Below are 57671 nucleotides of genomic sequence, written 5' to 3'. Positions count from 1 at the left end.
GCCGCACGGGCCCATCGGCAAGCTCGTGGACTGCCCGACACCCCGATGGGTGCCGTTCGTCCGGATGTCGAGCTCGCCGTCGAGACAGTCCTTGATCCGCCGGCCGACCGAGTCGACATGGCCGCATTCGCGGCACGACCGCTGGCCGAGAGGTTCTTATCGCTCATCGCGGGACGGTCGCTGACCTGCACCCAGGTGCGGATTGAAGCGCATACGGACGCCGGCGACGTCAGTGTGCGCATGTGGCGGGCCGGCGCCTCGTTCACGGCCGCGGACATCGCCGAACGCACCCGATGGCAGTTGGACGGCTGGCTCAGCGGAGCGAGCACCGGCAGTGCGCCGAACGGACCGATCACCGGTTTGCGGCTCGAAGCCGATGAGGTCACGTCGCCGGCCGCGCTGCAGCCGACCGTATGGGACGACAAACGCGAAGACGACGAACGGGTTCGGCGCACGATCAGCCGTCTCCAGGGCCTGCTCGGCATGGATACGGTACTGGCCGGCACGCTCGTCGGAGGCCCGGACGCCACCGGCGACACGCGCTGGACGCCGTGGCAGCAGGCAGCGCCGGTGCCGCGGCCCGGTCCCTGGCCTGGCCGGCTGCCCAGTCCGCACCCGGCCGCCGTGCTCCGCCGGCCCGCTGAGTTGATCGACGGCGCCGGCAAGCCCATCGGCGTCAGCGCCCGCGCCGAGCTGACCGGCCGCCCGGCCCGCCTCCGCACCGGGTCGGCCGGCACCGAGTCGCCTCGCGGCAGTACGCCTCGAGGGAAGACGGAAGAGCGAGAGCTTGCCGCCTGGTCGCGCGGCTGGCCCGTCGCGGGTCGTTGGTGGGACACAGCCGCCGATAAGCGGATCCGTCTACAGGTGCTCACCGTGGACGGCGACGCATTTTTGCTCGGCTACCGTGCCGGCCGGTGGTCGATCGACGGCAGCTATGACTGAACGGGCGGCATGGCAAAAGGACGGCGACTGTGGGCTTCAATAATCCGAATACCCGCTGGGCCGACCTGGAACGGAAGCTTTCCGACCGTGCACCGGCCCGGCCCGACGTCGACTTGTGGGCCGGTCGTCGTCCGGCCGGAGCCGACGGCAATGACGCCCCCGCCTGGTCGAGGAAGCGCGAACCGCCCGAGCCCCGGCCGGTCGCGCGCCCCGAGAGCGTGCGGCCGTACGCCGAACTGCACGCCCATTCGACGTTCAGCTTCCTGGACGGCGCCTCCGGGCCCGAGGAACTCGCCGCGGAAGCCGCCCGGTTGGGGCTGACGGCCCTGGCCCTGACCGACCATGACGGACTGTACGGCGTCGTCCGATTTGCCCAGGCCGCCAAGGAATACGGCCTCGACACCGTCTTCGGCGCGGAACTCAGCCTGGACCTCCCGCCCGACCCGGGAGGCGCCAACGATCCGCCCGGCGAGCATCTGCTGGTGCTGGCCCGGGGCATCACCGGATATCGCAGCCTGTCGGCAGCCATCACTGCTGCCCAATTGGCCGGCGGCGCCAAGGGTCGGCCCGTGTACGACCTCGACAAGCTCGCCGAAGCCGCCGGCGGCGACTGGCTCATTCTGACGGGCTGCCGCAAGAGCGCCGTCGGTCGGGCGTTGGCGTCCGGAAAGCCGGGTGCTCCGGACGCCGCGCTGGGCAAGTTGGTGCGCTTGTTCGGACCGGGCAATGTCGTGGTCGAGCTGACTCCACAGGGCTTCCCGGACGACGACGAACGGTTGGATGCGCTGGCCGGGCTGGCCGAGGAAGCCGGCCTGCCCATCGTTGCGACAGGTAACGTGCACTACGCCGCGCCGGACGACGCGGATCTGGCTGCCGCGCTGGCCTCGGTGCGCGCCCGCGGCAGCCTGGACGATCTGGAAGGCTGGCTGCCGCCGTCCGGTGCTGCGCACTTGCGCTCGGGCGAGGAGATGGCCCGATTGCTGGATCGGTACCCGCGCGCCGTGGAGAACGCGGCCCGGTTCGGCGCGGAATGCGCGTTCGAACTGCACCTGGCCGAGCCGGCGCTGCCGCCGTTCGGGGTGCCGGACGGGCACACGTACGCCAGCTGGCTTCGCGAGCTCAGCTACCGTGGCGCCGAGCGGTTGTACGGGCCGCGCCCGCCGTCCGGCGGCGATCCGGCAAACTCCTCATCGAACCAGGATGATTTGGGACGCCGCGCGTGGGCGCAAATCGACAGGGAATTGCACGTCATCGAGAAAATGAATTTTCCCGGTTACTTCTTGATCGTGTGGGACATCGCCGAATTCTGCCGCGGCAACAACATTTTTTGCCAGGGCCGCGGCTCGGCCGCCAACTCGGCGGTCTGTTACGTGCTGGGCATCACGGCAGTGGACGCCGTGCACTACCGACTGCTGTTCGACAGATTTCTGGCGCCGGATCGCGACGGCTATCCGGACATCGACCTCGACATCGAATCGGCAAGGCGCGAGGAGGTCATCCAGTACGTGTACACGCGCTACGGGCGGGCGTACGCGGCACAGGTGGCGAACGTGATCTCCTATCGGCCCCGGTCGGCAGTGCGCGATATGGCCAAAGCGCTCGGGCACGCCCCGGGCCAGCAGGACGCGTGGGCCAAGCAGATCGACAGGTGGCGCAGCGTGCCGGACGTCGCGGACGGCGTGCATTCCATTCCGGAGCCGGTGGTCAACTTGGCCAACCGGGTCCTGGATTTTCCCCGGCATCTCGGCATCCATTCCGGCGGCATGGTGCTGGCCGACCGGCCGGTGGGCGAGGTGTGCCCGGTGGAATGGGGGCGGATGCCCGGCCGCACGGTACTGCAATGGGACAAGGACGACTGCGCCGATATGAAGCTTGTCAAATTCGACTTGCTGGGCCTCGGCATGCTGGGCGCCCTGCACGAGATGGTCGATCAGATCGAGGCGTTTCACGGGCAGCGGATCGAGCGGGCAACGATCCCGCCGGACGATCCGGACGTGTACGAGATGCTGTGCCGGGCCGACGCGATAGGCGTGTTCCAAGTGGAAAGCCGCGCCCAGCTGGCCACGCTGCCCCGGCTGAAGCCGCGCACGTTCTATGATCTGGCCATCGAGGTGGCGCTGATCCGGCCCGGCCCGATCCAAGGCGGCAGCGTGCACCCGTACATTCGGCGCCGCAGCGGTGAAGAGCCGGTCACCTATCTGCATCCGTTGTTGGAGAAGTCGCTGCGCAAGACGCTCGGCGTCCCGTTGTTCCAAGAGCAGCTCATGGCCATGGCCATCGATGTGGCGGGGTTTTCCGGGGCGGACGCCGATGAACTGCGCCGCGCCATGGGCAACAAACGGTCGCTGGTCAAGATGCAGCGGCTGCGGGCCCGGTTCTTCGACGGTATGGCGGCGAACGGCATCACCGGCGATGTGGCCGACAAGATCTACGAGAAGATGGAGGCCTTTGCCAATTACGGCTTCCCGGAAAGCCATTCGATCTCATTCGCGGGCCTCGTCTACCAGAGCGCATGGCTCAAGTACTATTATCCGGCGGCATTTTGCGTTGGACTGCTGCGTAGCCAGCCGATGGGGTTCTACTCGCCGCAATCGCTCATCACCGACGCTCGGCGGCACGGCGTGCCGATCCACCGGGTCGACATCAACGCGTCCGCTGCCGGGGCCACTGTACAAGCGGGCGAGCGGCCGGACGGCGTCGATCCGCCGGTGGCCGGCATCCGGCTGGGGCTGGACGCCGTGCGCGGACTCGGTTCCGACGCCGCGGCCGCCATTGAAGCCGAACGAGCCGCGGGGGAGTACGTCTCGGTGGCGGACTTGACCCGGCGGGTGCGTCTGTCCCAAAAAGCGTTGGAAGCGTTGGCGACGTCCGGCGCATTCGATTGCCTCGGCGAAACCCGCAGATCCGCACTCTGGACGGTCGGCGGGCTGGCCGGTGACGAATCGGCGCGCTTGCCCGGAACGGCGCCGGGCACCGAGCGAGGCGCCGTCCCGACACTGCCGAGCATGACGGCCCTGGAGTCGTCGGTGGCGGACCTGTGGGCCACCGGGATGACGCCGGACGGCTATCCGACCGTGCACTTGCGCCGGGCGCTGGAGGCCAGGGGAGTGTTGAGTATCGAGGCGATGCTGCGGGTACGGCCGGGCAAGCGGGTGTTGGTGGCGGGCGTCGTCACGCATCGGCAGCGTCCCGCCACGGCGTCCGGCGTCACCTTCATCAACCTCGAGGACGAAACCGGCATGTTGAACGTCGTATGCAGTCAGGGTTTGTGGCACAGATATCGACCGGTGGCCACCCGGGCGTCCGCGCTGCTGGTGCACGGCCGGGTGGAGCGGAAGGAGAACGTCGTGAGCTTTTCCGCCGAGAAGCTCGAGCGGCTGCCGATGGAGGGCCTCGGCCGTTCCCGCGATTTCCAGTAGCCGCTTCGCGTCGGCGGGCGGATACGACACAATGGGTCCATGACTGAGCGCAAACCCGTCGAAACCTGGCTGTCCGATATGGACGGGGTCCTGGTGCATGAGGACGAGGCCGTACCGGGGGCCGCCGAGTTCATTGAAAAGCTGCGCAGCGAGAAGAAGAAGTTCCTCATCCTGACGAACAATTCAATCTTCACGCCGCGCGACCTGTCGGCGAGGTTGATGGCCTCGGGTCTCGACGTGCATCCCGATTCGATTTGGACGTCGGCACTGGCCACGGCGCAATTCCTCGACGATCAGCGACCCGGCGGCACCGCGTACGTCGTCGGCGAGGCCGGCGTCACCACGGCGCTGCACGACATCGGCTACGTGATGACGGCGCGCAGTCCGGACTACGTGGTGCTGGGGGAAACGCGCACATATTCGTTCGAGGCGATCACCCAAGCGATCCGGTTCATCGAGCGGGGAGCCCGCTTCATCGCCACGAATCCGGACCCGAGCGGGCCGTCCGCCGACGGGTCGCTGCCGGCCACCGGCGCAGTCGCCGCGCTGATCACGAAAGCCACCGGAGTCGACCCGTATTTCGTGGGCAAACCGAATCCGCTGATGATGCGCAGCGCGTTGAACAAGATCGAAGCGCATTCCGAGACGACTGTGATGGTCGGCGACCGGCTGGACACCGACATCATCGCCGGTATGGAAGCGGGGCTGCGCACCGTCCTGGTGCTCAGCGGCTCGACTCGTCCGAACCAGGTGGAGCGGTTCCCGTATCTGCCCTCCCAGGTGCTCGACTCGATCGCGGACGTCGTGGACCTCGTCTGAGCACGTCGTCCGTCGTTCCGCGTGGGGCCGGAAAGCCCTCTCGGCGCGCATATTGCGAAATGTGACGCGGACAGAGCAGTGAAAAGCCGGCCCGGCCTAGCTTGGATGATGTCAGCAAATCTTTACGCGGGATTTCGCCCACCAGCCAAGGAGCACCAATGAGCAACGGATGGTCTTTCGAGACACGCCAGATCCATGCCGGGCAGACGCCGGACGCCGCCACCGGCTCCGCGGCACTGCCGATCTATCAGACGACGTCGTATGTATTCGACAGCGCCAAGCAGGCCGCGGACAGGTTTGCGCTTGCCGAGCTCGGCCCGATCTACACGCGCATCAACAATCCGACGCAGGAAGCTGTCGAGAACCGTATCGCCAGCCTCGAAGGCGGCGTCGGCGCGCTTCTTCTGGCCTCCGGCCAGGCCGCCGAGACGTTTGCCCTGCTCAACGTGGCCGAAGTCGGCGATCACGTGGTGGCGAGCCCGAACATTTACGGCGGAACGTACAACCTGTTGAAGAGCACGTTCAAGAAGTTCGGCATCGACGTCACGTTCGTCGAGAACCCCAGCGATATCGAACAGTGGCGTGCCGCCGTCCGGCCCAACACGAAGGCCTTCTTCGGCGAAGTCGTCTCCAATCCGCGCCAGGACGTGCTCGACATCGAGCCGATCGCAGCGCTGGCGCATGAGAACGGCGTCCCGCTCATCGTGGACAATACGCTTGCGACGCCGTACCTCATCCGCCCGATCGAATGGGGCGCCGATATCGTCGTCCACTCGGCAACCAAATACCTCGGCGGCCACGGCACTGCCATTGGCGGCGTGATAGTCGACGCCGGCAAATTCGACTTCGGCAAGGATCCGGAGAAGTTCCCCGGCTTCAACACGCCGGACGAAAGCTACAACGGCCTCGTCTACGCCCGCGACCTCGGCGAGGGAGGCAAGCTCGGCGCCAACCTGGCCTTCATTCTCAAGGCCCGAGTCCAGCTGCTGCGCGACCTCGGCTCGGCCATTTCGCCGTTCAACGCGTTCCTCATCGAGCAGGGCGTCGAAACGCTCAGCCTGCGCGTGGAGCGTCACGTCGAGAACGCGCAAAAGGTCGCGGAATGGCTGGAGAAGCACGACGGCGTCGAGTCGGTGGCTTATGCGGGTCTGAAGTCCAGCCCTTGGTACGAGACCGGCCGGAAATACGGCCCGAAGGGAACCGGCGCGATCGTCGGATTCGAGATCACCGGCGGAATCGAGGCCGGCAAGCGCTTCGTCGACGGCCTGGAACTGCACTCGCATGTGGCGAACATCGGCGATGTCCGGTCGCTGGTGATCCATCCGGCATCGACCACGCACAGCCAGCTCGGCGAAAAGGAGCAGGCTCAGTCCGGCGTGACGCCCGGCCTGGTCCGTCTGTCGGTCGGCATCGAGAACGTCGAAGACATCCTGGCCGATCTCGAGGCCGGGTTCCGGGCGGCCAAGGGGGCATGATTTCAACCCTGCAGCATCGGCGTGCTCCGGCGGAGGCCGGAGTGCGTCGATGTCCGATCGGCAGCGTTCAGCTCGACAACGGGCGGACGCTGCCGGACGTCGTTATCGGATACCGGACGTGGGGCACGCTCAACGCCGACGCGTCGAACGCCATCCTCGTCGAACACGCGCTGACCGGCGGCACCGACGTCGTGACGGATGACGACACGCGGCCCGGTTGGTGGCAAGGTCTCATTGGGCCGGGCCTGGCGATCGACACCCGCCGCTGGTTCGTGGTGGCCGCCAATATCGTGGGCGGATGTTTTGGCAGCACCGGCCCCGCGTCGGTTGCGCCGGACGGCGTTCCGTGGGGTTCGCGCTTTCCGCTCATCACGGTGCGCGATTCGGTGCGTGCCGAGGCCGCGTTGGCCGACCGGATCGGCATCGACCGGTGGCATGCGGTGATCGGGGGATCGCTCGGCGGCATGCGCGCCCTCGAATGGGCCGTCGAATACCCCGGACGCGTGCGCCACTGCGCAGTCATCGCCGCCGGAGCGTACTCGACCGCCGAACAAATCGCCTGGGTACAGCCGCAGCTGATGGCGATCCGCCAAGACCCGTCGTTCCGCAGCGGTGACTACTATGGCGGCCCGCCGCCGGCAGCGGGTCTCGGCCTGGCCCGCCGCATTGCCCACATCACGTATCGCACCGAAAGCGAATTCGGGTCCCGGTTCTCCCGGCTTCCGCAAGGGGCCGAAGACCCGTACGGGCACAGCTCGTCGGTCGCCGGGCGGGAGCGTTACGCCGTCGAAAGCTACTTGGACTACCAGGCCGACAAGCTGGCCGGCCGGTTCGACGCCAACTCATACATCGCAGTGTCCGAAACCCTCGTCAGCCACGACGTGCGGCGCGGCAGGGGAGACCTGCGCCGTGCGCTGTCCGGCGCGACCGCCGACTTCACGATTGCGGCGATTTCGAGCGACAGGCTGTACTTGCCGGCCGGGTCGTACGAACTGGCCCATGCTTTGCCGGGGTCGCCGCACGTTGCCGAAATCGACTCCCCGTACGGACACGACGGTTTTTTACTCGAGACCGAAGCCATCGGCAGCTTGCTGGCCCAGCGCATCGTTTGACCCTGCGCACACGTCGGGCGGACGCCGATGAGGCTTGCGTCCACAATCGGACATCGGCTGTACCATCGCCGTGTCGCCTGTGGAAAACCGGACGCGGCCGGATGAAATCCGACACAGTCGGCAGATGGACATTGCCGAGAACAACCATCAGCCAGTCACTACCTTCGCCGAGCTCACCGAGCGCATGACCGCGCTGATCGGCACGGCCTGCAAAGAAGAGCTGTGGGTGGCCATGTTCGACGCCCACGACGTGCAGATGCCCACGCTGTGTCCGATTGCCGAAATGCCGGACGAACCCGACGAATTCGTCGTCAAACTCGTCACCATGTTCGCGGCGATCGTCGATCAAGACGCCGACGGCGGCTCTCTCGTGTTCGTGCGCGAACGCTTTGGCCCGGCCGGCATCGTCGAATCGGACAGACGGTGGGCGCGTGCGCTCTCGGCTGCCGCACGAGATGCCGGCGTGCGCATGCGCGGCGTGTTCCTTTCCCACCCGAAGGGCGTCGCACCGATCACTGCCGACCCCGTGCACGCCCCGTCCTGAGGCAAATAGTCGGCGGGCTACCGCGCCTTGCGCTTGGCGCGTGCGCGCAGCACTTTTTCGTCGACCGGCGCATCGGCCGCGGCACGCCTGCGGCGTTCGTACTCTCGGGATTCGTCCTGTCGCTCGGCCTCGGCGCCCGAAGCGATCGGCGCACGCAAGAGTTCGTCGCCGTACCCGAACGCATCGACCAGATCGACCGCGTGGGGGCGCAGCCGTGCCACCAGCCGGTTGATGTAGCTGCCGACGGTGCGCGCGCGCTGCATGGAAAGCCGCCCGTTCATCAAATACCAAGAGAGGTGCTTTTCCACCAGCGACAGCCCGTACAGATCGCGCAGCCACGTGAGAACGGTGCGGGTGCCGTCGTCCTCGATCCCGTCCAGCGCATTCGTGAACGCCTCCCATCGGAGGAGTTCGCCGTGCGCCCTCGCAGCTTCGATGAGCATGTCCTGATTGTCGCCGAGAATCCGTTCGGCCTCAGACGCGGCGGCCCGTCGCACCTCGCGCAGCTTGCCGGCGAGCTCGGCGACCATCGTTTCAACTCGCGCGGTGAGCAGTTCGCGCTGCGTGTCGGCCTCACGCAGCTGCCCGGCCGACCGCCGGCGCGAACCGGAGTCCGCCAGCTCTTGGGCGAGCTGGCGCAGCCCGGACCGGTTCACCCCGCGATCGACCACTTGACTGGCCATGTACCTGGCGACTCCGCCGAGGTCGACGTCCTTGAATTCCTTGCTGTAGTCGGCCAGGAGACGCTTGGCCACCAGCTGCAGCAGAACCGTGTTGTCGCCTTCGAACGTCACGTAGACGTCGAGGTCGGCCCGCAGATCGACGAGTCGATTCTCGGCCATGTACCCGGCGCCGCCGCACGCCTCGCGCGCCTCTTGCAAAGTGTCGATCGCATGCCACGTGGACAACGGCTTATAGGCAGCCGCCAGCGTTTCGAGATCCTGACGATCCTCGTCGGTGGCATGCGCGCCGGAAAACACATCGTCGAACCTGTCCAAGAGGTCGGCGTGCGCGAACCCCGCCGCATAAGTCACGGCAAGGCGGGGGAGGAGCCGGCGGCCGTGGCGTTGATAGTCGAGCAGCACCTTTTCCTCCACCGGGTCGGCACCGGCGAATTGGCGACGTTCATCGGCGTAGCGCACCGCGATGGCCAAGCCCATCTTGGCGGCCACTATCGACGCGCCGTCCAGCGACACGCGTCCTTGGACGAGGGTGCCCAGCATCGTGAAGAAGCGTCGCCCCGGGCTGGCGATGGGAGACGAATATTCGCCGCCGGCGTCCACACGGCCGTACCGGTCGAGCAGATTGGTTCGCGGTACCCGGACGCCGGTAAAGTGCAGCCGGCCGTTGTCGACGCCGCCCAGGCCGCCCTTGAGGCCGTCGTCCTGGCCGCCGACGCCGCTCACGAACTCGCCGTCCGCGTCACGGATCGGCACATAGAACGCATGGACGCCGTGCCGGACGCCGCGGGTGATGAGCTGGGCGAATACCACGGCGGCCCTGCCGTCCTCGGCAGCGTTGCCGATGTATTCCTTCCAGGCGGACCGATACGGCGTGTTGATCTCGAATTCGTCGGAATCCGGCAGATACTCGGCAGTCGTGGCCACCGACGCGACGTCCGAACCGTGCCCGGTTTCGGTCATGGCGAAACACCCGGGCACCTGCAGGTCGATGGCGCTGCCGAGCCATGCCTCGTGTTGGTCCTCATTGCCCAGGTGCAGGATGGCCGAGCCGAACAAGCCCCATTGCACGCCCGCCTTGACCTGCAAGGACGGGTCGGCCGCGATGAGTTCCTCGAACGCTGCAACATTCGCCCCGTGTCTGCCCTTGCCGCCGAACTTCTCCGGAAAAGCGGCGGTGACCATGCCGTCGGATACGAGGGCCGCCATCTGCTCGCGGACTCGCTGACGATGGTCGGCCATGGCCAGATGGTTACCGGGGCCCATCTCGTCGCGGGCTGCCAGCTTTCGGCTGTGCACACGTTCTTCGGCCCATCGACCCAGCAGGATGCGCTCGAGCTGCGGCACATTGACGGATGCCGGTTTGTTCATCTCGTTTTCCCCAATTCGTTATCGAGCCCGGACCAGAGCCATTCGGCGATCCGGTGTGCCATATCGCTTCGCCCGGGAGCACCGGTCCCGCGCCGGGCCATCCACCACTCACCGCTGAATCGCACCATGCCGATCGCGCTGAATGCCCAGGCATCCGCGTATCCGGACGCCCCCGGCCCTCGGCGGAAAGCGGCGGGCAACGCATCGACGAGCATGCGCGCAATGGCGGAGAAGAATCCGGAGAATTCGTCGATGCCGACGGCTCGGCCGGCGGACGGGGCAGTCACGAACGCGTACACGTTCGGCGAGGCCTCGGCCATTGCCAAATACGCGTTGACCATGGCGGTGATTCCGGCGCGGGCACCGCCGGCACTGGTCAGCGCCTGCGACAAGGTCGCCCCAATATCGGCGATGACAAGCTCGCCGACCGCGGTCTGCAGCCCCGCCTTATCACCGAAGTACCTGTAGAACACCGACTTGGACGTGCCTGCCGCCTGCGCGAGGTCGTCCATTGACGCGTCGGGCCCCAGCCTGTGGATGATCTTGCGCGATTCGGCGATCAACGCATCCCGGCGCGTCTCCCGATGGGAGTCCCAGCGTGATGAGCGGCCGTCCTTCGCGACGTCCACGGCGCTCTGCTGTTTCATGGAACCAAGAGTATCAGGTACTCTGAGTATCAGTAACTCTCACGGTCACGGTACGACAAACGAGGAGACCTCCATGAGCACTCGCCGCGCCGCCATTCTCGGCGGCAACCGGATTCCGTTCTCGCGCGCCGGCAAGCAGTACGCCGACGCGAGCAACCAAGACATGCTTCTTGCCGCCCTTGACGGCCTGGTGGCCCGGTTCGGGCTGCAAGGCGAGCGCATTGGGGAGGTCGCCGCCGGGGCAGTGTTGAAGCATTCCCGGGATTTCAATCTGACCCGGGAAACGGTGCTGGGGTCCGCGTTGAGCCATGACACGCCGGCGTTCGATCTGCAGCAAGCGTGCGCGACCGGGCTCGAAACCGTCAGTATCCTGGCCGACAAGATCAAGCTGGGCCAAATCGACTCGGGTATCGCCGGCGGCGTTGATTCCGCGTCCGACGCACCGATCGCCGTCAGCGAGGGCCTGCGCAAGGTGCTCTTGCAGCTCTCCCGGGCCAAATCGCTGCGGGCCCGTGCCGCGGTCCTGGCGAAGCTTCGTCCCGGATTCTTTGCCCCGTCGGCCCCCGACACCGGTGAACCGCGCACGGGACTGTCAATGGGCGAGCACCAGGCGCTGACCACAGCGCAGTGGGGAGTGAGCCGCGCCGAACAGGACGAAATCGCCTTGGCCAGTCATCGAGGAATGGCCAAGGCCTGGGACTCCGGCTTCTTCGACGATCTCGTGACGGCGTACCGCGGCCTGTCGAAGGACAATAATCTCCGGCCCGACTCCACGATCGAGAAACTGGCCGCGCTGCAGCCGGTCTTCGGCAAGTCGCTCAGCACCCCGGCCACCATGACGGCCGGCAACTCGACGCCGCTGACGGACGGCGCGTCCACCGTATTGCTGGGCAGCGAGGACTGGGCAAGGCAACACGAGCTGCCCGTGCTTGCGTACCTGGTGGACGCCGAAGCGGCCGCGGTCGACTTCGTGCACGGCAAGGACGGCCTGTTGATGGCCCCGGCTTACGCGGTTCCGCGGCTACTGGCACGCAACGGGCTGACGTTCGACGACTTCGACTTCTTCGAACTGCACGAAGCGTTCGCCTCAACCGTGCTGACGACACTGCGAGCGTGGGAGGACCCGAAGTTTTGCACCGAACGGCTCGGCCTGGACGGCCCGCTCGGCAGCATCGACCGGGACAAGCTCAATGTGCACGGTTCGTCGCTGGCGGCCGGCCACCCGTTCGCGGCAACTGGTGGGCGTATCACGGCATCGCTGGCCAAGATGCTCAGCACCAAGGGGTCCGGACGCGGACTGATTTCCATTTGTGCGGCCGGCGGGCAAGGCGTGGCAGCGATTGTGGAGGCGGCATGAGCGACAAGTACATCGACCTGATTTCATCCGGCGCGGGCAAGAACATCGCCAAACGGCTCGGCCTGCCCCAACCGGCGAGGCTGCGCCGCTACCTGCCGGGCGCCCCCGTCATTGATGGCCCGGTCCTCGTGACCGGCCCGGCATCGGACGCCGGGGACGCCGTCCGGACGACGCTGCTCGACTGGCGACTGGACGTGCGGCGTCATGCCGCGCCCGGCGAAAAACTGGGCGCCATCGTCGTGGATTTCACCTCGGTGGCGCATCCGGCCGATTTGACCGAGACCTCGATCACGGTGGGCGGCGCGCTTCGCGATTTGAAGTCGGGTGGCCGCATAGTCGTCCTGACGCGGCCGAGTTGCGCCGGCGACGACGCACCGGTGGCGGCGGCCCGGCAGGGCGTCGACGGGTGGCTACGGTCGCTGGCGCACGAAATGCGCGGCGGATCGACGGCCAACGGCATCGCGATCTCCGGCGACGTGCCGGCTTCCGCACCCAGCGTGAGCGGCGCGCTGCGGTTCTTGCTGTCGGGGCGCTCGGCGTTCGTCGACGGCCAGTTCATCCACGTGACGTCGAACGCCGGATCGCTTCCGGAAGACTGGGAACTGCCGCTAGCCGGCCGGGTCGCAGTGGTGACGGGGGCCGCGCGCGGAATCGGCGCCGAAGTCGCGCGAGTGCTTGCCCGGGACGGCGCGTCGCTGGTGGTGGTGGACGTACCGGCCGCCGGGGAAGCGTTGTCGAAGGTCGCCAACACGGTGGGCGGAACGGCACTGCAACTGGACATCACATCAGAGGACGCCGGGCAGCGGATCATCGATCACGCGGTGGCCCGGCACGGGGGAATCGACATCGTGGTGCACAACGCCGGCATCACCCGCGACCGGTTGCTTGCCAATATGGCCGAAGACCGGTTCGCGTCGGTGGTGGCGGTCAACGTGGCGGCACCGCTGACGATCAACGAGGCCCTGCTGGCCAGCGACAAGTTCACCAATGCGCCCCGCATCGTCGGGCTGGCATCGACCAGCGGCATCGCCGGCAACCGCGGGCAGACCAACTATGCGACGAGCAAGGCCGGCGTCATCGGCATGGTGCGGGCCACGGCTCCCCGGATGGAGTCGGTCGGCGGCACTGCCAACGCGGTGGCGCCGGGCTTCATCGACACCGAGATGACCGCCCGGATGCCGTTTGCGACCCGCGAGGTGGCAAGGCGGCTCAACAGCCTGCAGCAGGCCGGGCTTCCCGTCGACGTGGCCGAGACCATCGCCTTCTTGTCGTCGCCGCAGGCCGGCGGCGTACGCGGCGACGTGATCCGCGTCTGCGGACAGAATTTGGTGGGGGCATGAGTACGAGCACTGTGGAACTGACAAGCACCCCGTCGCTGCCGGCGATCTACGCGTCGGCCGCAAAGGATGCCGGACGACGGCGGTTTTCCCGCACGTCGTCCGGCGTCACGGGCGCCCTTCCGGACACGCGCTACCGGCTACGAGCAATCACGGCGTCCGCTGAACGGCTCACGGCGTACCAGCATCTGGTGGGTGAGCCGGCGGCCGACCGCTTGCCTGCCTGCTTCGTGCATGTGTTGAGCTTTCCGGTGGCCATGAGCCTGATGGCGGCGAGCGACTTCCCGTTGCCGCTGATGGGCATGGTGCACCTCGACAACCGGATCGACCAGTTCGCACCGATCGTCCTGGGTGAAGCCATCGATATCGATTGCCGCGCCAATCACCTGCGTGCGCATCATCGCGGCACGCAGGTCGACGTCACCGCCACCGCGCGGGTCGGCGGAACCGTGCGCTGGCACTCTCGGTCCACGTATTTGGCCAAGGGCGTGTTCCTGGACGACGACGATCGCCAGACGGTACCGCGACCGGAGTTCGAGCCGCCCACGCCGACCGGACTGTGGGCGCTCCCGGGCGATATCGGCCGCCGGTACGCCCGCGTCAGCGGCGACTACAACCCGATCCACTTGTCTTCGGCCGGCGCCAAACTGCTCGGATTCCGGCGCGCCATCGCCCACGGCATGTACCTCGCGGCCCGGGCCGTTGCGGCGTCCGACGTGCGGCACTGGGACGCCATGACCCAGCAAGTCTCCTTTGGGTCGCCGGCCATCGTTCCGGGCCGAGTGGCGTTTGCCGCGCAGCCGAACGAGAGAGGCGAAGAGGCGGGCGCGGAAGAGTCCCGCGCCCGTGTCGATTACGTCGGGTGGAATGCGAAGTCCGGCAGGAAACATTTTTCCGGATCGATCATCCACAATTGAAAGCGCTCGACCGCGAGCCACCGCACGGTATCCGCCGGACGGCCCGTCGGCCGGGAAGTCGCGGCGTAATAGCATCGAGACCGTGCATACCCATGACGAAGAAGCCAGTAAACTGCTCGACGCCATCGTGGCGTACTCCCGCGAACGCCTGGAAATGGACCCGGTCCCGTTGGACGGGCCGAAAACCCTCGCCGAACTCGACGCGGTAGTTCCCAAGACCGTGACGGAGGACGGCATCGGCGGCCTCCCCGCGTTGAAGCTGTTCGAGGACGTGCTGGCCCAGGCCTGCATCTCCACCGACAATCCGCGTTACGTGTCGTTCATCCCCGCCGCTCCCACCGAGGCCGCCACGATGTTCGACCTGGTCGTTGCCGCATCGTGTATTTACGGCGGCTCGTGGATGGAGGGCGCCGGCGCCGTGTACGCCGAGAACCAGGTACTCTCGTGGCTCGCATCGGAGGTCGGATTTCCCGGCGACGCCGGCGGCGTGTTCGTTCAGGGCGGCACGCTGGGCAACCTTTCGGCTCTCGTCACCGCCCGCGATCAAGCGGCCAGGCGGCGCGAGGCCGACGGCCGCGGCCGACCGGAGCGGTGGAAGGCGGCGTGCAGCAATGAAGCACACTCGTCATTGGCCGCGGCGGCCCGGGTGATGGACATCGATCTGGTGCCGATCCCGGTCGATTCGTCCGGGCGGTTGAACGGCGCCGAAGTGGACGCCGCGCTCGCCGACGCCGGGGACGGCGTGTTTGCGGTAGTCGCCACGGCCGGCACCACCAATTTCGGCATCGTCGACGATCTGGCGTCGATTGCGGCAGTCGCGAAGCGTCGCGGACTCTGGCTGCATGTGGACGGCGCATACGGCCTGGCCGGGATCCTGTCGCCCGCCCATCGGGATCTCTACGCCGGCGTCGAGAACGCCGATTCATTCATCGTCGATCCGCACAAATGGCTGTATGCGCCGTTCGACGCCTGTGCCCTGATCTATCGCGACCCCGAACTCGGCAGGCAGGCGCATACGCAGCATGCGGACTACTTGGACCCGCTCACTGGCGCCGATGAGTGGAATCCGTCCGACTACGCCTACAACCTGACGAGGCGCGCACGCGGTCTGCCGTTGTGGTTCTCACTTGCCACATACGGCGTGCGCGCGTACCGGGAGGCCATTGCCGGCACCATCGAGCTCGCCCACGTCATTGCCGACGAGATCCGCTCGCGGCCCGGCTTCACGCTCGTCCGCGAGCCCGAGCTCTCGGTGGTCGTGTTCAGCAAGGACGGGTGGACAGCCGGCGACTACGCGGCGTGGTCCAAGCGCCTGCTCGAATCCGGCGATTCGTTCGTGGTGCCCAGCTCGCATCAGGGACGGCCCGTCACACGGTTCGCCCTCATCAATCCGCGCACCACCAAAGAGGATCTTGTCCGGATCCTCGATTCGATGGACTAGCCGGTGGCCGCGAACAACTGGGCGCCGGTCGTCCTCAAACAAGCGGGCGGTTATTGGATACCGCTCGTCGGCTGGGCGTTTTGCGCTTATTTGCTGATTGATGCGCTCGTGCGCGGTGCCTGGCACGTGGTCGGCGTCGGAGCGCCGTGGCTGCTCTTGATCGCGGCAGTGCTGTATGCACTGCTGTGGCGGCCCGCACTGATCGTCGGCACCGGCACCGCCACCATCCGCAACCCCTTCGTCAGCTATGAGCTGCCGTTTGCCGACATTGTCGACGTGCGCATCGGGCCGACGGTGAGCGTGCAGCTCCGAGACGGCGGCGGGCGCGTCTACCGGCTCACCTCCTGGAACGCGCCGGGAACGCCGAAGCGGCGGTCCAAGGACGACGCGCAGCCGGATTCTCAGTTGCTCGCGGACCGGTGGAACGCTTACGAGGCGGATCGCCGACCGGAGCCGGTGACCCGGCGACTGGACCTTCCCCCGACTGCCGCACTAGTCGTGTGCGCGGCGTGGTCGGCGCTGTCTCTCGTCCTGTAGCCCACACGCGAAAGGTGGATGGATGCCCGGTTACCGACCGGTAACCGGGCATCCATCCACCATTCGGCGATAGGGAGGAGTTACTTCTTCCAGCCCGCTATCGTCCAGTCAATGCTTTCGAGCTGAGCGGCTCCGTAGTTCACGAGCCCTTTCTTGACACCGAAGATCTGCGGCGTGGGATAAATCGGCATCACCCCTTCGACGTCCAAGATCTTCTTGTCGATTTCATTGGCCAGATCCCGGCGCTTGTCCTCATCGAACTCGGAATTCGCCTTGGTGGCCAGCTTGCCGATCGACGGATCGGAAATTCCGGTGTAGTTCTGGCCGGCGTCGGCCGGGTAGAACAAGTTCACGGTCGAATCGATCGGGAACGCCGTGCCCTGCCACGAGAAGGTGGCCATGTCGAACTTGTGACGGTCGATGTAATCGCTGAAGTACTTGGCGCTCGGCACCGTCTGCAACTTGATCTTGAAGCCGATGTCGTTCAGGTTCTTTTGCACCTGCTTGGCGCGCTGCGCATTGGTCGGGGTGCCGGCGGGCACCACGATGCTGAAGGCCAGCTTCTTGTTGCCCTTGGCACGCACATTGCCCTGCTTCTTGTACCCGGCGTCGTCAAGGATCTTCTTGGCCTTCTTCGGGTCGTACTTCATAGTGCCCTGAGTGTTGTCCTGATAGCCGTTCTGGCCGGGCATGAAGATCGTGTTGTTCTGCGTCATCACCGGCGCACCCACCGGCGACATGGCGGCTTTTGCAATCACGTTGCGGTTGATCGCGTGTCCGATGGCCCGGCGCACCTTCTTATCGGCAAGCGCTCCGTGCTTGGCGTTCAAGGTCAGGTGGGTCCAGATCAAACCGGTGGACTTCTGCATCGCGCCGTCCTTGCGGCTCTTTGCCGTCTTGTAGGCGTCGGCGTTGGTGTCAGTCTCGACGGCGTCGAGCTCCTTATTGGCATACGCCTGCGGCTGTTGCTGCTGCTCGATCACCTTCCAGGTGATCGAATCCAGTTTCGGTTTGTCGCCCCACCACTTCGGGTTCGGCTTCTCCGTGATCACCTCGGCGCCGTGATCGATGTTGGTGACCATGAACGGGCCGTTCGAGGGCACCATCTTCTTTTCAAAGCCCTTATTGAATTTCTTCGGGTCCTTGGAGACGGAGGCGGGAAGCAGCGCGGCGGTGTAATTGGCCCAATCCGCGTTCTTCTTCTTGTACGTGATCTTCACGTCGAACTTGTTCTCGCCCTTTTCGATCTTGCCGATGTCCTTGAAGCCGCGGTTCGAGGCGATCTGGTACTTCTTGTTCGACCCGTTATTGGCCTTCCAGAACCAGTAATAGTCCTTCCAAGTGATCGGATCACCGTTCTGCCAGACGGCCTTCGGGTTGAGTTTGACCTCGACGACCTGCGGGTCCTTGCTGACCAGTTTCACCGATTTGGCGTAATTGTGGTCGACGGTCCAGCTGCCGTCTTCTTTGATCTTGATCGGACCGCCAAGAGTGGGATCCATCATCGTGTCGAGGTCGACCAGCGCGCCGTCGACCTGGCTGATATTGAAGTTCGACGGCATCTGGCCGATCGCCAGCTTCAGACTTCCGCCTTGCTTGACCTCATCGGCGGCTGCGCGCTGCCAGTCGGTGGCGGGGAGCTTGCTGGCCTCTTGTTCGGCCTTCTTGTTGTCAACGCTGGATCCTTCCTTGCTTTGCTGGCAGCCGGTCAGCATCAGACCGGTGACCGCAAGGAAAGCGACAGCCGTGGCGAAACGCTTTCTCACGAGGGGATTCTCCTTCTCTTCTCTGAGGTTCACCGCGGCGTCGGTGCCGACGGTGGTTCGGCCGGGTCGTCCAGGAGTCCGAGACGCTCCGTGTGGTGGCACGCCACCTCCGAATTGTCGACCCGGCGCGCCGCCGGGTCGTCTTGCCGACAAAGCTCGCGTGAGCGTTCGTCGAGCAGTTTGTACAAGGGACAGCGGGTGCGGAAATTGCACCCGCTGATCTCTTGCGCCGGGCTGGGCAGGTCCCCGTCCAGCAAAATGCGGGTCCGTGAGCGCTCGATTTCCGGATCGGGCACGGGCACGGCGGACATCAGCGCCCGGGTGTACGGGTGCTTCGGGTTGGCGTACAGTTCCTCGACCGGGCCGTATTCGACGAACCTGCCCAAATACATCACCGCGACGTCGTCGGCCATCTGCCGGACGACCGCGAGATCGTGCGCGACGAACAAGTACGACAAGCCTCGACTGTCGCGCAGATCTTCCAAGAGGTTGATCACACCGGCCTGGATCGACACGTCGAGCGCCGAGACCGGTTCGTCGAGGATTATGAGCTTGGGATCCGTGATGAGCGCGCGTGCGATGCCGATGCGCTGGCGCTGCCCGCCGGAGAATTCGTGCGGGTATCGATCGGCCATCGAGGGGTCCAGCCCGACGACGTCGAGCATTTCTTGCACACGCCGGCGGCGTTCGGCACCGGCAGTGCCGGCGATTGCCAGCGGCTCGCCGATGATGTCGGCCACCGGCAGGCGTGGATCGATCGCCGCCATCGGGTCCTGGAAGACGATCTGCACGTCGCGCCTTGCCGTGCGTCGCTGCGATTTCGTCATTGTCGACACGTCGACGCCGCCGATCCGGATGGTCCCGGACTGCGGGGCCGCCATTTCCATGATCTCGCCGGCAGTCGTTGATTTGCCGCATCCCGATTCGCCGACGAGGGCAACCGTCCGGCCCGGCTTGATGGTCATCGAGACGCCGTCGACTGCCCGGACGGTGCCGATGCGCCGTTTGAACACGGCGCCCTTGGTCAGCGGGAAATGCCGGACCAGATCGTCCGTCTCGAGCACATACTCGGTGTCGGCATTGGGCGGCCGCACCGTGACGGGCTGCGGAGCCGGAAAGATCGTGGACGACGACAAGCTGCCGGTCGCAATCTCGTGGCTGCGGAAGCACGCCGACGTCCGCCCGTGGCCGTTCGGATCTTCCAGCGGCGGTTCGGACTGACGACATTTGTCGATCGCCACCGGGCAGCGCGGCGCGAACGGGCATCCCGGCGGCAAGTCCGCAAGCGAGGGAGGCTTGCCCTCAAGGGGGAAGAGCCGGTGTTCGCCGGCCGTGAGCATATTCGGCACCGACCGGAGCAGGCCCGCCGTGTAGGGCATCAGCGGCGAGGAGAATACGTCGTCCACGGCCCCGGTCTCCACTATCCGACCGGCGTACATGACCGCTATCCGATCGGCATGACCGGCAACGACACCGAGATCGTGGGTGATGAGCACGAGTGCCGCGCCCGTGATGCGGCGTGCCTCTTGCAGCACTTCGAGGATCTGGGCCTGAATCGTCACGTCCAGCGCCGTCGTGGGTTCGTCGGCGATGATGACCTTGGGATCGTTCGCGATGGCGATGGCGATCATGGCGCGCTGCCGCATGCCGCCGGAGAACTCGTGCGGATACGCGTGCACACGCCGCTCGGGCGCGGGAATCCCCACCGTTCCGAGCAGCTCGATCGCACGCGCTTCGGCAGCGTGCTTCGACAGCGAGGCGTCGTGCAGCTGAAGGGCTTCCATCAACTGCTTACCGACCGTGTACACGGGAGTGAGCGCGGACAGCGGATCTTGGAACACCATGGCGATGTCGCTGCCGCGGATCTTGGACATCTCGTCGTCGTCCAGGTCCACCAGCGACCTGCCGCGCAGCCGCACGTCGCCGGTGACGTGGGCGCTCGAGGGCAACAGACCGATGGCCGCCATGGATGAGACGGACTTGCCCGAACCGGATTCGCCGACGATGCCGAGGAACTCTCCGGGGTCGACGTGGAAGCTGACGCCGCGGACGGCGTGCACATCGCCGGACTTTTGCCGGAACGTCACATTGATGTCGTCGACCTCCAGCAGGGGAGCCCGGCCGCTCCGCGTGGCCGGATTGTCATACGCGAGATCAGTCACGGTTGGCTCCTGACGTTGGGTCGAATGCGTCGCGCATGGCGTCGCCAATGAGGCCGAGGGCGAACAGGGCGGCCACCAGGAACGTCGCGGGGAAGGCAAACAGCCACGGCCGGGTCACTGCGGCGTACGCGCCGTCCTGCAAAAGCGTGCCCAGTGACACGTCGGGCGGTTGCACGCCGAGATTGAAGAAGCTCAGGCCGGCTTCGGCCGAGATGGCGCCGACAATTCCCAGTGTTGCGTCGATCACGAGGATGGACGCCACGTTCGGGATGATGTGACGGCGAACGACCGTGAAGGTGGAGGCGCCCATATATCTGGCTGCCTTGACGAATTCGCGGTCGCGGAACGATTTGGTCTGGTTCTTCACTACCTGTGCCATCACCATCCACGAGGTGAAGATCAACACGACGGCGATGAAGATCCAGCTGAGCTTCGCGAAGATCGGGCTGACCAGCATCAGGATGATGAGGCTGGGCAGTGCCAGGAAGAAGTTGGTGAACCAGACGATGATCGCCTCGATCTTGCCGCCCAGATACCCGGCCGTGGCACCGAGGAGAGCGGCCAGGAGAGTCGCACACGGGCCGACGATCAGGCCGATGATGAGTGATTTGCGCAAACCGGAGACCGTTTGCGCGTAAAGGTCCTGGCCGATCGTGTCGGTGCCGAACCAATGCTGGGCCGACGGGGGCTGGTTGAGGGCCATCGGGTCCTGGTCGGTGATCGTGTAGATGTTGAACACGTTGCCGACGACGGCAAACAGTGCGATGAATGCAATCAGTCCGAATCCGACCCAGAACCGGGGCATACCGCGAAGACGCAGCAGCACGAGTTTGCCGCGGGAGGTGGGTTTGTGCCGCGGAGCCTCGACACCGTCCACCGTCGGATCGATGGGCTGTTCGTTCAATTTGAGTGTGGACATGTCAGACCCTCACTCTCGGATCGAGGGCGGAGTAGAGGACGTCGGCCAAGGTGGCCGAGATGAGGACGAGGACGGCGTTGAAGAAGGCGAAGCCCGTGGCGCCGTTGATGTCGCTCTGCGTGATCGAGTTGATGCCGAATTCGCCCATGCCGTGCCAGCTGAACAGCACCTCGAGGAAGAGCGCACCGGCGATCAGCGTGCCGAAGTAATAGGCGAAGTACGTCGACATCGGGATGACTGCCATTCGCACGCCGTGACGGACCAGCGCCGAACGTCGCGTGCGGCCCTTGGACCTGGCAGTGCGGATGTAGTCCTGTCCGAGCACGTCGAGCATGATGCTGCGCTGATACCGGGAGAATCCGGCAGCCGCGAACATGATGAGTGCCAGCGTGGGCAGCAGCATATGGGAGAGCCTGTCGCCGAGGATCGGCCAGAACCCGTGGACGCCCGTCGAATACTCGCCGCTGAAGTTGATCAGCTGCACGCCGATCAGATTGTTGAACTTGGTTGCCAAGATCATCAGGACTGCGCCGACCACGAACGTGGGCGCGGCAATCACCACGAACGAGATGTACGACACCGTCTGGTCGCTTGCCTTGTACTGCTTGACGGCGCCCCAGACGCCCAGGATGACGCCGACGAGCGCTCCCAGAATCGAGCCGACGATGAGCAGCCGCAAGCTGATGGACGAGCGCAAGAGCATCTCGTGCATGACGGCGTCGTTGTGAATCGTATCGCCGAGCGACCCGTGCAGGAACAACTCGTGCAGCCAGTGGCCGATGCGCTCGAGGACGGGGGTGTTCGGATTTGTTCCGTGCGCGTCCATGATCGCGTTGATGCTTTCTTTCGAAAGCGGCGGATTGCGGTTCAAATACCGTTCCCGTGGGTCCATCAACATGCTCGACAGTGAATACGCCCCGATAGTTGCAAGGAACGTCAGTATCAAATAGTTGATGAACCGCCGGACAATGAAGGAGATCAACGCGCGGTGTTCCAACCTCCCGCGAGGCGGCTGGAGCGGTCTGGGGGATTCATGGGGATGAGCGACATTGCACGACTTTCCAGTTCGGGGGAGCCGTCGCCGGATCGCGGCGACCGAGCTCCAATGGTTCTTTCTTACCGGCGTCCGGGCACCGATGCCCGGACGCACTAAGCACCATATGGGGATTGGGTTCGCAAAACGTGGCGTACGTTACGTTTATCGCATTTTCTTAACCAAACTGTGTTCGACAGACGCTATCGCAAACAACCGTTATTTACGTGGTTGCCAGTCCAGTACCGGCGCCAAAACGCGGATAAGACCATTAACGGACCGGATCCGGATGGCCGTGTTGCGCAGCCAAATGCCGCGCGGCGACACCCATTGGGCCATCGCACCGATTCGGCGGGAACGCCGTGCAACGTCCTGGGCCCGCGGCCGCCGCTCGGCATCGTACAGTGCCAGGTCGTGCGAGGACGCGCCGAGCCGGACGGCATCCTCCAACCCTTGTGCCGCACCTTGCCCGAGATCCGGCGGCATCGCGTGCGCGGCGTCGCCGACAAGCGCGACCCGCCCGTGCACGAACGAGCGCAGCGGCGGCAGATAGTACACGTCGTCCCGAAGGACGCCGTTGGATGAGGCGGCGCGGACGAGCTCGGGCACCGGGGCGGGCCAGTAACCGTAATCGGGCAAAGTCGCGTCGGTGCCGCCGACCGGGGCGTTCTGCACGGCAAAGCAATAGGCGCGCCCGCCCGGCATCGGCGCATAGCCGAAACGCTCGCCGCGCGTCCAGACCTCGGCGCCGTGCCGGGGTGGTTCGTCCAATTCGTCAGTCGCGAACCGCCATGCCGTGTATCCCGTGTACCGCGGGCGGGCGGCGTTCGGCCAGCACGCGGCACGGACGACGCTGCGCAGCCCGTCGGCGCCCACCACGAGGTCGTAGTCCGCAGCGCCCGCGTCGGTGCGAACGCTGCCCTCCGGATCGACCGAGTCAATGCGGACACCGTACCGCACGGTGCCGTCCGGAACCGTGTCGACAAGTAGTTGCAGCAGGTCGGCTCGCGGCAGGATGGCGAGCGGCCCGAACCTGTCGGTGAAGTCGGCAGCATGCATGCGCGTGAGCCAATACCCGTGCATGGTGCGGATCCCTGCCATCCCGTCGGTCTCGGCCAGATCGCGGACGGCGTCGCCGATGCCAAGGAAGTCGAGGGCACGGACGGCGTTGGGCATCAGCGAGATTCCCGCGCCGGCGTCCGGCAGCCGCTCGGACTTCTCGAACACGTCGACGCGCCATCCGGCGCGGATCAGCGCTGCCGCCGACGCCAGGCCGGAGATTCCGGCACCGATCACGGCAGCCGAACCTTGCGCAGTCATGGTGATCAGCCTACGGGAGCGGGGGTTCGTCCCCGCCTGCCTCCCCGAGACCCAATTCTCCGAGACCTCTGGCCGCCAGCGCGTCCCCGGTCCGGCGTGCGTATGCGACGGCACCCACGACGACCGGCAAGACCAAGGCGCGAGGCGACCGTTCGAGCCCGCGCGCCTTTGCCGAATCGCGCACCGCGGACACCGAGCCGAGCAGGTACGGAATGCTGCGGAACATGATTGCCACGGTCAGCGCAAACCGTTCGGGATCGCCGCCGACGTACTTCAACGGCCGGCCGGCGGCCGCCACGGCATCCATCAGCCGCGCATCGGAGGTGGTCGCCATGATGAGCGACGCCGTCAGGATGCATGCTGCGATGTTTGCCGCGATCCGCACGGCCGGCAGCACTCCCACGGCAAAGCTCTGATAGGCGGCGATGACCGCCAGCACGATCCACAGGAATTTCAACGGGGCCAGGACGACGCGCCACGGCAACCGGCAGGCCCGGGCCACAATGAGAGCCGCGACAACCAGAGTGCCGGAGGCCCACAGCCTGTCGACAATGAGCACGGCCAGCGAGACAGCGGCAATCAGCGCAACCTTTGGCCAGACCGGACAGCGGTGCAGCCACGACGTGCCGGGCACGTACCTGCCGAACACCGACGTCACGACGGCGTGCCCGTCACGGCAAGCTCGCGATAGAACCGGACGGCGTCGGCCGGCGCGCCGTCGAACGCAATAGTGCCGCTATTGACGACGAGCGTACGCTCGGCGTCCAGCGCCAGTTCGAGATCGTGAGTCGAAAAGAGGATTTGCTGGTGGAGTCCGTTCAGGACGCGGCGAAAGCGTTCCCTGTTGGTCAGATCCAATAACGTCGTCGGCTCGTCCAGAACAAGTACCCGCGGAGCCGTGGCCAGCACGGACGCCAACGCCATCAGTTGCCGTTGACCGCCGGAAAGGTCGTAAATGCTCTGCTCGGAGTGCCCGCCCAGGCCGAACGCCGCGATGTGGTCCAAGGCTGCCCGGCGCCGGTCGCGGGCGCGGATGCCGGTGCGGCGGAGCGAAAGCATCACGTCTTCGAGCCCCGTCGGCATCACCAGCTGGGCCAGCGGATCGGTGAAGACGAACCCGACCAGCCGGCGCACGTCCGCTCCGCGGGAGTGCGTATCGACGCCGTCCACGCTCACCGAGCCGGTCGTCGGAAGCGTCAACCCGTTGACCAGCCGCAGCAATGTCGACTTACCCGATCCGTTCGCGCCAATCACGCTGACGCGCCGCTCGGTCAGGTCAAGCGACGTGGGATGCAGGAGAGTTCGCAGGTCATCGTCGACACGAACGCGCACGCCCGCCGCGGAAAAGCGGATCATGGTCACCGACGGCGAAGGAGATCGGGAAAGGCACGGTGCACGCTGGCCGCGATGAGCGCAGCGATCACAACCTTCACGACGTCTCCCGGAACGAACACGACGTCGGCGGCAAAGGCGGCCGGAACCGACAAATGGAGGTTGACCATCATCCCGGCCATACCAAAGGCGTGCCCGACGACGACCCCGCCGACCAGGCCGGCCGTGATCAGCATGGCGATCCGCCGGGCCCGGGCAGCCTTCCGGACCGCGACGATTGCCAGCGCGCCGGCCGCCGCGGCCACGAAGGGGAAGCTGACGACGTAGCCGCCGCTCGGGCCCACGAGCACTCCGGGCCCCCCGCTGAAGTTCGCAAAGATCGGCAGTCCGATGAGCCCGACGACGACGTAGAGTCCGGCAGCGGCAAATCCGCGCAGCGGGCCGAGAATGAGGCCGGTCAGCACCACGGCGAGCGTTTGCAGCGTGATGGGCACGCCGATGCCGCCGATCGGGATGGCCGGCATCACTCCGAATGCCGCGATCAATGCAGCGAACACTCCGATGAGCGACAAGTCGCGCGCGCCGAAATACGGCGCGCGGGTAGCGGTCGGCGATTGGCGGAGCGCGGCGCGCCGGTCGTGATCGGCGGCGGACTTGTGCAAGGTCGCTCCCGGAGGTTGCGTTGGATTCCGTTTCCAGGCAAGTGTACTCGGGCATAATGAGCCGCATGGAGTCTTCAATCGACGTCATAGTCATCGGCGGCGGCCCGGCCGGCGAGAACGCGGCGGGGCGCGTCGTCGCTCAGGGCCTCAGCGCCATCGTGGTCGAATCGGAGCTTCTGGGCGGCGAATGTTCGTACTGGGCGTGCATGCCGTCGAAGGCACTGATCAGGCCGGGCACGGCCCGCCGTGCCGCGCAGGCGGTGGCGGGTGCGGCCGAGGCGGTGACGGGCCGGCTCGACGTCGGGGCCGTGTTGGCTCGGCGGGATCGTTTTGCGGCGAATTGGGACGACGCCGGCCAGGTGGAGTGGGCCGAAGGCGCAGGGATCCGGGTGGTTCGCGGCAAAGCGCGGCTGACCGGCGAGCGAACAGTGGTCGTCGAAGACGAGGCCGGTGCTGCAACGTGGACGGCGCGGCACGCAGTGGTCATCGCGTCCGGTTCCGTTCCCGTCGTGCCGCCCATTGACGGTCTCGACTCCACGCGGTACTGGGGCACCCGCGAGGCGACATCGGCCCGGGAGGTACCGGCCCGGTTGGCCGTCATCGGCGGGGGAGTAGCCGGCACGGAACTGGCGCAGGCGTTCGGCCGTCTCGGCTCGCACGTGACCCTGTTGGCCCGTTCGACGCTATTGTCGGGGCTTCCGGAGCCGGCAGTGGCTCTCGTGGCGGAGGCACTCGAGGCCGAAGGCGTCGACGTGCGGACTTTCACGTCGCCGCGTCGAGTCCGGCGGGGCGGTGACCGGGACGTAGTCCGGATCGAACTTGACGACGGCGGCATCATCGAGGCCGAGGAGCTGCTGGTGTCGACCGGGCGACGTCCGGCGGTGACCGAGCTCGGACTCGACAGCGTGGGGTTCGATGCTTCGACCGGCCTGTCGGTCGGTGCGGACGGCGTCGTCGACGGTGTCGATGGGCAGTGGCTCTATGCCGTGTCGGACGCGGCAGGCAATGCGCCGTTGACGCACCAGGGAAAGTACGAGGCCCGGATCGTTGCCGACGTGATTGTCGCCCGCGCCGCGGGCCACGACCCGGAGCCGGCCGGATGGTCGCGATTTGCGGCGACGGCGTCGCAGCGCGCCGTGCCGCAGGTCGTGTTCACCGACCCGGAGATCGCGCAGATCGGTCTGACGCCGGATCAGGCCGCCGAACGGGGGATTCGCACTCGCGAGGTCACGCACGACATGGCGGTGGCCGGCGCCGCCCTGCATGCCGATCGTTACCGCGGCTGGGCCGGGCTCGTCGTCGACGAGGATGCGCGAGTGATCGTCGGTGCGACGTTCGCGGGCCCGGACGTGTCCGAAATGCTGCACGCCGCGACTATCGCGGTCGTCGGCGAAGTGCCGCTCGAGCGGCTGTGGCATGCCGTGCCGGCGTATCCGACAATCAGCGAAGTGTGGCTGCGTCTGCTCGAAGAATACGGACTGTGAACGCTTCACACGCCCAGGAGCCGTAGCACTTCGTCGTCGCTGGTCTGGGTGAAGTCGTCGTACCACTGGCCGACGGACCGGAAATCGGCCGGAGTCTCGAGGCAGACGATCTCGTCGCAATAGTGGCGGAGAGTCGACACCGCAGCCCGGGACGCGACCGGCAACGCCACGATGAGCGCGGCCGGCTGCAGACCGCGGAGTTTTCGGCACGCGGCTTGCGCAGTCAGGCCCGTGGCCGCGCCGTCGTCGACGACTATCACTGTCCGGCCTTCGACGGGCACCTCGGGGTAGCGGCGGCGAAGCCTTCTGGCCCGGCTGGCCAATTCGGTGCGAGTGCGCCGCTCGATCTCGGCCAGATCGTGTTCGCTTGCTCGCACGTGCCGTGCCGCCTTCTGGTCCACAATGCGTGCGCCGCCGTGCGCCACCGCGCCGATGGCGAACTCCGGTTGGTACGGAGCGCCGAGCTTGTGCACCAGCGTGACATCGAGGTCGGCTTCGAGCGCTGCAGCAAGTTCGGCGGCTACCGGCACTCCGCCGCGCGGCAGCCCGATGACCACGACGCCGTCCGCGCCGAACCGCCCGGTGAGACGTGCGGCGAGCCGGCGTCCCGCGTCCCGCCTGTCGGTGAAAGGCATACCTCCATGATGACCCGGTGTATCGGATTCCGCGAGGGGCGCGCCGCCCGTCAGAGTTTGGCCGCGCGGTACGGGATCCGGCCGCCGGCCAACACCATGGCGACTTGGCGAGCGGAGAGATGGTGGCGCAGCTGAACGGATCGGTCACCCGCCGTCGCCGTGATGGTGCCCCCATTTTCCAGTGCGTCGCGCAGGCCCTCGAACTTCAAGACGTCGTCTTGGCCGAGCGCGTCGTAATCCGCCTCATCGTCGAACTCCAGGGCGAGTACGCCGAAATTGGCGAGATTCTGCCAATGGATCCTGGCGAACGACTTGGCTACGACGACCCGAAGACCGAGGTAGCGCGGCGCAATGACCGCATGCTCACGGGACGAGCCTTGGCCGTAGTTCTCGCCGCCGACGATGGCGTGGCCCCCGTCCGTGTCCGCGGCGCGCGTGGCGTACGTGTCATCGACTTGGATGTAGACGAACTCGGCGATCTTGGGAATGTTGCTGCGGAACGGCAGCACGCGGGAGCCGGCCGGCATGATCTCGTCGGTGGAGACGTTGTCGCCGACCTTCAGCAGCACCGGCAGTTCGATGTCGTCCGGCAGTGGCTCGAAGTCCGGCAGCGACTTGATATTGGATCCCTTGACGAGCTCGACCTTCAATGCTTCGTCCTTGGGCAACGGCTCGAGCAGCATGCTGGTATTCACGCTGTATTTCGCCGGAAGTTCGGGCCGCGGATAGTCCTTGTCGAGTTCGCGCGGATCGGTGATCTTACCGGTCAGCGCGGCGGCGGCGGCCGTTTCGGGCGAACACAGCCACACGGCGTCCTCGTCGGTTCCGGACCGGCCCGGGAAGTTGCGGGGCACGGTGCGCAGACTGTTGCGCCCGATCGCGGGCGCCTGACCCATGCCGATGCACCCCATACAGCCGGATTGATGAATGCGAGCGCCGGATCGCATCAGGTCGAAGGCCCAACCGCCTCGCGCCATGTCCTCGTAGATCTCTCGGGACGTCGGATTCACGTCGACCGACACCTGCGATTCGGTCTGCGAGTCCTTGATAATCTCCGCGAACACCGCGAAGTCGCGCAGCCCGGGGTTTGCCGATGAACCAACGACCACCTGGAACACGTCCTCGCCGGCGACCTCGCGCACCGGCACGACATTGCCGGGCGACGTCGGTTTGGCGATCAGCGGTTCGAGCGAGGAAAGGTCCACGGTTTCGGTGATGTCGTACGTTGCGTCCTCATCCGCAAGCAGTTCGCTGTAGTCGCCGGGCCGTCCCACGGCCTCCATGAACGTTTTGACGGCATCGTCGGCCGGGAACACGCTCGTCGTCGCTCCGAGTTCGGCTCCCATATTCGCGATGACGTGCCTGTCCATCGCCGTGAGATTCTTCAAGCCGGGGCCGTGATATTCGACGATCTTGCCGACGCCGCCCTTGACGTCGTGACGGCGCAGGAGTTCGAGGATGACGTCCTTGGCCGAGACCCAAGGGGGCAACTCGCCGGTCAATTCGACACCCCAGATCTGCGGCATCTCGACATAGAGCGGGTCGCCGGCCATGGCCATGGCAACCTCGAGACCGCCCACGCCGATGGCCAGCATGCCGATGGCGCCGGCTGCGCAGGTATGGGAGTCCGAGCCGATCATCGTGACGCCGGGTTTGCCGAAACGAGCTTGGTGAACGGGATGCGACACGCCGTTGCCGGGTTTGGAATACCACAGGCCGAATCGCTGGGCGGCCGAACGCAGGAACAAATGGTCTTCGGGATTCTTCGCGTCGGTCTGCAACAGGTTGTGGTCAACGTATTGCACCGACAAATCCGTGTGAATCCGGTCGAGCCCGAGCGATTCCAGTTCCAGCATGACCATGGTGCCGGTGGCGTCCTGGGTCAGCGTTTGGTCGATTTTCAGCCCGATTTCCGAACCCGGTGTCATTTCGCCGGACACGAGATGCGAACTGATCAGCTTTTGTGCGACATTTTGCGACATTACGACCCCTTACGTTGCCGTCCACGCCTCGTGGACCAACCCGCGGGCGTGGCTTCTGAACCCCCATCGTAAGCACTTTCCGGTAATTCGAGGGCACTTGGGGCCGCTCGCCGTGCGAAACCGGAGCGCGCACCGACGAATACGTCACGCGGCCCGTTGTCTCGGTCCGTCGTTCGTGACAGAGTGGCTTACGACGGGCCGTCGCCCGATCGGCGGGAGGCCGGCCCACGACTGATGTGAGGTGTTCCGATGCGCTTTCCGTGGCTCAAATCAGCTTTGGCTGCTGAGGCACCGTTCCTGTCGATCTACGTCGATACCACCCGCAAGGACAAGGCCGAAGCAGCCGATCTGTCCGCACGGTGGGCTCACCTTCGGGCCCGCGCCGCCAAACAGGGCGCTCCCGAGACGGTGCTGACGGAAATCGAAGAGGCAGTGCTCACGCCGTCCGAGATCGGAGGACGCCACGGACGCGCATTCATCGCCAATTCGTCCGGAATGCTCATCGACCGCGTATTGCCGGTTCCGCCCCTCGAAGACGTCAGTGAGTGGGGGCCGCGCCCGGTCTTGCTGCCCATGATGCGTGTTGCCGCGCGCGCGGTCTCCGTGCTGCTCGTCGAAGCGGACCGGTCGGGGGCCGATTTCCGCTTGCGCGGACCGGACGACCCGCGGCCGGCCGGCGGTACGAGCGAACTGGGGGACCAGTCCAGCGTGCAAGGAAGCCACGATGAACTGCACAAGGCGCGTAATGGCTGGCGCGGCCACAAGTTCGAAACGCGCGTCGAGGATTCCTGGGAGCGCAATGCCGAGACGGTCGCGTTGAAATTGAACAAGCTGGTGGGGAAGTACCGGCCGGACCTGGTGATCCTCACCGGCGACGTTCGCGCCACTGCATTGCTGGCCGGCGCCGTCGGCCAAGAAGTTGCAGCACGGCTGAAGGAAGTGCCGGGCGGCACTCGCGGCACCGGGTTGGAGCGGCCCGCCTTCAAAAAGGAGGTCAGCGCCGTGACGGACGAGTTCATCAGGGCCCGCGAACGGGCGGTTGCCGAACGGCTCCGGCAGGAACAGGCTCGGGACGGTCAGAGCGTGGCCGGTGCCGTCGAGGTGATGCGCGCGCTCGACCGTGGCCAGGTCGACGACCTCGTGCTGGTCGACGGCGGCGCCCCGGACAACATCGAAGAGGTGTTGTTCGCCGCAGTGCAGACAGACGCCGGCGTGCAAAGCGCGGACGCCGGCGTCATCGACTTGCCCGACGGCGTCGGCGCCCTGCTGCGCTGGAAGGACGAGTCGACGCGGTCCAATTCGATCTCGAGCCAAAGCGGTGACCCGGCGCGCGAACACCGCCCCGCGCTGTAGCCGCCGAGCCGCCCTCGCCGTAGCCTTTCCGCCCTCGCTCCGGCGCCGAGTGGTGGCGAATGGCTGCGAAATCGGCGATTTCGCAGCCATTCGCCACCACTCGAGGAGGGGCAGCAGCCATTCGCCACCACTCGGCGATCGGGCACGCAACGAGGCGGGTGCTCAGCGGGGCGGGGCGGGAGCGCCGGAGGCAAAGAGTTCCCACATCCGCGAATACGTCCCGCCGCGGTCCAGCAATTCGTGATGGCTGCCGAGCTCGACGATCTTTCCGGCATCGAGGACGGCGATCCGATCCGCCGTCCGGGCGGTTTGCAGCCGGTGGGCGATCAGCACCGTCGTCCTGCCGCTGGTGAGCGTATTCATTGCCGCAGTCACGCGGGACTCGGTGATCAAGTCCAGATTGGACGTCGCCTCGTCCAGAAAGAGCACCACCGGATCGACAAGTTGGGCACGTGCCAGCGCAATCAGTTGCCGCTCTCCCGACGACAGTGATCCGCCTCGCTCGGCGATGGGCTGCAAATATCCGTGCGGCAGCCGGCGGACGAATTCGTGCGCGCCCACTGCCCGGGCGGCGTCTTCGACCTCTCGATCGGTGGCCTCGGGCCGCCCATACGCAATATTGTCGCGAACCGTCCCGGTGAACAGGAACGACTCTTGCGGAACGTACCCGAGCCGGCTGCGGAACGCCGCAAGGTCGAGCGAGCGCAGGTCGTAGCCGTCCAAGGACACCGTGCCGGAATCCGGATCGTAGAATCGCGCCAGCAATTTCATCACGGTGGATTTACCGGCACCGGTTTCGCCGACCAGAGCTATCGATCCGCCGGCCGCGATGTCGAGATCGATTCCGCGCAGCGCCTCGGGGGTGGACTCCGGGGTGAGGACCGGATAGGCGAAGCGAACATCGTCGGCGTGCAGGTGACCGGTCATGTGCCCGGGAATGATCGGATCGTCCGCCTGCGGCGTGAGCGTCGTCAATTGCATGAGTTCCGAGATGCGTCCGACCGACACGCGGGTCTGCTGCCACGAATCGAAGACTTGCGACAGCTGCTGGATCGGCGCAAAGAACATGTTCAGGTACAGCAGGAATGCAATGAGGGCCCCGGACGTCAGCTGACCGTGCTCGGTCAGCGTCGCGCCGACACCCAAGGCGATCGCGTCGGCGACAGCCGCCAGGAATTGCACGAACGGGAAGAACGTGGCCACCAGGCGCTGCGCGGCCACCCGCGAGTCGAGATATCGCTTGTCGAGCCGCCGAAACCGTTCGATTGTCGCCGATTCGTGTACGTAGGCTTGCGATTCGCGCACGCCGGACAGGCTCTCCTGGAAGTCCGCGTTGACGACGGCGATCCGGTCGCGCGATTGGCTGTACAACCTGGACGCGGCGCGACGGAAATAGTACGTGGCCACCACCAGGACCGCCACCACGACGAGCGTATAGAGCCCCAGTTCGACGTCGATGGTCAGCAGCGCCACGCCGACGCCCACAAAAGTCACCATGGACACGAGTGCCGACAAGAGTCCGTTTTGAATGAGTGACTCGAACTGGTCGACATCGCTCGTCATGCGCGTCATGATGCGGCCGCCCATTTCGCGTTCGTAATAGTCGAGCGACAGTCGTTGCAGTTGGGCCCATATTCGTGCCCGCAACGACAGCATGATGCGCTGAGCCGTGCGGCCCGTCACGAACGTCTCGCCAATGCTGACGACCAGATCGAACAGCGAGATCGCAAGAAACAATGCCGAAGCGACGATCAGCACCGAGACAACGCCCTTGGAAACGCCGTCATCGATGCCGGTTTTGACGAGAACCGGGCCGGCCAGTCCCGCCAACGCGTCAAGGACGACCAGGGCCAAGCCGATGATCAGCGGGGTGCGAAATCCCTTCAGCAACCGCGGCAGGCTGAACGCGGGGTCGGGCCGAGTCTCCGCCTCCTCGTCGACTTCGGCGGTGTCGCGGATGGGCGGCAAGGCATCGACCTGAGCCAACAGCGCCGGCGACGGTGCCAAATTCATTTGCCACCGGCCTCCCGAGCCGCGACCGACGGTAGACCCGGTGCGCGCCGTACCTGCGGTGCCGCGGCGTCCGGCCCCGTCGCCGGACGCCGGGTTCGACCAGCCGTCGCCCCCGGCCGCACGGGCAGAAAGGCTGTCGACATCGTCGGCGACCTGGCCGTCGTCCAGCCCCGAGATCAGTGCCCGGTAGATCGTGCTTCGCTCCAGTAAATCCTCGTGCGTCCCGGTGTCCGCGATCCGTCCCTCGGCAAGGACGACTATCCGGTCGGCCAGGTGAATTGTCGATTCCCGGTGTGCGATGAAGAGCGTCGTGCGCCCGGCGGTCACTTCCCGCAACGCATCGTGAATGCCTTGTTCCACCCGCGCATCGACGGCACTCGTCGCGTCGTCAAGAATCAGGATGCGCGGGTTTTTCACAATCGCCCTGGCCAGTGCAATACGTTGCCGCTGCCCGCCCGAAAGCGTCAGCCCGCGCTCGCCGACCGGCGTGTCATACCCGTTCGGCAGCTCGCCGATGAACCCGTCCGCATGCGCGGCCACCGCGGCACCGTGCACCTCGTCGTCGCCGGCGTCGGGCCGCCCGTAGGCGATATTGGCTCGGACACTGTCCGAAAACAGGAAGCTTTCTTCGAACGCGAACCCCAATTGATCGCGCAAGCTGTGCACGGAGACTCCGCGGAGGTCGTGTCCGTCGATGCTGACGGTACCCGACGTCGGATCGTGGAACCGCCCGGCCAGCATTGCCGCGGTCGTCTTTCCGCTTCCGCTCGGCCCGACAATCGCGACCCGCTCGCCCGCGCCGACGCGCAAGTTGAACGACTGCAAGACGTCAGTGCCGTCGCCAAAGTGGAAGTCGACGTCCCGGAACTCGAGCTCGCCGCGCACGTCGCGCAGCTGGAGGGCACCGGGTTCGTCGACGATGGAGGGCCGCATGTCGAGAATTTCAACAATCCTCTCGACGGCGGCTCTGGCCTGCTGGGCGATGGTCATGATGCCGGCCAGCTGCCGGGCCGGCGCCGTGAACTTGGCGATATACGTCGAGAACGCCAAGAACGTGCCCAGCGTGATCTGATCGTGCAACGCCATCCATCCGCCGAACGCCAGCACCGCGACCTGCGCCAGCACCGGGATCGTCTGCATCAGCGGCTGATAACGCGCTTGCAGCCGGACGGCGCGCATTTGCGAGCCGTACAAGTTCTTTGCCACGCCGATCAGTCGGCGCAATTCCCGCCTTTCCTGGCCGAACGCCTTCACGATGCGCACGCCGGACACATCTTCATCGACGATTTGCGCGACATCACCCTCGCGTTGTTGCGCATCCCAGCTGGCCGGGAAGATCTTCGACCGCATCCGATACGACACGAGTAAAAGCAGCGGCGCGGTCAGAACGCTGATGATTGCCAGCGGCGGGCTGAGCACGATCATGACAACGAGCGAGAGCACCATTTGCAGGATGTTTCCGCTCATCACCGGCAGCATGCTGAGCAGGCCCTGCACTATCGACGTGTCCGAATTGGCGCGCGACACGAGCTGTCCGGTGGGCAGCCGGGACAGCGACGCCTGGTCCATTGTTTGCAAGTTCGCCTGCATGTCGTTACGGAGGTCGTATTGGACGCTCAACGCGACACGGCCGCCGCGATACCGGCGCAGATACGTGAAGCCGAATCCGGCGATCGCGACAGCGAACAGCACACCGATCCACGGCAGCAGCGGCGCAGAATCGGCGACTATCACGTCGTCCAGGATGGTGCGCGCCACCAGCGGGACCGCGACTTGGCACGCGCTGCCGAGAATCGCCGCACCGACCGCAATGCCGACGTCGGCGCGGTGGCGAAGCACGTAGAGGGTGAGCCTGCGGACCCAGCCCGGCTGTATCGACTCGCTCACCGGGCATCACGAGCTCGCCGGTGATCGGCGTGCACGGCGTCCAACGCCTCACCCATATGGACGAGCGCCCGGAGCAACGCCTCGCCGTCGGGTGCGTTGTCGCACAATACGGCGAGGCGTTCGGTCATTGCGGCTTCCACCCGGTGCAGCAAGTCGACGCCGGACGGCGTGAGCGCCAGCGACCGGACGCGTCCGTCGGCGTCGGTCGCGGCCCGGGTCAGCAGTCCCCGCCGGGCCAGCGAGTCGACCGCGGCGCTGACCGTCGGCCGCCCGAGCGACAGCAAGGTGGCGATTGCGGCAGCACGTTCGTGCCCGGACGCGATGGAGGTCAGAATTCGGTAATGCCCGAAGCTCAGTTCGCTGGTCGACCGCTCGAGCATCCGGGCCACCCGCGCCAGGGCGCGGACGCCGCCGGCCAGTTCATCCGCCGAGTACATGCTTGTCACAGTAGCAATAGTAGTTCGTTAATTGAACTACTTGGGGGATAAGGAGCGCGGCGACACGATTTCGGCGAGATAGGTGCGTACCCAATCGTTGCCGGTCTCGCGGCGTTCCGCGTTGGTGGAGAAACGGTATTCCCAAAGCGTGGCGCGTACCCACGTCGGACGAGCCCCGGCCATCGGGTCCACTCGAATCAGCTTCAAGACGGCTCGGTCGGCTTGCAGCAGTTTGGTCAACAGGGCGGGGAACCATTGCCCCGAGGCACCGAGACCGAGGAACCACATCTGCCAGTCGAGCCGAAGGTGGTACGGGGCAAATTGCCGCGGTATCCGCCGGACGTCGCCCGGCTTGCCTTTGAACTCGTACTCGTGCCACACGGTATCCGCATCCAGTGTCCGACTGCCCGTGCACTCGATCACCACTTCGTTCCTGGTACGGGTGATGCTGCCGAACGCTCCATACGCGCCGACCAGGTGATACGGGTTGAAGCTGGCGTTCATCAGCTGGCGACGCGACACAAGATTGAGAGCCGGCCGGACGCTCAAAATCAGCACGAAAACGGTGACTGCCGCAATGATCGCGGCAAACGGCACCGAGATCGGCGGGAGGCCGCCGCCGACCGACGGGATCAGCAGGCCCACCTGCGCATCGCCGAGCGCGGAGAACGCCAACACCATTGTCACGACGTTGAGCCAACTGAAGTTGCCCGACAACACGAGCCACAGCTGAGTGACGATGATGACGGCGGCCGCGATCGAGGCGATGGGTTGCGGAGCGAACAACAGGAACGGCACGACCAGCTGAGCGAAGTGGTTGCCGAGCACTTCGATGCGGTGCAAGGGCCGCGGCAGGTGGTGGAAATACCGACTGAGCGGATTCGGCATGGGCTGCGTCTCATGGTGGTAGTAGAGCGCCGTCAGATCGCGCCAGACGGTATCGCCGCGAATTTTGATCAGTCCGGCCCCGAACTCCACCCGAAAGACCAGCCACCGGGTGAGCCACAGGATGGCGGCCGGGGGAGCGGTGCGGTCCGACCCCAGGAAAGCGGCAAGGAATCCCGCCTCGAGCAGCAACGACTCCCAACCGTAACCGTAAAACGTGCGGCCCACGTTCACTATCGACAAGTAGAGCGCCCACAGCACGCCGAAAGCCGCAAGAGGCAGCCAGAACGGCCCGAGTTGCGGCAGCCCGGCCACGACCACGAGCGCCACGACGACGCCGGTCCAGGCCACGACCAGCAACAACCCGTCCGAGTAACGCCAATGGAAAATGCTGGGCGTCTGACGAAACTTCGTGGCCGCAAGCAAATCCGTCGCCGGCAGGAGCCCGTGCGTTCCGAGGAGCGGCCGGAACTGGCATGCTGCATTGAAGAACGCGACGGCGAAAACCGCAGCAATGCCCCGTTGGAGAACCAGCCGGGCAAAACGCTGGTCCCCGGCGGAAAACCAGGTGAGAAACTCGCTCATCTGGGCAAATGTACTCCGTGGTAGAACGAGACGGGAGGACAAATGTGTCGATTGTTCGGATTGCACGCCGGCCGCTCGCCCGCAGCCGCCACCTTTTGGCTGCTGAGCGCGCCGGACAGTCTTGCCGAGCAAAGCCGTCGAGAACCGGACGGCGCCGGCATCGGCATCTACCGGCACTCGGGCGACGACGCCGGTGCGCCGTACGTGACGAAACAACCGATCGCCGCGTGGCACGACCGCGAGTTCGCCTACGCCGCCAGAGAGCTGACGAGCACCACTTTCGTTGCCCACGTGCGGTATTCGACGGGCGGCGCCCCGAAACCGCGGAACACGCATCCGTTCATGCAAGATGACCGGCTCTTCGCACACAACGGTGCCTTGTCCGGCATCGACCGGCTCGACGACCGGCTGGCGATGCTGCAGGCCGCCGACCTGGTGCACGGGGACACCGACAGCGAACGCTTGTTTGCGCTGATCACTGCCGAGACGAGGCGTGCCGACGGCGACGTGTCGGCGGGACTCATCGAGGCAGTGACCTGGATCAGCGACAATCTGCCGGTCCTCAGCCTGAACCTCATCGTCACGACGGCGACCGATTTGTGGGCGTTGCGTTATCCCGAGACCCATCCGCTCTACGTGTTGACCAGGACAGACGCCCGGGGCTCCATGCGTGCCCACAGCGCGCGGATCCGTGCGCACAGCGATGCGCTCGCCCGGGAAACGGTAGTCATCGCGACCGAGCCCATGGACGCCGACCCCGGGTGGAGGCCGATGGAACCGGGCGAATTGCTGCACGTGGACGCCGGGCTGGCATGTCACAGCCGGACGCCGTTCCGGAACCGGCCCGCCCACATGCTCGCGGTGGAGGACCTATCGGCCGATGCGGCGGCGGCACAACGCGCATGACTGACGCCGGTGCGCCCCGTGCGCCGGGCGCTCCGCCCGATGAGTAGGTTTGAACCATACGTCATCAGGGCAACCCCGAAGGGAAAGAGGAAGACATGCAACTGGGAATGGTCGGCCTGGGCCGAATGGGCGCGAACCTGGTACGCCGTGCCATGCGCGCCGGACACGAATGCGTCGTCTACGATCTCAATCCGGACGCTCGGAAGGAACTCGAGGGCGAGGGTGCCGTCGCTGCGGCGAATCTCGACGAGATGATGTCCAAGCTCGAAACGCCGCGCGCCGTCTGGGTCATGGTGCCGTCCGGTGACATCACCGGCAACACGATCAAGGATCTCGGCGAGCACATGGACGCCGACGACGTGATCATCGACGGCGGCAATTCGTATTACCGCGACGACATCGCTCGCGCACAAGCGTTGCGTGAAAAGAACATCCACTTCATCGACTGCGGCACCTCCGGAGGCGTCTGGGGGCTCGAACGCGGCTATTCGCTCATGATCGGCGGCGACACGACGGCAGTGGAACGCTGCGAGCCGATCTTCCGAGCCATTGCGCCGGGAATCGAGGCAGCCGAGCGCACTGCCGGGCGGACCGGCGAGCCGACACAGGCCGAACACGGCTACCTGCATTGTGGCCCGAACGGCGCCGGCCACTTCGTCAAGATGGTGCACAACGGCATTGAATACGCCGTCATGGCCTCGTACGGCGAGGGGCTGAACATCTTGAAGAACGCCAACGCCGGAACCGTCGACCGCGACAGCGACGCCGAGACGGCACCCATGGAGAACCCGGAGTTCTACCAGTACGACATCGACATCCCCGCCGTCACCGAAGTCTGGCGCCGAGGAAGCGTCATCGCCTCGTGGCTGCTCGACCTGACGGCGGCGGCGCTCGTCGAATCGCCAACGTTGTCGGACTACTCCGGCCGCGTGTCCGATTCGGGCGAGGGCCGCTGGACCGCCCAGGCGGCAATTGACGAAGGAGTGCCGGCGCCCGTGCTCTCGACGGCGCTCTACTCGCGCTTCCAGTCACGCGACCTGGACCTGTACGCCAATCAGGTGCTCTCGGCCATGCGCAAGCAGTTCGGCGGGCACGCCGAAAAGCCGTCCGGCTGAGCACTCATCCGCGTCGGCGCCGCAGTTCCTCGTTGACCGCCGGTATTATCTCGTGCAGATCTCCGATCACCGCATACTGCGCATTCGTCACCATTGGCGCGTCCGCATCGCTGTTGATCGCCACGATGGTCCGCGCCGAACTGCATCCCGCGAGGTGCTGGATGGCGCCGCTGATGCCGCACGCCACGTAGAGGTCCGGACTGATACGGCTTCCGGTTTGCCCGACCTGCTCGTGATGCGGCCGCCACCCCAGGTTTGTCACGACTCGCGAGACGCCGAGGGCGCCGCCCAATAGGTCCACGAGTTCGAGGACGTCGTCGAATTCGTCGGCACCGCCCACGCCGCGGCCGGCGCCGACGACCACTCGAGCGCCCGTCAGCGCGGCCGTGTCGGCTTGCTCGGTCGGCTCCAGCCGCTGCATGGCCATGACCAGATCCGCCGGGTCGGCACGATGCTCCACGCGTTCGATCTCCGGGGCGGCGCGCCCCGAATCGGACGACTCGCCCCGCTCGGCGGGTGCTGCCTCGACGGCGTGCCCGGCCACGGTCAGGACGGCGACCGGCGAGTCGACCCGCATGTCTTCGAGGATCGACCCGCCCATCACTTGCCGAGACACGACAAGCGGGTCGTCGCTGAGCGTTTCCACGGCGTTGGCGGCCATCACGGCGTCCAATCTCACGGCCGCGTGCGCCAGCATTTCGGTGCCGCGCGGAGTGCCCGAGGCGATCACGACATCCGACTGCCACTGCCGGGCCGCGTCGACAAGGGCGGCCGCATACGCCGCCGCGCAATACGCTGCGACGTCCGGCCCGCCGATGAACCGCACCCGGGTAGCCCCGTAGTCGGCGAACGTGCGCGCTAAGGAATCCGCGGCCGAGTCGTCGATCTCGTCGGTGGTTTCTCCAATGCCGATGACGACGACGCCGAGCGACGTCCCCCGGCCGCCGGCCAGGGTACGGGCGAACGTCAGGGCTTCCAATGAGGTCTCGGCCACGTCGGCGCCGTCAACCTCGGCTAAAACGGTGATCATCGCGGAACCACTCCGATCTCGTACATGACGTCCACCAACGCGGCCGCGGCGTCCGGCCCCTCACCCAGGATTTGTACCTCGCTCGGCTTCGGGGCGCTCCGCCGCAATCGGACCCGCCCGGATCCGGACGGCGTCACGTCGGCCGGCCGCTGCTCGATCTTCATCCGTTTGGCGCGCATGCGCCCGGGGATCGACGGATACCGCGGATCGACTCCGCCTTCTTGGATCGCGACGACCGCCGGCAGCGGGAGCGAATAGATCTCGGTTCCGGCCCCGGCCACGCCTCTGGCCATCACCCGGTCGCCGTCGATCTCGACGGTCGAGATGCCCATGGCGACGGGACGTCCCAGCAGATAGGCCAGCCGAACGCCGACTTGGAAATCTCCGGTGTCCGCAGCATCGTTTCCGACCAGGATCAGGTCGAACTCCTCGCCGTCGTCGCTGCGGCGAGCCACCTCGGCCGCAATGGCGGCGGCGATGTCGACGGGCCCGAACTGTCCGAGCTCGGCCTCCAGCAGGATGGCGCCCCTGCATCCGAGCGCCACGGCGCCGCGCAGTTGCTCGGCGGCGTCCGGCGAGCCGACGCTGAGCGCCGTTGCGGTCCCTTTCGTCTCTTCGGCGATCTGCGAGGCGAGCTCGATGGCGCATTCGTCATGCGAGCTGAGCGTGTAGCCGACGTACCCGGCATCGATGTCCATTGAATCGTCGGTGAGCCGCACCTCGCTCGACGTTTCGGGTACCCGCTTGATACAAACGAGAACATTTGTCACGATCCGTCACCTCCGGACGCGTTCGTTGTCGGGATCGAAGAGCGGTGTCGCGTCGTTGGCGGCCACCGTGACGGGATACCTCTGGCCGAGGTAGTGCACCGACAAGTGTTCGCCGACGCGGGCGTTGTCCGGCGGCAAGTACGCCATCAAGATGTGTTTACCGAGCGACGGCGCGGATCCCGCCGACGTGACATAGGGGTGGCGGCCGGCCTTGTCCGTCAACACTTCGCCATCCGGACCAAGGATCGCCTCGCCGCCCAGCATGTACCGCTTCACGCCGTCTGCCGAGGTGTGATCGTCGACCGTGAGCGAGCACAGGACGGCGTCCGGCTCCGACTCCCGCTGTTTCAGATAGGCCTCACGCCCGGTGAAGTCCTGGGGCTTGACCTTGGGACGCATCATTCCGGCTTCGATGACCGTGCGTTCGGTATCGAGCTCGGCGCCGTACGATCGGTACCCTTTTTCCATCCGGCCGGTCGTGCCGTAGACGCCGATCCCCACCGGCACCACGCCGTCCGGCTTTCCGGCCTCGAGTAGACGCTGCCAGAGCCGCGCGCCTTCTTCCATCGGCGCATAGAGCTCCCAACCGAGCTCGCCGACGTACGAGATCCTCGAGGCCAGCACGCGCACGTCGGTGACGTCGAGCTGTCGGCATGTGCCGAACCGGAAGCCCTCGTGACTGATATCGGCGTCGGTCACGCGTCCCAGCACGTCCCGTGCCTTCGGCCCCCACAGCCCGATCGTCGTGAACGCCGACGTCCGGTCGACGATGACCGCCGATCCGTCCGCCGGCAAGTGGCCTTCGAACCATCGTCGGTCGGTGTTGCCGACGCCGCCGCCCGTGACGACGCGGAACCGGTCGGGGCCCAGCCGCATGATCGTCAGGTCCGAGCGCATGGCCCCGCGCGAGTCGAGCACCGGCGTGTAGACGACGCGCCCCTCGGCGACGTTCATTTGCGCGACGGCCGTGCGCTGCACGGTATCCAGGGCTGCCGGACCGATGACGTCGAAAATACTGAAGGCCGTCAGGTCGATGATGCCGGCACGCTCGCGCATCGCCAGATGTTCGGCGTTGATGATCGGCGACCACCAGCGCGCGTCCCACTCGGCTTCTCGCGGCATGACGGCGTCGCCGTAGTCGCCGAGCAGCGATGCGTTGGACTCGTACCAGTTCGGTCTTTCCCAGCCGGCCGCCTCAACGAACGACGCGCCGAGTTCGACTTCCGAAGCATGCATCGGCGGCAGACGGACATCGCGGACGGTCAACCACTGCTCGCCGGGATGCACGATCCCGTACGTCTTGTTGAATCCTTCGCCGGCACGGGCCTTGACGTGTGTCTTGGTGCGTTGGTGCGGATAGAACCGGGCGATATCCGCGGTGTGGAGGTCGTATTCGGGGTTGCCGTCCGTCATCCATTCGGCGATCATCCGGCCCACGGCCGGGCCCTCCTTGACCCAGACGGCGGCCGCCGACCACAGGCCGGCCGCCTCGGGACTCTCGCCCAGCACCGCGCTGCCGTCCGGCGTCATCGACAGCAGTCCGTTGATGGCGTAGCGGATCTCCACGTCGGGATTGCCGAGGATGGCGGGCATCAACTCGAGCGCCCCCTCCAGCTGAGGATCGAAATCGTCTTCCGTGAAGGGCATCTCAGTGGGGGAGAGCTTGGCCTGCTCGATCGACGGGATCTGCTCGGCGTCCGGGAGGATGGGCCGGTGCGAATACGACCCCACCTCCATCTCGCCGCCGTGCTGACGCTCGTAACAGCCGGTATCCATATCGCGCACGATAGGGAACTCGATTTCACCGCTGGTCCCGGCGAACTGCGGCACGGGCCCGACGCTGATCATTTGATGCACGGCCGGCGTCAGCGGGATCGATGCGCCGGCCATTCGCGCGAGCTTCGGACTCCACACGCCGCATGCCACGACAACGATGTCGGTCCGGATATCGCCGGACGTCGTACGCACCCGTCGCACATGACCGCCCTCGACATCGATGCCGAGCACTTCCACGGTCGGCACCACCGTCAGAGCGCCGCGGCGCTCGGCGGATTCGCGCATCAGCGTGCCGGCGCGCTGCGAATCGACGACGCCGACCGACGGAGTGTAAAAACCGCCGCTGATGACGGAGGGGTCGAGATACGGCACGAGCTCGGCGACCTCGGCCGGTGAGACCAACGATGAATGGATTCCCCACGCCTGACTGGACGTCAGCCGTCTGGCGAGCTCTTGAAGACGCTCATCGGTGCGGGCGACTTCGAACCCGCCGGACTCGGTGAACACACCGAGTTCCTTGTACTGCCGCATGCTGTCGAGCGTCAGATCGGTGATTTCCCGGGAATGGTCGACCGGAAAGATGAAGTTCGACGCGTGGCCGGTGGAGCCGCCCGGGTTCGGCAACGGCCCCTTGTCGATCTGCACGATGTCCCGCCAGCCGAGCTCGGCCAAATGATGAACTATGGAATTTCCCACTATGCCGGCGCCTATCACTACGACGCGTGCGCTGCCCGGTAGATCCGCCACTGTGCCCACCTGATTCCCGCGAAGACCATCCGCCGCGAGTTGCGCGATACGCAACGCGTAGCGTGATACGAAACACTATGCTTGAATCGTGGCCCGCCGGACGACGGGTGTCAAGGGGTCTGCGCCGAATGCCAGCCGAGCCGGGCCGAAATGGTCCCGGCAGCGGCCGTGACCGCCTCGATCACCGACTTGATCATTGCCTCGTCGTAGCGGAACGCCGCACCGGACACCGACAGCGAGGCGATCACATCGCCGTGCGCATTGCGCAGCGGAGCGGCGACGGCCGTCAGCCCCGGCTCGAGTTCTTCGACTGCGACTGCGTACCCGGCGCGCCGGACGCCGTCCAATTGTCCGAGCAACGCCGGCAGGGAGGTGACCGTCGACGGCGTATACGCACGCAGCCGGCGTCCGACTTCACTTTCGACGCCGTCGTCCGGCAGTCCGGACAACAGGATCTTGCCATTGGACGTGGCATGCAACGGAATATGCTGTCCCACCCAATTGTGGGCCTGCAGCGCGGCCGATCCCGCTTCCTGCTCGACGTACAGTGCCGCGCCTTCGCTGAGTACGGCGATATTGACAGTCTCACCGGTGTCCCGCGCGAGCTCCCGGACCAACGGTCGTGCTTCGCGGACGACGTCGAGCCGGGCCGTGGCGGCGCCGGCCAGTCGGACGACACCGACACCGAGTCGGTATCGGCCGCGTTCGGTGCTCTGTTCGACGAGGCCTCGGGCCGCCAACGCCGAGACGAGCCGGAACGCCGTCGACTTGTGGACACCGAGCTCACCGGCAATCTCGGTCACTCCGGACTCCCCGGTCCGAGCCAGGATTTCCAAAATGGTGACCGCTCGATCGACTGACTGGACCCCGGACGCCGAATGCTCGCCGCTGACGTTGCTCATGACGCAACCGTAATCCATCGTGAGTAACGTGGTAGCTGCAACATCGGGCAAGCTTCAGGGGGAAATAAATCGATGAGTGACGGAGCGCAATCGGTAGACCGCGCCGCGGAACTGCTGTCGCTGATCGTACGTGCGGAGACCCCTCCGACGTACACCGAGCTGACGCAGTCGACGGGGCTGGCGCGGTCGACGACGTCCCGGCTGCTCCAAGCGCTCGAGCGCGGCGACATGATCGAAAAGGACGGCAACGGCGGATATCGCGGGGGGCCCCTGTTCGCCGAATACGCCTCGCGCTTCGACAGGGTCGAGTCCATCGTGTCGGCAGCCGGGCCGGCGCTCGATCGTATCGCCGAAGAGACCGGCGAAACGGTGAACCTGGGCGTTCCCAGCGGCAATACCGTCGTCCAGGTCGCGCAGGTGGATTCGGCATACATCCTGGGCACGACGAACTGGGAAGCCGTCGACGTCCCGCCGCATCTGTCGGCTCTCGGCAAGGTGATGTACGCGTTCGGCGCCCTCAGCATTCCGACCGGGACTCTCGAGTCCCGCACGCCGGCCAGCACGTCGAAGCGGGCGGATTTGGAACGCCAGCTCGTCGCGATTCGGCAAGCCGGATTCGCCATCACTCGGGGCGAACTCGAGGAGGGTCTCGATGCGGTGGCGGCGCCCGTGATGGGTGACGGCGTGGTGCATGCGGCAATCGGCGTTTCCGGACCGGAATTCCGGCTGGGGGACACGCACGAGCAGGTCGGCAAGCTTCTCGTCGAGGAAGCGAACCGGCTGGCGAAAGTCTTGGCGAAATGGCCGACCCGGCGCGCCTCTTGATCAAATCGTGATACGCGTTCTAGACTCATGATATGGGAGTTAAGTTCCATATTATGGATCGTAGGATTCGGAGAAAATCATGAACGCGAACTATCCCTCGGTCGACCAAAGCGACCGGACAGTACCCATCAATCTTCGTCAGTCCGGCCGTACGCCGGTGGAAATGCTCATCTACACGCGCATCCGCAAATCGCCGTACTGGGAGTTGTCCCACGAGGCAGGCTGCTGGCGGGCTTCGGTGTACAACCGGATGTACCACCCGCGCGGCTATATCCGCCCCGAAGACGGCGGGGCAATGGCCGAATACGAATCGCTCGTGCACGACGTCACCATGTGGAACGTGGCTGTCGAGAGGCAGATCCAGGTGCTCGGGCCGGACGCGGAAGACTTCGTCAATTACGTCATCACTCGTGATGCCACGAAGATCCCGCCCATGCGCGCCCGGTACGTGATCTTGTGCAATGAGGCCGGAGGCATTCTCAACGACCCGGTACTGCTGCGCGTCGCCGAGAACGAGTTCTGGTTCAGCATCTCGGACTCGGACATCCTGTGGTGGCTGCAAGGAGTCAACGTCGGCCGCCGGTTCGATGTCGAGATCAATGAGATCGATGTCGCCCCCGTGCAGATACAGGGACCGAAGTCGATCGACCTGATGGCCGACCTTGTCGGGCCTGCCGCGCGCGATATCCCGTCGTACGGCCTGCTGTCCTCGGCTGTCGGCGGCTGCGAAGTCATCGTGTCCCAAACCGGGTTCACCGGAGAAAAGGGCTACGAAATCTATCTGCGTGATGCCACGGCGTACGCCGAGAAGATGTGGAACGCCGTCCTCGAGGCCGGTAAGCCGTACAACCTGCGGGTCATCGCGCCGGCACACCACCGCCGTATCGCGGCAGGCATCCTTTCCTGGGGCCAGGACATGGACAACGAGACTTTGCCGTTCCAGGTGAACTTGAGCTATCAGGTGCCGCGGAAAAAGGAAGCCCCCTACATCGGCAAAGAGGCGCTTGAAGCGGCCCGCGACAAGATCAACGCCGGCGATCCTCCGTTCACGCACACGCTCGTCGGCCTGAAACTCGGCGGCAAACCGATCGACGATTATGCGCCGGACTTCTGGCTGATCAGTGCGATCGAAGGCGGAGAGCCGGTCGGGTACGTGACATCGCCCTGGTTCTCTCCCGAGCTCGGCACCAATATCGCCATGGGGTACGTGCCGATTTCGCTGAGCACCCTCGGCACCGAACTGTGGGTGCACCTGCCGGACGAATACGCCGACTTCGCCGGAACGCCGGTCAAGGCGGACGTGGTCGAAATGCCGTTCCGGCCATCCGTGAACCCCAATCAGCGGGAGATCCTGAAGAAGAAGGGGCTCGACGCGGCAATTTAGCTCACGCGGCCGCGATGGTCCAAGACACCCTTGAATATCGCGGCCGCGTCGAGAAGACTGAGGTACGGCGGCGAGCTCCGTACAGGGCGCCCACCGGGAATAGGAACGAGGTGCGGCATGAACATGCCTACTAATCTTGAAATTTCGCGCAACACCCGCTTGGCTCCGTTGACGGACATAGCCGCGGAGATGGGGATCGAGGAGAAATTCCTCGAACCCTACGGACGGTCGGCAGCCAAGATCTCCCTCGAAGCGGTCAAGGCGTTGGGGGACCGTCCTCGGGCGAAGTACGTCGTCGTCTCGGCCGTCACGCCGACACCGCTGGGAACGGGCAAGACGACGACCGCCGTGGGGCTGGCGCAAGCGTTCAGCCACATCGGCAAGCGCGGCGTGCTGGCCGTGCGGCAGGCGTCCATGGGCCCGACTTTCGGCATCAAGGGCGGGGCCGCGGGCGGCGGATATTCGCAGGTCGTGCCCATGGAAGCCTTGAACCTTCACCTGACCGGCGATATGCACGCGGTGACCGAGGCCCACAACATGCTCTCGGCAATGCTCGACAATCACCTGCACAAGGGCAACGCCTTGAACATCGATCCGTTCGCCATCACGTGGCGACGCGTGCTCGACGTCAATGACCGTGATCTGCGCCAAATCGTCACGGGCCTCGGCGGCAAGGCGAACGGCATACCGCGACAGACCGGATTCGATATCACGGCGGCCAGCGAGGTGATGGCGGTTCTGGCGCTGTCGACGTCGTTGCAGGACCTGCGGGCTCGGCTGGGCAGGATCGTCGTCGGCTACGACCGCGACAAGAATCCCGTGACTGCCGAAATGCTCAAAGCCGCCGGCGCAATGTGCGTGATCTTGCGGGAGGCCATCAAACCGAACCTCATGCAGACCGTAGAGAACACGCCGGTGCTCGTCCATTGCGGCCCCTTCGGCAATATCGCGCACGGCAATTCGTCAATTGTGGCCGATCTCATCGGCATTCACGCCGGCGACTACTTGGTCACCGAGGCCGGCTTCGGCGCGGACATGGGCGCCGAACGGTTCTTCAACATCAAGTGCCGCAATTCGGGGCTGGTGCCGGACGCCGCGGTTGTCGTGGTCACGGTGCGCGACCTGAAATCGCACTCGGGGAAGTACAAGATCGTCGCGGGCAAACCGTTGCCCGAGGAAATGCTGGCCGAAGGCCCTGACGACGTGTTCGCCGGCGCCGACAATCTGCGCAAGCAGATCGCCAATATCCGTTTGCACGGGGTGGAGCCGGTCGTGGCCGTGAACGCCTTCCCGACCGATTTCCCCAGCGAACACGACGCCATCATGAAGATCGCTGCCGATGAATCCGTTCGCGCCGCTGTATGCACGCACGTCGTCGATGGCGGCAAGGGTGCGGCCGACCTGGCCCGGGCCGTCGCCGAGACGTGTGACGAACCGTCGTCGTATCACACCCTGTACGAGGACTCGATGACCTTGCGCCAGAAGATCGAAACGATTGCCACTAAGGTGTACGGCGCCAACGGCATCGACGTCTCGCCGGTTGCGGCCAAGCAGCTGGACGACTACGAGCGGTGCGGGTTTGGCAACTTGCCGGTGTGCATCGCGAAGTCGCACCTGTCGTTGTCGTCGGATCCGACGCTCAAGGGGGCACCCACCGGATGGCGTCTGCCGGTGCGCGAAGTACGCGCGTCGGTCGGAGCGGGATTCGTCTATCCGATTTGCGGCAATATGCAGACAATGCCCGGCTTGTCCTCGTTCCCGGCGGCCGAGCGAATCGATATCGATGCCGACGGCGAGATCGTCGGACTCGCTTGACCGGCACGGAGGCATCGGACCGGGTGCCGGACGGTGCGGACGGCAGCGGGCGCGACTACCGTGAGCGGCCGCTAGCTGACCTGCTTGCCGACATCGCCGGGTCCGGCCCCGTACCGGCCGCCGGTTCCACAATCGCGGCGACCGCCGCCATGGCTGCGGGACTCGTGGCCAAGACCGCCGCCCGGTCGGCTGCGCGGTTCGACGAATCCGAACGCGTGCGTGCGGACGCCGCGGCGGTCGCCGAGGAACTGGCATCGCTGATCACCGAAGACGCCCGGTTGTACGCCGCCGCGCTGGCGGTCCCGAAGTCCGAGCGCGCCGCCGCATTCGGCAAGACGACGGTTGTGCCGCTCGCCGTCGCGACCGCCGGCGAGACGACTGCCCGGTTGGCGTGGTTGTTGGTGCGGCAGGGAAACCCGAATTTGCGCTTCGATGCGGCGGCTGCTGCCGCCCTTGCCGCCGCTGCCGCCCAGGTGGCCGTGACGCTCCTTGAGGCGAACTCGTCCGGCGGCGTCGCGGAGGCGTCGAAAGCCGCCGAAAAAGCCGCTGAATTTGCCCGGGAATGCGCCAAATCGAATCGGTAACACGCACGCGGGGAGAGCTTGCTCACAAACGGTCTCGTGAGGATGAAAAGCGTCCGTGCGGTCGTTAGGCTGGATGTAGGCAGAAGGCCTAAGAAAGATCCCAGATTTGATTCGAGAGGAGCAGTCACATGAGCAAGACAACTCAAAGCCAAGAGGTCCAGGGTCGTAGCGGAAACGTGGTTGCTCGCGGGTTTAACCGCTGGCTCGAACACAACCGTGCATACGGTGAAGCATTTACCCGTTTTGCCGCCCCCGGATATAAGGGCAAGTAATTCGCGCAATTTGACGCGAACTGATTGTGGCCGTGCGATTCATCGCACGGCCACAATTGTTTTTGACGCATATTGTGCGAAAGACCGCGGGCGGCGTCCGCGGCGCGCGAGCGTGCGGCGGGGAGAGCTTGCTCACAAACGGTCTCCTGAGGATGAAAAGCGTCCGTGCGGTCGTTAGGCTGGATGTAGGCAGAAGGCCTAAGAAAGATCCCAGATTTGATTCGAGAGGAGCAGTCACATGAGCAAGACAACTCAAAGCCAAGAGGTCCAGGGTCGTAGCGGAAACGTGGTTGCTCGCGGGTTTAACCGTTGGCTCGAACACAACCGTGCATACGGTGAAGCATTTACCCGTTTTGCCGCCCCCGGATATAAGGGCAAGTAATTCGCGCAATTTGACGCGAACTGATTGTGGCCGTGCGATTGATCGCACGGCCACAATTGTTTTTTCAGGGGCCGAGCGAGCCACTTTTTTGCGTCCAACCGCACCGAGTGGTGGCGAATGGCTGCCGGCCCGCGCCGAGTGGTGGCGAATGGCTGCGAAATCACCGATTTCGCAGCCATTCGCCACCACTCGGTGGGCCCCATGCCGACAAAGAAAACTCGGGTGCCGCAACCGATATAAAAAAGTCCCGCACACCGTAGAAACGATGATGCGGGATTCGTGTCCGAGGGGGGACTTGAACCCCCACGCCCCTATACGGGCACTAGCACCTCAAGCTAGCGCGTCTGCCATTTCCGCCACCCGGACCCGGGCTGGTTCGCAAGCGCCGTAGCGCGCATGAACCGTCGTCAACTCTAACATGACTCCGGCGCTGGTCGTGACCGGGTATCCGGTTCCGAGATGCACGCCACATCCGGCGGGCGATACTGTAGGAGATCGCACCGAATCCGCACCAGTAAAAGAGGTATCGACAATGTCGGACACTACCGCGCACGCCCAGACCGCCGAGGCCGAGGTCGCCGACATCTGCCGCGATCTGATCCGTATCGACACTTCGAACTACGGCGACGGCTCCGGCCCGGGCGAGCGCAAGGCCGCCGAACATATTGGCACGTTGTTCGACGAAGTCGGACTCGACACGACCATCTACGAATCCGAACCCGGTCGCGCCAGTATTTTCACCCGCTTGGAGGGTACCGATCCCTCTGCGCCGGCCCTCGTCGTCCACGGGCATACCGACGTCGTGCCCGCCGACAAATCGGAATGGAGCGTCGACCCGTTCTCTGCGGAAGACCGCGACGGCCTGATCTGGGGCCGCGGCGCCGTCGATATGAAAGACATGGACGCCATGATCGTGGCGAACGTGCGGGAGATGATCCGCAACGGCATCAAGCCGCGTCGCGACATCATCATCGGGTTCTTTGCCGATGAGGAAGCCGGGGGAGTGCAGGGTGCACGGTGGTGCATTCAGAACCACCCCGAACTCTTCGACGGGGCAACCGAAGCCATCTCGGAGGTCGGCGGGTACTCGGTCGATCTTCGGGGCCGGCGTACGTATCTGGTCCAAACCGCCGAAAAAGGCATCGCATGGATCAAACTGATCGCCAAGGGGAGCGCCGGGCACGGTTCGCAGATCAACGATGACAACCCGGTCACGCGATTGGCCGGTGCCGTCGCTCGGATCGGCGCCCACCAATGGCCCAAGCGGCTCACGCCCGCCGTCCGGGAGCTGCTCGAAGGCGTCGCCGATATCACCGGTCTGACGTTCAACGCCGACAACACCGACGAGCTGCTTGCCGAGCTCGGTTCCGTTGCCAAATTCGTGGGTGCGACGTTGCAGAACACGTCGAATCCGACGGCGCTTCACGCTGGCTACAAGCACAACGTCATCCCCGGTACCGCTGAAGCGTTGATCGACATCCGCACGCTGCCGGGCGACGACAAGCACGTACTCGATACAGTGCGTGAACTGGCCGGTGACGGCGTCGACCTGCAGATGATGGTCGAAGACGTCGCATTGGAGACCGAGTTCAGCGGATCGCTGGTGGACACCATGACCTCATCATTGCTGGCCGAGGACCCGTCGGCCCGGGTTTTGCCGTACAACTTGTCCGGCGGCACGGACAATAAGTCGCTCAGTAAACTCGGCATCACCGGATACGGCTTTGCACCGCTGCAGCTGACCAGTGATCTGGACTTCCCGGCAATGTTCCACGGCGTGGACGAACGTGTTCCCACGTCGGCTCTCGAATTCGGCACGCGCGTGCTGCGCAGGTTCATGGTCGACGCATGATCGCGGCCGGTGTCGGTGGTCGGCGGCATGATTGCCGTTATGAGCATGACACCGAATATCTCAGCCGTCCTGGAGACCTTCTTTTTCGACGCCGAGGCGGGCAAGTCGGCTGCGACACGCGCCCGATACGTGCGCACCCAAGCCGCGTTGGCGCGTTACATCGAGACCGTCGACGTCGCGGACTGTTTTGGTGACGATGTCGCGCAGCTCGTGGCGGCCGAACGCGAATTCGACAGCAGCGGGGCGTTCTTGCGAATCATGACCGCCGAGGAACTCGTTGTCCTGCTGCCCGGATTCGTCGAAGACGAAAGGTTGCCGGCCTGCCGAGCAGACGCGCGTACGCAAGTGAGCATGACCGACCGGCTCGTCGCGTTTCTGATCCGATTCCGGCTGATCGACGGCTCCCGCTTCAGCCGTGCCGTGCTCGATACCCAAGTCGCCTGTGCCACTGCGCGGGACCGGCTGCGACGGCACACCGAGCCACGGCTGTTCGGCTGAGCCGGCCCGGCTCAGCAGTCGACCGTCGCATTTGGCATGCGCCCGTCGAAGCCCTACAGGGTCGGTTGCATCCTGATAATTTTGCGGCGAAGCCATACGGTGCGCCGTCCGCCCATACCCAAAATTGTGCGCGCCAGCTCCCAATGTCCGTATTCGGCATGCTCGGTGAGGAGCTGCAGGCTTTCTCGACGCGAGGTCTCGCGGCCAAATGTCATAATCCGGTATTCATACTGCCGGACCGAGGAACGTGCCATGCACAATATGTTAGGACGGATTCGCTCAGTTTCGAGCGAGGCAGCCACATGGCGATACGACGCGTCGTCGGGCGCCAACTGCACGTTCACGACGTCTCGCCGGCTGCGGGATTGATGGGAATCCGCCGAAATGGGCTGCATTTGGCTGGTTTTCCGGTTAGTTTTTAACCATGACTACCGATCCGCGCGAAGCTCTGGCAGCCTTGGTGTCCGCACTCGAAGAACACTTGGTCGCTGCTGCCGACAGGCGGGGGGAACAAGACCCCCGCGTCGAGGCCGCGTACACGTCGGTCGCCGACGCATTCGAAGTGTATGAAGACGCGCTCTACCAGGCCTACGACGAGGTCACGCCGTTCGAACTTTACGACGACGTGGAAGACGCGCTCGACGATGACGTCGACGAAGACGATCTCGATCTGTTCGGTGAGGACGAGGACGACGACGGCATCGAGCTCGACCGCGAATCGTCCAATTAGCCTGTCGACACGTCGTCCAGCGCGTCCAGCACCTCGTCCGGAACCTCGACGTCGGCGCTTCCCAGCACTTCCTTCAACTGCGTCTCGGTGCGCGCTCCCGTAATCATCGAGGTGACGGTTTCCTGACGCGTCAGCCAGCCCAGCGCCACTTCGGTCAAGGAAATGTTCAATCCGGAAGCCGCGGCGGAGACGGCCTCGACGATGCGCCCGCTCCGCTCGTCACGATAGTCGTCGGTGAACGCCGACCATGCACTCAGCGCGGCTCGAGAATCGCGCGGTTTGCCGTGCCGATACTTGCCGCTCAAGACGCCCCGGCCCAGCGGCGACGACGCGAACACTCCCAGTCGAAGATAGTCGGCAGCCGGCAGTACCTCGTAGTCCGCCTGTCGCTGCAGCAGCGAATACTCCACCTCGGTTGCCACCAGCGGGACCGGGCTGGTCGACGCGGCCACGGCCAACTGCCAGCCCGCCGCATTGGCCAGGCCGACATAGGTGGCGCGTCCGCTGCGTTGCGCGGTCTCCAACGCGGCGAGCGTCTCGTCCAGCGGAGTCCGCGGATCCCACGCCTCCAGTAGCCACACGTCCACGTGATCGGTGCCAAGCGTGGTCAGCGCGGCATCGAGCCCGCGCATCAAATGTCCGCGGGACGCGTCCGGGACGGGAGCGCCGTCCTCGATCCGGACGCCCGACTTGCACGTAATCGTCAGTTCGTCGCGGTCGGGCGCTTGGCCGATCAGCTCGCCGAGGATCTCCATGCCGGGATACGACACGGACGTGTCAATCATGTTCCCGCCGAAATCTCGATACGCTCGAAGCAGGTCTCCGGCGGTCTCCGCGGTGACCCCGCGCCCCCACGTCAGGGTGCCGAGCGCGATTTGGGAGACTCGCAGGCCGCTTCCCGGTAGTTGATTGAACTGCACGGCACCCAATCTACCCGGCGACCCGGCGCGGGAACCCCCGCCACGCCTATCGCCTAGAGTGAGTGCTGTGAAACTTGCGCTGATGCTCGGTATTACCGGCCCCCAGGATCCTGCCGCCACGTTGACTGCCGTCCACACGTGTGAAAAGAGCGGCTATTCGCAGGTGTGGGCCGCCGAAGCGTACGGCTATGACGCCGCGACGACGCTGGCGTGGTTGGCCGCTCACACGTCGACGATCGATCTCGGGTCGGCGATCTTCCAGATCCCCGGGCGCACTCCGGCCATGACCGCCATGACGGCGGCCGGAATGCAAGCGCTCAGCGGCAACCGGTTCCGGCTCGGCCTCGGCGTGTCGGGGCCGCAGGTCTCGGAAGGCTGGCACGGCGTGCCCTTCCGAGCGCCGCTCGGCCGCACGCGCGAATACGTCGAAGTCGTGAAGCTGGCGCTGTCCGGCAAGCCCCTGGAGTTCAACGGCCGGCATCATGAACTGCCGTTGGGCGCCCCGCAGGCAAAGGCGATCCGTTCGGCCGCGCACGTCGACATGCCACCCATTTATCTTGCCGCCGTCGGTCCGAAGAATTTGGAATTGACCGGTGAGATCGCCGACGGCTGGCTTGCCATCTTTTTTGCGCCCGAGCAGGCCGAGCTCTCGTTGTCGCATATTCGCGCCGGACGACCGGACGGTCTTGACGGGTTCGACATCGTACCGACGGTGCCTGTCGCGCTGGGCGACGACGTCGACGAATGCACTGACCTGATCCGTGCCTACACCGCCTTGTACATCGGCGGCATGGGCAGCCGGGACAAGAACTTCTACAACGACTTGGCCCACCGGCTCGGCTTCGGCGATGAAGCGGACGCCGTCCAGGAACTGTATTTGGCCAAGCGACACCGTGACGCTGCGGCAGCCGTCCCGGCGGAACTGATCCGGCAAACGAGTCTCGTCGGTCCGGACGACCTGGTCATCGAGCGGATCCGCCGCTATGCCGAAGCGGGGGTCACGACGCTTGCCGTGTCGCCGTTCGGTGCGACACCGGAGGCAAAAATGCGCGATATCGCCAAAATGCCCGAACTGGTGGCCAAGGCGCTCGGGTAGCTGTCGCGTCGCTTTCCCGCGGCTGGGTCAGTCGCCGCCGCCCACGACTCCTTCGGCCGCCTTGTCGGCTTCGGGCAGGCGGACGAGCCGGTCGGCATGTGCGCCGAGCGCCAACAGGAACGGGCGGTCGGAGGTGTACCGGATCGCCGAAAGACTGCACGGGCTGACCACCAAGCGTTGGAACAAGTCGAGCGGCATGCCGAGGGCGTCGGCAAGCACCGCCTTGATGATGTCCCCGTGGGCGATGACCATCCAGACGGCATCGTTGCCGGCGTCGGCTTCGACCTCGGCATCGTGCCCGCGAACCGCCGCGACGGCGCGCGCCGACATCTCGGCGATCGATTCGCCGCCCGGGAATCTGACGGCTGAGGGCGTGTTCTGGATGGTCTTCCACTCGGGCTGCCCGGCCAGATCGGCGAGCTTCTTGCCCTGCCAGCCGCCGTAATCGACTTCGTTGAGGGCGTCGTCCGGTAGGCCGTCGGGCATCGGCGCGCCGTCCATGGCCTCGCGGATCTTCCGGAGCGTTTGCACGCACCGGTCCAACGGCGAATGCACGATGCGCACCGGACGCACCTGCCGAAGACGCAAGCCGAGACGGCGCGCCTGCTCGGCGCCGTCCGGCGTCAGATCGACTCCCGGCGTGCGGCCGGCGAGCTCTCCGGCCTTGTTGGCGGTTGATTCGGCGTGCCGAATCAAGAGAACTGTAGCCATACGTCCAGCGTAGACGCCCGCCCGGCGACAGGGATGGCGTGCACCTTTGGGGTCGTGGTGCTTCATTGCTCGATGCCCGGCTGGCATAGGCTGGGAATATGCCGCCGATCATCTACCAACACGATCACCCCGACCGATTCGTCGCCGGAACCATCGGGATGCCGGGGGAGCGCCAGTTCTTCCTGCAGGCCAAATCCGGGCGGACGGTGAACAGCGTCGCGCTGGAAAAGCAGCAAGTGCAGGCTCTCGCCGAACGGATCGATGAATTGCTGGACGTCGTCGTGCGCCGCGCGGGCGGCGACAGCCCCGTGCCGGCGGCGGCACGCGAAGCGGATCGCGACAACGCGGAACTGGACATGCCCGCCACCGCCGAATTCCAGGTAGGCACGATGAGCCTGGCCTGGGACACGGAAGAGAACACCCTTGTCATCGAGTGTTTTCCCATCACCGAGACCGAAGAAGGTGAAGAAGAAGACACCTCCGAACTCGACCGACTGCGCGTCGTACTGGACGGCGCCCAAGGGCGTGAATTCGTACGCCGGTCGAAGGAGGTCGTCGCCGCCGGACGACCGGACTGCCCGTTCTGCTCGCGTCCGCTGGAGCCCGGCGGACATATTTGTCCGCGTGCCAACGGCGTCAAGAGGTAGTCGGGTGGACGGCCCGGAAAAGCTTGAACTGCTTGCCGACGGAACCGTCACGGTGCTCGGACGTCTGCTCGATTCGTCCAACGCCACCATGCTGGCCGTCGTGTCCGCGCCCGAGCCGCTCGAACCGACGCCGTCGGGCCCGCAGCCGCCCACCGTTCAAGCCATTTACAAGCCCGTCTCGGGTGAACGCCCGCTGGCCGATTTCCCGCCGGGGACCCTGGCCGGTCGGGAATGGGCCGCCTACCGCTTGGACGTCGCACTCGGTTGGGATCTCGTGCAGCCGACCGTGCTGCGGACCGATCTGCCGGCCGGCACCGGAAGCCTGCAGCTGTGGCTGGAAGCCGACGAGACGACGTCCGTCGACGTTTTCGAACCGACCGGCGTGCCGGACGGTTGGGAACCCGTCATCCAAGCGGAATCGGAAGACGGAGCACCGCTCGTCGTGGCGCACCGGGTCGACGACAGGTTGCGACGATTGGCGTTGTTCGACATCATCGCCAACAACGCCGACCGCAAGGGAAGCCACATACTCCATGCCCCGGGCGGCCGCACCATCGGCATCGATCACGGGTTGACGTTCAACGCCGACGAAAAACTCCGAACGATCCTCTGGGGGTTCGCCGGGCTGCCGCTCAGTGCGGACGAGTCGGATGCGTTGAAGCACTTGGACGCCCAGTGGGACGCATTCGCCGGCGAGCTGTCCGCCGTCCTGGACGACGACGAAATCAACGCCGCGCGGGCACGGCTGGCCGGCGTCCTCTCCGAGGGATGCTTTCCCGCGCCGCCCACCTCCAGATACGCGCTGCCGTGGCCTCCGCTGTAGGCTGGTTGAAATGAAATCATGGCCTGCCCCCGATGTGCCCTCGCTGCCCGACACGGGGCGAACTCCTCGGCTTTACGACTCGTCATCCCGGTCGATGCGCCACTCTCCGGCAGCCGGGTCGGATGCACTGCTGTACGTGTGCGGCATTACGCCGTACGACGCCACGCACCTCGGCCACGCCGCCACGTATGTGGCGTTCGACGTGCTTCAACGCGTATGGCTCGACGCGGGATTCGACGTGTCCTATGTGCAGAACATCACCGACGTCGACGATCCGCTGCTCGAACGAGCCCACGAGACGGGGATCGATTGGCGGGATCTTGCCGAATCGCAGATCGAACTGTTCCGCACCGATATGGCGGCGTTGCGGGTGCTTCCGCCGCGGGACTATATCGGAGCGGTTGAATCGATTCCGCTCGTCGTCGACGCAGTGCAAAAATTGTTGGACGACGGATTCGCCTATCGGGTCGACGGCGGCGACGTGTATTACCGCGTCGATAAGCCAATTACGCCGCCGTTCGGCACGGTCAGCGGTCTCGATGCCTCGAACATGCGCGAATTGTTCGCCGAGCGCGGCGGAGACCCGGAACGCGAGGGCAAGGAGAACCCGCTCGATGCACTCGTCTGGCGCACGGCGCGGCCCGACGAGCCGTCGTGGCCCGGTGGACGCCTGGGTGCCGGACGCCCGGGCTGGCATATCGAATGCGCCGCGATAGCCATGCATTATCTGGGTCCGACCGTCTCGGTGCAAGGCGGTGGTTCCGACTTGGTCTTCCCGCACCATGAAATGTGCGCCGCGCATGCCACGGCCCTGTCCGACAGGCCGTTCGCGG

Annotated in this window: 48 protein-coding genes and 1 tRNA gene (2 of these 49 only partly in view); 26 read left to right on the top strand and 23 right to left on the bottom strand. The window is 65.6% G+C overall.

The features are described 5' to 3' along the window. The 6 genes from BJY26_RS13865 to BJY26_RS13840 form a co-directional block, all read left to right on the top strand. Positions 1-942, top strand: partial view of a DNA polymerase Y family protein gene (locus BJY26_RS13865; RefSeq protein WP_179428820.1) — the 3' portion only. 705 nt of this gene lie to the left of the window's left edge; 942 of the gene's 1647 nt are visible here — the last part of the coding sequence; its start codon lies beyond the left edge, outside the window; its stop codon occupies positions 940-942. Positions 943-971: 29 nt separating this feature from the next. Continuing rightward, positions 972-4361, top strand: coding sequence for an error-prone DNA polymerase (locus BJY26_RS13860; RefSeq protein ID WP_179428819.1), 3390 nt, complete (start codon positions 972-974; stop codon positions 4359-4361). A gap of 39 nt (positions 4362-4400) precedes the next feature. Further along, positions 4401-5180 (top strand): HAD-IIA family hydrolase, encoded by a 780-nt coding sequence (locus BJY26_RS13855; RefSeq protein WP_179428818.1) that lies wholly within the window; start codon positions 4401-4403, stop codon positions 5178-5180. 158 nt (positions 5181-5338) lie between these two features. Then, positions 5339-6655, top strand: a complete 1317-nt coding sequence (locus tag BJY26_RS13850; protein WP_179428817.1) for a bifunctional o-acetylhomoserine/o-acetylserine sulfhydrylase — start codon at positions 5339-5341, stop codon at positions 6653-6655. After that, positions 6652-7767 (top strand): homoserine O-acetyltransferase MetX, encoded by a 1116-nt coding sequence (gene metX / locus BJY26_RS13845; protein WP_179428816.1) that lies wholly within the window; start codon positions 6652-6654, stop codon positions 7765-7767. Before BJY26_RS13850 ends, metX begins: the two co-directional genes overlap by 4 nt. A gap of 124 nt (positions 7768-7891) precedes the next feature. Beyond that, a complete protein-coding gene (locus BJY26_RS13840) occupies positions 7892-8311 on the top strand; it encodes a hypothetical protein (protein WP_179428815.1) in 420 nt (139 codons plus the stop codon). A 17-nt stretch (positions 8312-8328) separates the two neighbouring features. Here the strand turns inward: BJY26_RS13840 and BJY26_RS13835 are convergent, their stop codons facing one another. Beyond that, positions 8329-10362 carry an acyl-CoA dehydrogenase family protein gene (locus BJY26_RS13835; RefSeq protein ID WP_179428814.1) on the bottom strand — a complete coding sequence of 678 codons (2034 nt, stop codon included), beginning with the start codon at positions 10360-10362 and terminating at the stop codon, positions 8329-8331. Further along, positions 10359-11009, bottom strand: coding sequence for a TetR/AcrR family transcriptional regulator (locus tag BJY26_RS13830; RefSeq protein WP_179428813.1), 651 nt, complete (start codon positions 11007-11009; stop codon positions 10359-10361). The genes BJY26_RS13835 and BJY26_RS13830 overlap by 4 nt, the downstream gene beginning before the upstream one ends. 73 nt (positions 11010-11082) lie before the next feature. Between BJY26_RS13830 and BJY26_RS13825 the strand changes: the two genes are divergently transcribed. The 5 genes from BJY26_RS13825 (at position 11083) to BJY26_RS13805 (ending at position 16598) form a co-directional block, all read left to right on the top strand. Next, positions 11083-12366, top strand: a complete 1284-nt coding sequence (locus BJY26_RS13825) for an acetyl-CoA C-acetyltransferase (protein WP_244953906.1) — start codon at positions 11083-11085, stop codon at positions 12364-12366. Continuing rightward, the gene (locus BJY26_RS13820) at positions 12363-13706 is read left to right on the top strand and encodes a 3-oxoacyl-ACP reductase (protein WP_179428811.1); all 1344 of its coding nucleotides are present in this window, start codon (positions 12363-12365) and stop codon (positions 13704-13706) included. Before BJY26_RS13825 ends, BJY26_RS13820 begins: the two co-directional genes overlap by 4 nt. After that, positions 13703-14620 carry a MaoC/PaaZ C-terminal domain-containing protein gene (locus BJY26_RS13815; protein WP_179428810.1) on the top strand — a complete coding sequence of 306 codons (918 nt, stop codon included), beginning with the start codon at positions 13703-13705 and terminating at the stop codon, positions 14618-14620. Before BJY26_RS13820 ends, BJY26_RS13815 begins: the two co-directional genes overlap by 4 nt. 82 nt (positions 14621-14702) lie before the next feature. Continuing rightward, on the top strand, positions 14703-16061 hold the full coding sequence (locus BJY26_RS13810; RefSeq protein ID WP_237248814.1) for a pyridoxal phosphate-dependent decarboxylase family protein: 1359 nt from the start codon (positions 14703-14705) through the stop codon (positions 16059-16061). Between the two features lie 3 nt (positions 16062-16064). Then, the gene (locus tag BJY26_RS13805; protein WP_179428808.1) at positions 16065-16598 is read left to right on the top strand and encodes a hypothetical protein; all 534 of its coding nucleotides are present in this window, start codon (positions 16065-16067) and stop codon (positions 16596-16598) included. 80 nt (positions 16599-16678) lie between these two features. On the opposite strand, the gene BJY26_RS13800 is transcribed toward BJY26_RS13805, so the two are convergent. From BJY26_RS13800 to BJY26_RS13765, 8 genes are all read right to left on the bottom strand, one after another. Next, entirely contained in the window at positions 16679-18364 is a 1686-nt protein-coding gene (locus BJY26_RS13800; protein WP_237248815.1) for an ABC transporter family substrate-binding protein, read from the bottom strand. A gap of 29 nt (positions 18365-18393) precedes the next feature. Further along, positions 18394-20526, bottom strand: a complete 2133-nt coding sequence (locus BJY26_RS13795) for an ABC transporter ATP-binding protein (RefSeq protein ID WP_179428807.1) — start codon at positions 20524-20526, stop codon at positions 18394-18396. Beyond that, complete coding sequence (locus tag BJY26_RS13790; protein ID WP_179428806.1) at positions 20519-21445, bottom strand: ABC transporter permease; 927 nt, start codon at positions 21443-21445, stop codon at positions 20519-20521. The genes BJY26_RS13795 and BJY26_RS13790 overlap by 8 nt, the downstream gene beginning before the upstream one ends. 1 nt (position 21446) lies before the next feature. Continuing rightward, a complete protein-coding gene (locus BJY26_RS13785) occupies positions 21447-22427 on the bottom strand; it encodes an ABC transporter permease (protein WP_179428805.1) in 981 nt (326 codons plus the stop codon). Between the two features lie 270 nt (positions 22428-22697). Next, on the bottom strand, positions 22698-23798 hold the full coding sequence (locus BJY26_RS13780; RefSeq protein WP_179428804.1) for an FAD-dependent monooxygenase: 1101 nt from the start codon (positions 23796-23798) through the stop codon (positions 22698-22700). A 10-nt stretch (positions 23799-23808) separates the two neighbouring features. Next, positions 23809-24456 (bottom strand): energy-coupling factor transporter transmembrane component T family protein, encoded by a 648-nt coding sequence (locus tag BJY26_RS13775; protein WP_179428803.1) that lies wholly within the window; start codon positions 24454-24456, stop codon positions 23809-23811. Beyond that, positions 24453-25160 carry an energy-coupling factor ABC transporter ATP-binding protein gene (locus BJY26_RS13770; RefSeq protein ID WP_372465324.1) on the bottom strand — a complete coding sequence of 236 codons (708 nt, stop codon included), beginning with the start codon at positions 25158-25160 and terminating at the stop codon, positions 24453-24455. Before BJY26_RS13770 ends, BJY26_RS13775 begins: the two co-directional genes overlap by 4 nt. After that, positions 25157-25792, bottom strand: a complete 636-nt coding sequence (locus tag BJY26_RS13765; RefSeq protein WP_237248816.1) for a biotin transporter BioY — start codon at positions 25790-25792, stop codon at positions 25157-25159. The genes BJY26_RS13770 and BJY26_RS13765 overlap by 4 nt, the downstream gene beginning before the upstream one ends. Before the next feature lie 65 nt (positions 25793-25857). On the opposite strand from BJY26_RS13765, the gene BJY26_RS13760 reads away from it, so the two are divergent. Beyond that, complete coding sequence (locus BJY26_RS13760) at positions 25858-27276, top strand: dihydrolipoyl dehydrogenase family protein (protein ID WP_218852418.1); 1419 nt, start codon at positions 25858-25860, stop codon at positions 27274-27276. Between the two features lie 5 nt (positions 27277-27281). Here the strand turns inward: BJY26_RS13760 and BJY26_RS13755 are convergent, their stop codons facing one another. After that, positions 27282-27911: a phosphoribosyltransferase gene (locus tag BJY26_RS13755; protein ID WP_179428800.1), complete on the bottom strand. Its 630-nt coding sequence runs from the start codon at positions 27909-27911 to the stop codon at positions 27282-27284. Positions 27912-27961: 50 nt separating this feature from the next. Continuing rightward, positions 27962-29893, bottom strand: a complete 1932-nt coding sequence (locus BJY26_RS13750; RefSeq protein ID WP_179428799.1) for an aconitate hydratase — start codon at positions 29891-29893, stop codon at positions 27962-27964. A 249-nt stretch (positions 29894-30142) separates the two neighbouring features. On the opposite strand from BJY26_RS13750, the gene BJY26_RS13745 reads away from it, so the two are divergent. Further along, a complete protein-coding gene (locus tag BJY26_RS13745; protein WP_179428798.1) occupies positions 30143-31246 on the top strand; it encodes a baeRF2 domain-containing protein in 1104 nt (367 codons plus the stop codon). A 162-nt stretch (positions 31247-31408) separates the two neighbouring features. Here BJY26_RS13745 and BJY26_RS13740 read toward each other — a convergent pair whose 3' ends face one another. From BJY26_RS13740 to BJY26_RS13730, 3 genes are read right to left on the bottom strand one after another with little or no spacing between them, the layout of a single operon-like run. Continuing rightward, positions 31409-35146, bottom strand: coding sequence for an ABC transporter ATP-binding protein (locus tag BJY26_RS13740; protein WP_179428797.1), 3738 nt, complete (start codon positions 35144-35146; stop codon positions 31409-31411). After that, positions 35143-35583: a MarR family winged helix-turn-helix transcriptional regulator gene (locus tag BJY26_RS13735; protein WP_179428796.1), complete on the bottom strand. Its 441-nt coding sequence runs from the start codon at positions 35581-35583 to the stop codon at positions 35143-35145. The genes BJY26_RS13740 and BJY26_RS13735 overlap by 4 nt, the downstream gene beginning before the upstream one ends. Positions 35584-35619: 36 nt before the next feature. Further along, positions 35620-37053 carry a lipase maturation factor family protein gene (locus BJY26_RS13730; RefSeq protein WP_179428795.1) on the bottom strand — a complete coding sequence of 478 codons (1434 nt, stop codon included), beginning with the start codon at positions 37051-37053 and terminating at the stop codon, positions 35620-35622. 42 nt (positions 37054-37095) lie between these two features. Here BJY26_RS13730 and BJY26_RS13725 point away from each other — a divergent pair, with 42 nt between their 5' ends. Next, complete coding sequence (locus BJY26_RS13725; RefSeq protein WP_179428794.1) at positions 37096-37959, top strand: class II glutamine amidotransferase; 864 nt, start codon at positions 37096-37098, stop codon at positions 37957-37959. Between the two features lie 95 nt (positions 37960-38054). Further along, entirely contained in the window at positions 38055-39074 is a 1020-nt protein-coding gene (gene gnd / locus BJY26_RS13720; RefSeq protein WP_179428793.1) for a phosphogluconate dehydrogenase (NAD(+)-dependent, decarboxylating), read from the top strand. 4 nt (positions 39075-39078) lie between these two features. On the opposite strand, the gene BJY26_RS13715 is transcribed toward gnd, so the two are convergent. From BJY26_RS13715 to BJY26_RS13700, 4 genes are all read right to left on the bottom strand, one after another. Beyond that, positions 39079-40104, bottom strand: coding sequence for an electron transfer flavoprotein subunit alpha/FixB family protein (locus BJY26_RS13715; protein ID WP_179428792.1), 1026 nt, complete (start codon positions 40102-40104; stop codon positions 39079-39081). Further along, on the bottom strand, positions 40101-40874 hold the full coding sequence (locus BJY26_RS13710; protein ID WP_179428791.1) for an electron transfer flavoprotein subunit beta/FixA family protein: 774 nt from the start codon (positions 40872-40874) through the stop codon (positions 40101-40103). The genes BJY26_RS13715 and BJY26_RS13710 overlap by 4 nt, the downstream gene beginning before the upstream one ends. A gap of 6 nt (positions 40875-40880) precedes the next feature. Further along, entirely contained in the window at positions 40881-43397 is a 2517-nt protein-coding gene (locus tag BJY26_RS13705) for a GcvT family protein (RefSeq protein ID WP_179428790.1), read from the bottom strand. A gap of 110 nt (positions 43398-43507) precedes the next feature. Continuing rightward, positions 43508-44299: an IclR family transcriptional regulator gene (locus BJY26_RS13700; RefSeq protein ID WP_179428789.1), complete on the bottom strand. Its 792-nt coding sequence runs from the start codon at positions 44297-44299 to the stop codon at positions 43508-43510. A 72-nt stretch (positions 44300-44371) separates the two neighbouring features. Between BJY26_RS13700 and BJY26_RS13695 the strand changes: the two genes are divergently transcribed. The 4 genes from BJY26_RS13695 (at position 44372) to BJY26_RS13680 (ending at position 48907) form a co-directional block, all read left to right on the top strand. Beyond that, positions 44372-45124 carry an IclR family transcriptional regulator gene (locus tag BJY26_RS13695; protein ID WP_179428788.1) on the top strand — a complete coding sequence of 251 codons (753 nt, stop codon included), beginning with the start codon at positions 44372-44374 and terminating at the stop codon, positions 45122-45124. A gap of 79 nt (positions 45125-45203) precedes the next feature. Continuing rightward, entirely contained in the window at positions 45204-46508 is a 1305-nt protein-coding gene (locus BJY26_RS13690; RefSeq protein ID WP_179428787.1) for a glycine cleavage T C-terminal barrel domain-containing protein, read from the top strand. Positions 46509-46625: 117 nt separating this feature from the next. Then, on the top strand, positions 46626-48323 hold the full coding sequence (locus BJY26_RS13685) for a formate--tetrahydrofolate ligase (RefSeq protein WP_179428786.1): 1698 nt from the start codon (positions 46626-46628) through the stop codon (positions 48321-48323). Then, the gene (locus BJY26_RS13680; protein WP_179428785.1) at positions 48320-48907 is read left to right on the top strand and encodes a cyclodeaminase/cyclohydrolase family protein; all 588 of its coding nucleotides are present in this window, start codon (positions 48320-48322) and stop codon (positions 48905-48907) included. Before BJY26_RS13685 ends, BJY26_RS13680 begins: the two co-directional genes overlap by 4 nt. A 934-nt stretch (positions 48908-49841) precedes the next feature. Here the strand turns inward: BJY26_RS13680 and BJY26_RS13675 are convergent. Then, positions 49842-49927 (bottom strand) — tRNA-Leu (locus tag BJY26_RS13675). Positions 49928-50093: 166 nt separating this feature from the next. Here BJY26_RS13675 and BJY26_RS13670 point away from each other — a divergent pair. Together BJY26_RS13670 and BJY26_RS13665 are read left to right on the top strand one after the other, a co-directional pair. Then, positions 50094-51413 (top strand): M20/M25/M40 family metallo-hydrolase, encoded by a 1320-nt coding sequence (locus tag BJY26_RS13670; protein WP_179428784.1) that lies wholly within the window; start codon positions 50094-50096, stop codon positions 51411-51413. Between the two features lie 39 nt (positions 51414-51452). Further along, positions 51453-51911 (top strand): hypothetical protein, encoded by a 459-nt coding sequence (locus tag BJY26_RS13665; RefSeq protein WP_179428783.1) that lies wholly within the window; start codon positions 51453-51455, stop codon positions 51909-51911. A gap of 53 nt (positions 51912-51964) precedes the next feature. On the opposite strand, the gene BJY26_RS13660 is transcribed toward BJY26_RS13665, so the two are convergent. After that, positions 51965-52255 carry a DUF5703 family protein gene (locus BJY26_RS13660; RefSeq protein ID WP_342354671.1) on the bottom strand — a complete coding sequence of 97 codons (291 nt, stop codon included), beginning with the start codon at positions 52253-52255 and terminating at the stop codon, positions 51965-51967. Between the two features lie 80 nt (positions 52256-52335). Here BJY26_RS13660 and BJY26_RS13655 point away from each other — a divergent pair, with 80 nt between their 5' ends. Next, a complete protein-coding gene (locus tag BJY26_RS13655; RefSeq protein WP_179428782.1) occupies positions 52336-52641 on the top strand; it encodes a hypothetical protein in 306 nt (101 codons plus the stop codon). On the opposite strand, the gene BJY26_RS13650 is transcribed toward BJY26_RS13655, so the two are convergent. Then, positions 52638-53561, bottom strand: coding sequence for an aldo/keto reductase (locus BJY26_RS13650; RefSeq protein WP_179428781.1), 924 nt, complete (start codon positions 53559-53561; stop codon positions 52638-52640). The two genes, BJY26_RS13655 and BJY26_RS13650, sit on opposite strands and share 4 nt — an antisense overlap. Positions 53562-53628: 67 nt before the next feature. On the opposite strand from BJY26_RS13650, the gene BJY26_RS13645 reads away from it, so the two are divergent. Beyond that, positions 53629-54657 (top strand): LLM class F420-dependent oxidoreductase, encoded by a 1029-nt coding sequence (locus BJY26_RS13645; protein WP_237249153.1) that lies wholly within the window; start codon positions 53629-53631, stop codon positions 54655-54657. A 27-nt stretch (positions 54658-54684) separates the two neighbouring features. On the opposite strand, the gene BJY26_RS13640 is transcribed toward BJY26_RS13645, so the two are convergent. Continuing rightward, complete coding sequence (locus tag BJY26_RS13640; protein ID WP_179428780.1) at positions 54685-55368, bottom strand: MSMEG_4193 family putative phosphomutase; 684 nt, start codon at positions 55366-55368, stop codon at positions 54685-54687. A 98-nt stretch (positions 55369-55466) separates the two neighbouring features. Between BJY26_RS13640 and BJY26_RS13635 the strand changes: the two genes are divergently transcribed. The 3 genes in view from BJY26_RS13635 to mshC are tightly spaced (at most 10 nt apart) and all read left to right on the top strand, a layout consistent with a single transcriptional unit that may run on beyond the window. Then, a complete protein-coding gene (locus BJY26_RS13635; RefSeq protein ID WP_179428779.1) occupies positions 55467-56015 on the top strand; it encodes a DUF3090 domain-containing protein in 549 nt (182 codons plus the stop codon). A 4-nt stretch (positions 56016-56019) separates the two neighbouring features. Then, entirely contained in the window at positions 56020-56838 is an 819-nt protein-coding gene (locus BJY26_RS13630) for an SCO1664 family protein (protein WP_179428778.1), read from the top strand. A 10-nt stretch (positions 56839-56848) separates the two neighbouring features. Further along, positions 56849-57671: the 5' portion of a cysteine--1-D-myo-inosityl 2-amino-2-deoxy-alpha-D-glucopyranoside ligase gene (gene mshC, locus BJY26_RS13625; RefSeq protein ID WP_179428777.1), read on the top strand. The gene runs 404 nt beyond the window's last position; the window shows 823 of its 1227 coding nt (coding positions 1-823); its start codon is at positions 56849-56851; the stop codon falls past the right edge of the window.

The organism is Spelaeicoccus albus (assembly GCF_013409065.1).
GTDB classification, from domain to species: Bacteria; Actinomycetota; Actinomycetes; order Actinomycetales; family Brevibacteriaceae; genus Spelaeicoccus; species Spelaeicoccus albus.
The sequence above is the reverse complement of the archived record's forward strand: the minus strand, read 5'-3'. Positions and strand labels throughout refer to the sequence as shown.

What these genes read in the sequence shown, in the direction of transcription:
- BJY26_RS13655 (WP_179428782.1), top strand. Translation starts at nt 52,336, where the DNA reads ATGACTACCGATCCGCGCGAAGCTCTGGCAGCCTTGGTGTCCGCACTC.
- BJY26_RS13835 (WP_179428814.1), bottom strand. Translation starts at nt 10,362, where the DNA reads ATGAACAAACCGGCATCCGTCAATGTGCCGCAGCTCGAGCGCATCCTG.
- BJY26_RS13820 (WP_179428811.1), top strand. Translation starts at nt 12,363, where the DNA reads ATGAGCGACAAGTACATCGACCTGATTTCATCCGGCGCGGGCAAGAAC.
- BJY26_RS13750 (WP_179428799.1), bottom strand. Translation starts at nt 29,893, where the DNA reads ATGTCGCAAAATGTCGCACAAAAGCTGATCAGTTCGCATCTCGTGTCC.
- BJY26_RS13830 (WP_179428813.1), bottom strand. Translation starts at nt 11,009, where the DNA reads ATGAAACAGCAGAGCGCCGTGGACGTCGCGAAGGACGGCCGCTCATCA.
- BJY26_RS13690 (WP_179428787.1), top strand. Translation starts at nt 45,204, where the DNA reads ATGAACGCGAACTATCCCTCGGTCGACCAAAGCGACCGGACAGTACCC.
- BJY26_RS13755 (WP_179428800.1), bottom strand. Translation starts at nt 27,911, where the DNA reads ATGCCTTTCACCGACAGGCGGGACGCGGGACGCCGGCTCGCCGCACGT.
- BJY26_RS13700 (WP_179428789.1), bottom strand. Translation starts at nt 44,299, where the DNA reads ATGAGCAACGTCAGCGGCGAGCATTCGGCGTCCGGGGTCCAGTCAGTC.
- BJY26_RS13850 (WP_179428817.1), top strand. Translation starts at nt 5,339, where the DNA reads ATGAGCAACGGATGGTCTTTCGAGACACGCCAGATCCATGCCGGGCAG.
- BJY26_RS13855 (WP_179428818.1), top strand. Translation starts at nt 4,401, where the DNA reads ATGACTGAGCGCAAACCCGTCGAAACCTGGCTGTCCGATATGGACGGG.
- BJY26_RS13640 (WP_179428780.1), bottom strand. Translation starts at nt 55,368, where the DNA reads ATGGCTACAGTTCTCTTGATTCGGCACGCCGAATCAACCGCCAACAAG.
- BJY26_RS13685 (WP_179428786.1), top strand. Translation starts at nt 46,626, where the DNA reads ATGAACATGCCTACTAATCTTGAAATTTCGCGCAACACCCGCTTGGCT.
- BJY26_RS13715 (WP_179428792.1), bottom strand. Translation starts at nt 40,104, where the DNA reads ATGATCACCGTTTTAGCCGAGGTTGACGGCGCCGACGTGGCCGAGACC.
- BJY26_RS13695 (WP_179428788.1), top strand. Translation starts at nt 44,372, where the DNA reads ATGAGTGACGGAGCGCAATCGGTAGACCGCGCCGCGGAACTGCTGTCG.
- gnd (WP_179428793.1), top strand. Translation starts at nt 38,055, where the DNA reads ATGCAACTGGGAATGGTCGGCCTGGGCCGAATGGGCGCGAACCTGGTA.
- BJY26_RS13840 (WP_179428815.1), top strand. Translation starts at nt 7,892, where the DNA reads ATGGACATTGCCGAGAACAACCATCAGCCAGTCACTACCTTCGCCGAG.
- BJY26_RS13735 (WP_179428796.1), bottom strand. Translation starts at nt 35,583, where the DNA reads ATGTACTCGGCGGATGAACTGGCCGGCGGCGTCCGCGCCCTGGCGCGG.
- metX (WP_179428816.1), top strand. Translation starts at nt 6,652, where the DNA reads ATGATTTCAACCCTGCAGCATCGGCGTGCTCCGGCGGAGGCCGGAGTG.
- BJY26_RS13725 (WP_179428794.1), top strand. Translation starts at nt 37,096, where the DNA reads ATGTGTCGATTGTTCGGATTGCACGCCGGCCGCTCGCCCGCAGCCGCC.
- BJY26_RS13730 (WP_179428795.1), bottom strand. Translation starts at nt 37,053, where the DNA reads ATGAGCGAGTTTCTCACCTGGTTTTCCGCCGGGGACCAGCGTTTTGCC.
- BJY26_RS13825 (WP_244953906.1), top strand. Translation starts at nt 11,083, where the DNA reads ATGAGCACTCGCCGCGCCGCCATTCTCGGCGGCAACCGGATTCCGTTC.
- BJY26_RS13665 (WP_179428783.1), top strand. Translation starts at nt 51,453, where the DNA reads ATGAGCATGACACCGAATATCTCAGCCGTCCTGGAGACCTTCTTTTTC.
- BJY26_RS13635 (WP_179428779.1), top strand. Translation starts at nt 55,467, where the DNA reads ATGCCGCCGATCATCTACCAACACGATCACCCCGACCGATTCGTCGCC.
- BJY26_RS13780 (WP_179428804.1), bottom strand. Translation starts at nt 23,798, where the DNA reads ATGACTGCGCAAGGTTCGGCTGCCGTGATCGGTGCCGGAATCTCCGGC.
- BJY26_RS13760 (WP_218852418.1), top strand. Translation starts at nt 25,858, where the DNA reads ATGGAGTCTTCAATCGACGTCATAGTCATCGGCGGCGGCCCGGCCGGC.
- BJY26_RS13670 (WP_179428784.1), top strand. Translation starts at nt 50,094, where the DNA reads ATGTCGGACACTACCGCGCACGCCCAGACCGCCGAGGCCGAGGTCGCC.
- BJY26_RS13815 (WP_179428810.1), top strand. Translation starts at nt 13,703, where the DNA reads ATGAGTACGAGCACTGTGGAACTGACAAGCACCCCGTCGCTGCCGGCG.
- BJY26_RS13790 (WP_179428806.1), bottom strand. Translation starts at nt 21,445, where the DNA reads ATGTCCACACTCAAATTGAACGAACAGCCCATCGATCCGACGGTGGAC.
- BJY26_RS13745 (WP_179428798.1), top strand. Translation starts at nt 30,143, where the DNA reads ATGCGCTTTCCGTGGCTCAAATCAGCTTTGGCTGCTGAGGCACCGTTC.